Raw genomic sequence first — 57,234 nt, forward strand, 5'->3', positions numbered from 1 at the left:
CGCCGATCAGTTGCGAGTCCAGCGCGACGACCAGTTCCGTGACGATCCCCGACTCGCCGTCGGGAGACAGCGTCGCGGTGGAGTCCGATCGACCGACGAGTTCGACGCCCTCGGCGTCCTCGAGAGTCGCGATCGCGTCCCGGTTCGTTCGAACGACGAGGACGTCGCCCTCCGCGAGGTGGGTGCTTCGGCGGGGAGCGACCGAGCGATCCGCGTCGCGGACGACCTGTACGACGTCGACCTCGGGGCCGAACCTGTCCGTCGCCTCGCCGACCGTCTCCCCCACAAGCGGCGACCCGGGGACCACCGCGACGTCGGCGATGTAGTCCCCGACGTCGTACTCCTCGAGGTAGTCCGCCCGCGGCGGGACGCGCTCGGGCAGGAGGTAGTGGCCGACGAAGATCAGGTAGAGCGAGCCGACGAGGGTCACGACGATCCCCAGTCGCGTGAACTCGAACATCGAGAACCGATGGAGTTCGGGGTACTCGGAACCGAGGCGGGCGCTGATGTCGCTCGCGAGGATGTTCGTCGAGGTACCGATGAGCGTGAGCATCCCGCCGATCTGCGAGGCGTAGGACAGCGGAATCAGCAGCTTCGAGGGCGAGGTGTTCCCGCGGTTGGCGACGTCGGTGACGACCGGCACTAGTAGGGCGACGACCGGCGTGTTGTTCAGGAAGCCGGAGACCGGGGCGGTCGCGGCGACGGTCGCGAATAGCTGCCTCCGGAGGCTGTCGCCCGCGAAGGCCGCCATCCGCCGTCCCAGTTCCTGGACGAGCCCCGTTCGGCTGATGCCGCCGCTCAAGATCAGCATCGCCAGCACCGTGATCGTCGCCTCGTTGGCGAACCCGGAGATGCCGGTCTCGGGATCGACCCCCGTCCACGGTTCTAAGACGACCAGAATCACGATCAGCAGGATCGCGGTCACGTCGATCGGCAGTCGTTCGGTGACGAACAACGCGAGGGCGACCGCGACGACACCGAAGACGACGAGAACGTCCGTCGTCAGTTCGGGCCGGGTCGCGAGGTCCTGTGCGAGCGCGACGGGAACCGACATCCAGATATCACAGCCCACGCCGTCCCGTGCCGTAATAGCTCGCCACGAGATCCGAACTGTAACGGCTCGAGACCCGTCATCCGCGCTGATACGCGTCGCTCGTCCGTCCGTCGCCGCCGCCCCCTCGCTCGAGTCTCCCCGCCGAGTCTCGACGGGGCCGTCGACGCCGCATCGTCGCCGGCACCGAAGTCGGTGGCTTTAGGCTCGCGCCCGGCCTGCGCCCTCGTATGAGCGCGTTTCCGGAGTTTCAGGTAATTCCCGCCGTCGACATGCAGGACGGCGAAGTCGTCCAGCTCGTCCAGGGCGAGCGCGGGACCGAAAAGACCTACGGCGACCCAGTCGACGCCGCCCGGCGATGGCTCGACGAGGGCGCCGAGGCGTTGCACCTCGTCGATCTGGACGGTGCCTTCGAGGGCCAACGGGCGAACGGCGACGCCATCGACGAGGTCCTCGAGACCGTCGACGTCCCGACGCAGTTAGGCGGGGGCATCCGCACCGCCGACGACGCCGTCGACCTGCTCGAGCGCGGCGTCGACCGGGTCATCCTCGGCACGGCGGCCGTCGAGAACCCCGACATCGTCGCCGAGATCAGCGAGCGCCACCCCGACAGCGTGGTCGTCAGCCTCGACGCGAAGGACGGCGAGGTCGTCGTCGAGGGCTGGACCGAGGGGGCCGGAATCTCGCCGGTCGACGCCGCCGAACGCTACGCGGAACTGGGGGCCGCGGCGATTCTGTTCACGAACGTCGACGTCGAGGGGAAACTCGAGGGTGTCGCCGCCGAACCCGTCCGCGAACTGGTCGAGGCGACAGACGTTCCGGTCATCGCGAGCGGCGGCGTCGCGACGCTCGAGGACGTGCGGGCGCTCGAGGACGCCGGCGCGGCCGCGGTCGTGGTCGGAAGCGCGCTGTACGAGGGGAAGTTCACGCTCGCGGAGGCGCAGTCTGCCATCGACAGTAGCTGAATCAGTGCTGGAGTCGATCCGTCGTGCAGAGATCGATGGCCTTGCTTTCAACGGCTTCCCGAAGATTCGAGCGTGCTGCTCGTTCTTCTCCTCGTTCGCTGTTCCGAGGTGCTCACTCCGTTCGCACCTCGCCTCGCTCGGCTAGCCGACAGCGTTGCAGGTAGTAACGGTCGGGAGCACGGCTCGAGCAACGCGAGAGCCGTGCGACCCGGGGGAGGGCAGGCGACCACCCGTTCTGACCGCGAGCGAGGCCGTCGGCCGAGCAAGCGGGCCGACGACCGATGTGGAGAGCGCGGCGCTACGCGCCGCGACCGAGCGAACGGCGGAGCGGAGCGTCGATGGTCCGATCGGCTGATCGGTGCGTGACCCCGGTGTTCACACTGGAACGAATGCTATTGCCCGTAGCCGTGGCCGACGTAGAGGGCGCAGACGTTGACGGCGAGGAGGAGGAGGAACGTAACGGTGATCTGGGGATCGCCCAGTCCCTGTGCGAGCAGCGGGAGATGGACGAACGGGAGGGCGATCGCGACCCAGAACGAGAGGAACTGTGTCGGGCCTTTGACTGAGCGGACGAGCCTGCGGAGGCGCTGCTCGTGTTGTCGGTCCGATTCAGGGCCGGACGGACCGATCGATTCGTTCGAGAGCGGGGAGGGGTTTGACATCGATTCGGGTCACCTCTTCGTACACACGACATTCTCCCCTCTCATCATATAACGGACTGAATATTGTCGTCATTTCGCTTCGTTTTACCCCCGATAACGAGTCAATACCATATTTCGAAACTCGATTAGAATCGATTAGATATTTCATAAAAGTACTAGAGGGGGTAACTCGATCCGAAGCGGTTTTCGGCTACCGAGCGGTCGAGAGTGAACTGTAGGTGACAGTATCGATATATAGACACTATCGGTACCGGCTCGCTCGACGGGGGCCGATCGAGCGCAATTCCCTTGTACCGGCGGTGCGATCGAAGCGACATGAGCGAGCGAACGGCGACCCGAACGCGGGAGACGGCCGAGACGTCGATCGAACTCGAGCTCGCGATCGATGGAGACGGCGAGGCCGACGTCGACACCGGAATCGGTTTCTTCGATCACATGCTGACGTCGTTCGCCAAACACGGCCTGTTCGACCTAACCGTCGACTGCGACGGTGACCTCGAGGTCGACGACCACCACACCGTCGAGGACGTCGCGATCGTCCTCGGAGAGGCGTTCGACGAGGCGCTGGGCGATCGCTCGGGGATCGTCCGCTACGCCGACCGGAAGGTGCCCTTGGACGAGGCCGTCGCCGGCGCCGTCGTCGACGTCAGCGGACGGCCCCGCTTCTACTTCGACGGAGCGTTCTCGCAGGCCCAAATCGGCGACTTCACGAGCGATATGGCCCGCCACTTCGGCGAGTCGCTGGCGATGAACGCCGGCCTGACCGTCCACCTCGAGGTTGTCTCCGGCGAGAACGCCCACCACGAGGTCGAGGCGCTGTTCAAGGCGCTCGCGCGGACGCTCGACGACGCGACGCGATTCGACGAGCACCGCGAGGGGACCCCGAGCACGAAGGGGACGCTCTAGGCCTCGGGTCGCCGCAGTTCGCCGCGCGTCTCGACGAACTCGTCCCGGTCGATCGCGTGATCGATGATCGCGTCGACCTCGTGGGACTCGAGGTCGTAGGCGCCGGCGGCGAGACTTTCGACGGCGCTGCGTTGCAGGGGAAACTCGCGGTTTCGCAGCAGCCGAAGCACCTTGCCGTACGCGGCCGGCGGCTGACTCGACTCGTCTCGATCGGCCGACGCGCTGGTCTCCGCGTCGCTCGAGCGCTCGTCGTCCGACTCGGTTGTGTCGTCGGTTTCCTCCTGGGTTGTAGACTCCGTTTCCGACGTGTCCGACTCCCCATTCGCGGGCTCGGATCGCTCGAAGGTGATCCCGTCCTCGAGAAGCGAGTTAGAATCGATTGCCGCATCACCGCCGGCGTCGGTGCCGCGGTCGTCGGGCTCGGCAGCTTCGGCGGCGTCGGTTTCGGCGGCGTCCTCACCGGTGGCGTCGCTCTCGCCGGTGGCGTCGCTCTCGCCGGTACTCGCGTCCGACACCGTCGCGTTGGGACTCGAGGCCCGCGATCGCTTCGGGGTCGACTCGTCGGCCGACGCGACGACGGTTCCGCTCTCGCTCGTGGATTCGCCAGCGCGGGCGTCGTCGTCGCTCTCGTCGTCGGAGCGCTGGTCGCTCCCGTCCTCGTCCTCAGCGGCTGCTGCCGACGACTCGCCGTCGGCGCCGGCGCGGGCGAGCAGCGGTTCGATGAGGGTCTGCAGATGGTTCTTGCAGTCGGCACAGAGGACGACGCGTCGCTGTTCGGCCTCGGTCGGCTCGAGTTCGGGCGGGACGATTTCGAAGGCCCCGGCGGCGTCGCCGCCACAGAAGTCACAGCGTCGGAGTTCGCGCATGGTGTGGCGTTTTCCCCGGACCGTCAAAAATCGCCCGTCAGACGCGGCGTCTCCTCGTTGGCGTCGATCACTGGGCCTTATACGCCGGCCGCCGTATACCCGGCAACGAATGTTCGACGAGATCATGGAGAAGTTCGAGGGCTCGCCCAGCCAACAGGCGGTGATTCGCTTGCTACTGGAGCGAGGGTTCTCGGTCAACGACGACGGCCGCGTCGTCTCCGGGGGGATCGAGATTCCGAACACGGGTATCGCTCGCGAGATCGGCGTCGATCGGCGCGTCGTCGACTCGACGACCGACGTCATCCTCAAGGATCCCGAACTGCGCCGTATCTTCCAGAACATCTCGCAGGTGCCGAGCCTGATGGACCTGGCGCCGGTGCTCGACCTGACGGTACTGACGGTCACGCCCGACGACGCCGATCAGAAGGGAATCGTCGCGGGGATCACCGGGCTCTTGGCCGAACACGATATCTCGATCCGCCAGACCATCAGCGAGGATCCGGAGTTCACCGACGAGCCACAGCTCTACCTGATCACCGATCAGGAGTTGCCGGGTAACGTCATCACCGAAATTCGGGACCTCGAGTTCGTCCGCAAGATCGAACTCCAGTGACGGCCGGTCAGTCGTCACCGTCGGTCGACACCGTATCGACGTGATCGTCTAACACCGACTTGGTCGCCGTCGTCAGTTCCTTGAACCGGTCCATCGACATACTGTCGGTCGTCACCCAGACGCCGTGGGGTCCCCGGATCACCCGCGAGAGGTAGCCGTTTTCGAACATTCGGACCGTCGCCTGGTACTCGCCGAGTTGGGTGTTGCGGTAGGCCGACTGGGAGCGAAAGCCGAGCCGCTCGTGATCGGCGAACCCGACGAGGTCGGCTGTCCGCTCGAGGTCCGAGCGGAGGTAGATCTGCTCGACCTCGTCCTCGGTGAAGTAGGTGATGCTCCGCAGTTCGTCGCCGACGGCGGTTCGACTGACGCTGAGCAGTTCCTCCGCGAGCGTCCGGTCGATGGTTTCGGTCTCGAGCTCGGTTTCGTCGTTCATACCCGCATTCACCACAGCGGGGAACAAGAGCGTACTGAACGTAGGAAATTTGATAATTCGGCCGGACGAACGGACCGACGCGCTCTTTTCGCTACCGGGCGTACCGTCGAGCATCGTGCGAGGGGAGTCGCCGTGAGTCGATCGTACCGGACCGTCGCCAAGGCGGCGACCGCCGACTTCGTCGTGCAGGGCTCGGAGTTCATCGGCCGCGTTCGACCGGTCGACTCCGTCGACGCCGCCGAGTCGTTCGTCGACGCCGTCAGCGAGGAGTACGCCGACGCCACCCACAACGTCCCCGCTTACCGGGTGCGAGTCGGCGACGAGAGCGGCGAAAACGGCGGGAGGACCGAGGACGCCGCGGGAACGGGCCACTTTCTTCGGGAGTACTCGAGTGACGACGGCGAACCCTCCGGCTCGGCGGGGAAGCCGGCGCTGAACGTCCTCACCCAACAGGAAATCGAGAACTGCGCGGTCGTCGTCACGCGCTACTACGGCGGGACGAACCTCGGCGTCGGTGGCCTCGTCCGGGCTTACTCGCGGGCGGTCAAGGAGGCCGTCGAGGCGGCCGGCGTCATCGAGGAGCGACCGCACGAAACCGTCTCGATCACCGTCGAATACGACGATTCCGGGACGGTCCGCGGGATTCTCGAGAGCGAGGGCTACGAGTTCGAGGCCGACTACCAGGCGGATGTCTCGTTCGACGTTCGAGTCCCCCTCGAGGAGGCCGACGCGTTCCGGGATCGACTGCGGAGTGCGACGAGCGGGCGGGCGGACCTCGAGTGAGCCCTCGCCGTCGTGCCTGCGGCCGACTCGTTCGCCCTGAACTCTCGACGGCGAAGGCCCGGAGCGCAGCGAATCCGACTGACGGGCCCCGAGCCGCCGGCGGACGCGGCCGCGTTCGAGTGTGCCATCAGTTCTCCCTCGAGACACCAACCGAAAACAGCTCCACCGATGATCCGTCGCTCGCCGTCTCTGATCGGAGTTAGGCGTTGCCCGCTGTGGGCGCGGCGGGGTCCGACTGTTCGTCAGGCAGCCGAGAATAGTTGCGATACGACAGCGAGGCGAGGATCGCGAGGCCGAGGAGCCGCAGAGAGACGGTCACCCACAAGCCGGTCAGTCCGATCGACAGCCCGGCCAGTGCGAGCGCTCCTTCGACGACGAGAAGCGGGATCTCGGGAACCATCAGCAGGATCGACGCCACGGCGTACAGGGCGCGCCGGGTCGAGTCGACCGCCGAGTACTGGTAGCCGATGATGGTGACGCCGAGCGCGTACACCCCGACGAACATCCCGATAACGGGGACGATGACTTCGGGGAGGAAGAAGCCGACATCGGCGACGTCGCTCCAGCCGATGAGCCCCCACTCGCCGTCGACTTTCCGCGCGAGGACGATCCCCGGCGAGAACACGAAGGCGAAGGGGACGAGGATCTTGTTCAGCGAGAGGAGGAACGCGATGCTCGCGGTCTTGAGCTCGTCGGCCTTGGCGACCCCCGCGCCTGCGAAGGCGGCGACGGCGACCGGCGGCGTGACGTCAGCCATCAGGCCGAAGTAGAGGACGAAGAGGTGCGCCGCAACCAGCCAAACGCCCATGTCCTCGATCGGGCCGCCGAGCATCGCGATCAGGATGATGTACATGGCCGTCGTGGGCATCCCCATCCCGAAGATGATCGACGCGAGTCCCGTCAGAACGAGCAGCATCAGCATCGAGCCCCCGCTGACGGTGTTGATGAGCGCCGCGAGGTTCGGGCCGAGCCCGGAGACGCTGATGACTCCCGGGACGACGCCCGCGGCCGCGACGGCGACGACGACCGTCGTCGCGGTACGCGCGCCCGAGTCCATCGATTTCAGGATGAACGCCCCGAACCGGTAGCCGGTGTTCCGAGCGAGCGCGGGGCGATCGATCGACGCCGCGGTCGCGGTCGCGGCGTCGTCGACCGCTTCGTCGAGTTCGAGCAACGGCGCGTCACCTCGCGGACGAGCGAGCATGACCGCGAGACTGACGAGGATCGCGATGAGGCCGAGATCCGCGGCCGCGGCGACCGCCGCGTCGCGAATCGAGTACGCCGCGCTCGCCGACTCGAGGCCGAGTGCAACCTGAATCGCGTCGCCGAGACCGACGCCGTAACTCGCCAAGGCGGCGGCCTGGGCGAGGTAGAGCGCGGCAATCGAACCCAGCAGCGGGAGGCGCGTCCGCTCGTTGTACGCGGCGACGACCGCGATCAGCGCGGTGATGGTGACGATCGTGTACCAGCCCGCGCGGTTGATCGAGAACCGAGCGATGACCAGGAAGTAGACCAGCAGAACGAGCGGGATGAGGTAGAACCAGCCGGTGCGGATCGCCGCCGAGACGTCGGGGAGTTCCGCACGCGGGATGCCGCCGATTCCGCCTTTGACGGCCTCGAAGTGGACCATCACCCACATGCCGAAGAAGAACGCGAACGCGGGGATCGTGGCCGCGATAATGATGTTCGAGTACGGCTCACCGATGAGTTGGACCATGAGGAACGCGACGGCGCCCATGACCGGCGGGAGGATCTGCCCGCCGGACGACGCCGACGACTCCACCGCGCCGGAGAACTCGGGCGAGTAGCCCGACCGCTTCATCAGCGGAATCGTAAAGGCGCCCGTCGTCACCGTGTTCGCGATCGACGAGCCGCTGAGCATACCCATGAACCCGCTCGAGACGACGCTCGCCTTCGCCGGGCCGCCCTTTCTGGTGCCGGTCATCGAGTAGGCGAGATCGATGAACCACTTGCCGGCACCGCTCATCTCGAGGAACGCGCCGAAGAGGATGAAGATGTAGATAAACCGGACGCTGACGCTGACGGGCGTGCTGAACACCCCCGCCTCGACCGTGTACCAGAGGTTGTAGACGATGTTGTCCCACTCGATGACCTGAATCGCCAGCGCGCCGATCGGCGAGTCGCTGGGGATCATGTAGCCCCAGCGGGCGTAGACGATAAACGACGCGACCAGCCCCATGAGGACGACGCCGAGCGTTCGTCTGGTCGCCTCGAGCACCAGCAGGATGCCGACGATTCCGAGGAGGTACGCGACGGGGAAGTCGACCGGAAGTCCCATGGACGCGAGCGGCACCACGAGCGGCTCGAGCCACGGATACAGCTCGTGGATCGCACTGGCGTTTTCGAGGCCGATGATCGGGAGCGACCGGATCTCGTCGAACTCGGTGGTGATGTAGTAGGCCGGCCAGAGTGCGAGGGCGATCATCGCGACGTCCAGCGGCGTAATTCGGTCCCGTGACGGATCGACGACGGCCCAGCGGACGCCGTCCCCGAGTCGAGTGATCGCCCTCGAGACGGCGTGGTCGGCGCCCAAGCGGTCGCGGACAGCTGGCGGGATCCGACCGAGCTGCTGCGCGACGAACCCGTCGCCTTCGCTTGCCGGAAACAGCAGAAAGGCGAGCACCAGCGCGAACGTGACGTGGATCGCGTTGACCTGTAACTGTTGTAGCGAGATAATCTGGAACTCACCGATCACGGGCAGCGTTCCACCGAACTGGCGCCCACGGGCGGCGATCCACATCTGGAACGCCGAGAAGCTGATTCCGATCAGGGCGACGAGAACGGCCGCGGGTCCTCGAAGCGTCCGCCGCCGCTCGATTTCCTCAAGTACCTCGTCTGTCTGTTCGTCCGAAACCGTGTCCGTACCGCTCGTATCTATACTCATACCAGTAGTTTCCCTGACCGCACGTCGCTCTCGCTTCGGTCGTCGACGGCCGAACCGATCCCGCGAAGGGCCGTCAGACGGTCACCGATGGTGCCGTCGACCTCGAGGACGACGGAACCGTTCGACTGCTCGACGAGGTCGTACCGTTCGCCGTCGACGATGAGTTCGTGGCCGGCGATCGAGCCGGGAGAGACCACGATCTCCTCGTGGGAGCCCTCGCCCGCGACGACGAACCCCTCGTCGGTCCGCTCGATCGGTTCGTCGGACGGCAGTCCCGCACCGTGGGAGTGAAACACCATTCGATCCGCGCGCAGTTCGGTTCCGTCGACGACGTAGACGTCCTGAACGGGGGTCTTCTCGACGCTGTGCGTATACGAAAGGATCACCTCGTCTCCCTCGTCGACGGGGACCTCGAGCAGCGGCTCGCCCGAGTCGGCGTCTGCGACGACGAGCGTGCGTTCGGTCGCTCCCGACGCGACGACCGCTCCGGTCGCGACGAAAACAACGAGGATGGAGACGACGACGGCGCTAACGTACCATCTAGTCGATCGTTCCATGAGTGGGAATCGAGGGCTGGAGATCCTCACCGAGCGTCAGTTGAAGTACGCCTCGGCGCCGGCGTGCAAGTCGATCGGCATCCCGTCCTGGGCCGAGTCGGCGTCGATGAAGTCCGACTTCGTGCCGATCTCGTCGGTGTTGTCGAAGATCGCCGTCGTCACCCCTTCGACGGTCTCCTCGTCGACGCCCTCGTGGGTGGCGATCATCGCCTGGACGGAGACGGTATCGACGTCGTCGTCGACGCCGTCGTAGGTTCCGCCGGGGATGGTGTCCTCGGCGAACCACTCGGCGTCGGCCATGATGTCTTCGCGCAGGTCGCCCGAGATCTCGACCAGTTCGATGTCTTGGTTGGTCGCGAGGTTCTCGACGGAGCCGACCGGCCAGCCACCGACGGTAAACGCCGCGTCGACGTCGCCGTCCTGTACCTGATCGGCCGCCGTTCCGAAGTCGGCGTTCTGTTCGTCGAAGTCGTCCTCGCTGATGCCGGCTGTCTCGAGGATCTGCAGGGCGTTGACCTGCGTCCCGCTCCCGGTGTCACCGGTGTTGACCGAGGCGCCTTCGAGGTCTTCGAGACTGTCGATTCCCGAGTCGGCCTGCGTGATAACGTGGATCGTCTCGGGGTACAGCGTCGCGACGCCACGGATGTTCTCCATCGCGTTGCCCTCGAGTTCCTCGATCCCGGTGCCGTTGACCGCGAAGTAGGCGATGTCGTTCTGAATCAGCGCGAACTCGGCGTCTTCGCTGTTGAGGCTGCTGACGTTCTCGACGCTCGCACCGGTCGACTGAACCTGCAGAGAGTAGTCCGTCTGGTCTTCGACGATCGTCTTGAACTCGCCCGAAAGCGGATAGTACGTTCCGTCGGTGCCGCCCGAGTGCCACGCGAGCTGGTTCTCATTCCCCTCGCCGGAACAGCCCGCGAGAGCGGCGATACCGGTCCCACCGATGCCTGCAATGAATGTCCGTCTATTAATATTCTGGTTCATACTGTTAGCGATTCCGTCGAAGCTATTTATACATTTTTGATTGTCAATCATCTCTCCGAAACAGTCAAATAATATGTTGTGGAAGTCATTGTTTGGTGTCTACATTTTCATTCATCTCTCATTTGGCGTGAATACCTCGGCTATGGAAACGGAGACTCGGCGAGTAAGTTCGGTTGGGACAGGTCGCGCCCGTCAACGACCTCGATCGTGTCCGTCTCAAGAAGAGCGATGTCATCCGGGACCGCCTCCGGTGCGCAACGAGCGGGTGAAGCCGTCTTCGAGTGGATCGTCGCTGTCGTCGTCACCGCTCGGCCGATGTCTCCAGCCAGCGGTCGACAGCCTCGAGGACGGCGTCGGGGTCCTCGAGTTCGTCGCGGTCGAACCGGACGTCGCGCAGGCCGCGGTCGAGGACGAGCTCGCCCTCGCGCAGGCGGGTGTGTCCGATCTCGCGCCACGGGACGAACGTCTTCGTGTACGGGCGCCGTTTAACGAGCCCGTTCTCGTAGAGGCGGATCTCGCAGCGGTCGCGACCCGGACCGAACGACCACCGACCCTCGACGAGACAGCTCGTGACCCAGAAGACGGCGATCGCCAGCCAGAGAAGGCCCTGCACCGGGGCCCCGGTGACGGCGGTACCGATTCCGATGACGAGCCACATCCCGGCGAGCAGGGCGTCGACGACCGGGGCGCCGGGCGGAGTCCACTGCCACGTTTCCGCGGGCTCGCCGGGGGCGACCGCGTCGACGTACCGGTTCCCGGCCAGTTGCGAGAGGACGTAGCCCGAGGCGAAGACCGTGATCACCGCCCAGAGCGCGACGACGTCGACGGCCGCCTCGAGCGGAGCGAACCAGACGACGACGAACGGTACGGTCGGGACGACGACCGCCGCTCGTCGGCCGAGCGTGCGGCCGAGGCGGACGGGAAGCCGCGGATCCGCGGTCGCCAGCGCCAGCCCGCCGACGAGGCCGCCGGCGAACCCGGTCGCGTAGACGCCGGGGAGGGGACCCGGGACGAACGCGGTCAGGGCGGCCGCGACCGAGGCGACGCCGGCGAGGAGGGCGCCGGCATAGACGGCGACGGCGAGCCGAAAGCGCCCGTCGGACGGCCCGTCGCCATCGTCGAGCGCGACTCGCTCGGTCGAGTTTCGCGTTGTCATACTCGAGAGACGACGGCGAACTGACAAAACGATACCGGACCCGATGGCGCCGACGGTCGGTCGACTCGCCAATCGACGACGGACGACGTCGATCGGCGCGCGAGGGGCATGAACGCGGCCACGACTGCCTGCCGCCTCGCCGAGCTATATGGGCCGGCGGGTACGACCTCGAGTATGAACAGGATCGAGGCGGTCGACTACCACGAGATCACCCACGTCGAGGAGCCGCGGCTCTCGCCGAGCGACGAGCGGGTGGCGTTCGTCCGTCGGACGCCCGCCGCCGACGAATCGTACGCGGCGTCGATCTACACCGTCCCCGTCGGCGGCGACGAGGCCGCGCAGTTCACCGCGAGTGACGGCGTCGATTCCCAGCCCCGCTGGAGCCCCGACGGCGATCGACTCGCCTTCGCCAGCACCCGTGGCGAGGGCGACCGCGAGCAGGTCTGGCTCGTCCCGACCGACGGCGGCGAAGCGCGCCGGCTCACGTCGGTCGTCGGCGGGATCGACGACCTCGAGTGGAGTCCGAACGGCTCCAGACTACTCTTCTCCCAGCGCGTCGCGCCCGAGGATCGCGAGGCCGGTCGGGATCGCACGGTCGACCCCGACTACGAGCGCGAGACCCCCGATCCGCGGGTGATCGACCGCACGATCTACCGGGCCGGAACCGAATACATCGACGGCCGGCGGCGCCACGTCTACGTCCTCGAGGTCGAGGCCGCGCTCTCGAGGGACCCGGAGGACAATCCGGACGGAACGGCGATCACCCGCCTCACCGACGAGGACGGGCCGGCCGACGTGCCCGTCGACTACGTCTCTCCGACGTGGGGCGACGACGAGACGATCTACTACGCGGCCAAGGCCGCCGCGGCCGGCGAGGATCCCGACGACACGCTGGCCTACGACCTGTACGAACACGGGACGGACTCCGGCGAGATTGAGGCGTTCACGCAAACCACGGGCTGGCTCGAGTCCGGATCGATCGACGCCACCGCGGACGGTCGCGTCGCCTTCGAGTTCACGCCCGAGGACCGAACTTCGATGCGCCAGACCGAGATCCGCGTACACGACCGCGAGACTGGCGAGGAGCGGACGCCGACGGAACCGCTCGATCGGACCGTGGGCCACCGCTGTGGCTTCGAGTGGGCGCCCGACGGCGAGACGCTGTACGTCACGACGCCCGACGAGGGCTCGCGCGTCTGCTGGTCGGTGCCCGGCGACGCGAGCGAAGACCCGACGCGAGTCTACGGCGACGGCGTCACGATCGCGGACTTTTCGGTCGGCGAGAACGCCGTCGCCTACGTCTACAGCGAGTGGGACCACCCCGGCGATGTCTTCGTGACGACCCGTGGCGGCAACGAGGTCCACCGGCTGACTCGAGTGAACGACGATTACCTCGCGGATCGCGCGGTTCGTCAACCCGAAGAAGTGTGGTTCAAGACCGACGACGGGACGGAGAGTCAGGGCTGGCTGCTGACGCCCCCCGAGTTCGACGCCGACGCGTCGCCGGGTGAGCGGTACCCCCTCGTCGTCGAGGTTCACGGCGGTCCCCACGCCCACTGGACGACCGCGGGGACGATGTGGCACGAGTTCCAGACGCTCGCGGCGCGAGGGTACGTCGTCTTCTGGTGCAACCCGCGAGGTTCGACGGGGTACGGCGAGGACCGCGCGATAGCCATCGAGGGCGACTGGGGCGAGATCACGCTGACGGACGTGCTCGCCGGCGTCGAGACGGTCTGCGAGCGTGACTTCGTGGACGACGGCGAGGTGTTCGTCACCGGCGGCAGCTTCGGCGGGTTCATGACCGCGTGGGCGGTCGCCCACAGCGACCGCTTCGAGGCGGCGGTCTCCCAGCGAGGCGTCTACGATCTCACCGGATTCTACGGCTCGAGCGACGCGTTCACACTCGTCGAAGACGATTTCGGGACGACGCCCTGGGACGACCCCGACTTCCTGTGGAACCAGTCGCCCGTCGCCCACGTCGCCGACGTCGACGCGCCCACGCTCGTGTTGCACTCCGATCAGGACTACCGGACGCCCGCCAACACGGCCGAACTGTTCGTCCGCGGACTGCAGAAACACGGCGTCGAGACGCGGCTGGTCAGGTATCCTCGCGAGGGCCACGAACTCTCCCGGTCGGGCGAACCCGCCCACGTCGTCGATCGACTCGAGCGCATCGCCCGCTGGTTCGACGGCTACTCAGCGTATCACGAGTCTTCACCGGCGCTCGAGCGCGACCGTGACGCCGGGCTCTCGAGCGGGGACGAAGACGGCGACCGGAACGAGGAGTGAGGCCCGCGGCGTTGCGACGCGACCTCCGGCGATCGGAGCAGCGTTTCGTCTGGACCCGCGACCGTCGAACTACCCGAAAACGACCGTTCGGGCCGATTCGACCGGAAACGAAGGGGTTCGGTTCGCGGTCGACGACGCCGTCGCGCAGATCACAGCATCCCGATCGCCCGCGGTGCAAGGAAATCCCTACGGGCGTCTCGCCCGTTCGTCCGCGTATGGATCGAAACGTCGGCGGCTTCGATCGCGTGCTGCGGATCGCCCTCGGCGCGGCGCTGCTGGTGATCGGCTACCGAAACCGGGATCGGATGGCCGGCACGCTCGCGTTCGTCGCCGGCAGCGATATCTTCGCGACCGCGATTATTCGGCGGTGTCCGGTCAACGCCGCCCTCGGGATCGATACCTGTTCGGCCGAGTAGGTGACAGGACTCGAGCGCTGCGAACCGCGGCGAACCGCTACGCGTCGGGTTCGTAGGGCACGGCGTCGTCGCTGACCGGCGGCGCGCCGACGGCGACGACCTCGACCGTTTCCGTGGCGTCGGCCGGGTTGTACGCCCGATGGGCCGACTCGGGCTGGGCCGTGAAGACGTCTCCCTCGGGGACCTCGAGTTCGCCCTCGGGCGTCTCGACGTGGAGCGTCCCGGAGAGGACGACGAACGCCTCCTCCTGCCGTTCGTGGTAGTGGTAGGCCAGCGGCAACTGTTCGCCCGGCTCCGCGCGGAAGCGGTTGATCGCGACGTTCTCGAGGCCGGCCGCGTCGCTCACGCGGCGCAGATCGCAGGGGCGGTCCTCGACGGACTCGAGGTCGTCCGGATCGATAACGGAGTACTCCATACGGAGCGATTACGGCTCGCTCACAAAAAGTCGACGGCGGCCGGCGGCGGGTCGGCGACGGACGGTTACGTGGTGCGGAACGCTCGGTCGCCCGCGTCGCCCAGCCCGGGCACGATGAAGCCGTCGTCGTCGAGGCGGTCGTCGATCGAGACCGTCAGCAGGTCGGTCTCGGGGAACGCGTCGCCGACGCGGAGCAGCCCCTCCGGCGCGGAGACCGCCGAGAGGACGATCAGGTTCTCCGGCTCCGGCGAGTTCTCGATGACGTGTTCCAAGACGGTACACATCGTGCTCCCGGTCGCGAGCATCGGGTCCGCGATGATCACGGTGTCCTCCTCGGTGATCTCGGGGAGTTTCACGTAGTCGACGCTGATGGGGAACGAGCCGTCCTCCTCTCGGCCGGCCTCCTCGTCGCGGCTCGCGCTGATGACGCCCTGTCGAGCGCGGGGGAAGGCCTTCAACAGCCCCTCGACGAACGGCGTCGCCGCGCGCAGGACGTTGATGATCACGACGTCGTCCAGCCCGCGGACGCGCTCGCCCATGGTCTGCTCGAGGGGCGTCTCGATCTCGACGTACTCGGTTTCCATCCGGCCGTCGATAATTTCGTAGCCGCAGATTCGGCCGAGTTTCACGAGGCCCTTCCGGAAGCTGACCTGCTCGGTTTCGACGTCGCGGAGCCGCGATAGCGTGTCCTTCGCCAGTGCGTGCGTGACGAGATAGGCGTTTTCCCGGTCTTCGATCGTCATACCCGTACAGCCTGTCGCCGGATAGTTCACGTTGTCGATCAGCCGCGGCCGAGGCGGAATCCACCATGGTTCCGGCTGTCGTCCCGCAAATCGCCGTCCGACGGCAAGTTCCAATCCGCGATTACTCGAGCGCGCCCGACCGGTTTCGGTCGTTATCGACCGCTGGGATCGCGAAAGCTCGCCGTTTGTCGCCGCAAACTGACGAAACGGTAGAACCGGTTTAATCGACGGATCGGCGTAGCCGCTGGCGCACTCGAGGTGCACTCGTCGTGACCCATCACTCGGATCAGCACCAGCACGACCGAACCGGAGAACAGTACGGCCAACAGCCCGAGGCGAGGGGACCGAGGACACAAACGGGACTCGGAATGAGCGACCAGCCGCAGTTCGGCGGCTCGTCCGAACGGTTCGAAACGGGCGGTCAGCAGGGCGGCCAGCGGATGAGCAACAACCAGTCCGAGATGCAGGGCACACCGCAGTCCTCGCCGACGCGGGGAACGCAGTCGTCGCAAGCGATGCGGCCGATGCAGGAACCGCAGTCCACACGGGGCATGCAAGGCGGTTCGCAGGCCACCTTCTTCGAGGATCACATGACCGACGAACTGTGGATCGCCCTCGAGGACTTCGGCGAACTCTCGCACGTCGCCGCCTGGTGTGCCACGCGGTGTGCGAGCGGCGAGCCGGAGCTCGGGCGCTGCGCCCGGATCTGCCAGGATATCGCCGAGATCGCGGCGCTCAACGAGCTGCTGATCGCCCGCGACTCGATGTTCGGGCCGGAACTGGCGGACGCGTTCCTGCGGGTCGCCGACGAGGGACTGCCGACGCTCCGGCAGTTCCAGGGGCGCCACTCGCACGTCCTCGAGACGGTGGCGACGATCGAGCGGACGATGAACTCCTGTGAGAGCCTCCTCCGGCAGGTCGGTGAGGACTCTCGGGGACGTCAGGGGTCCGGAACCGGCGCCGGATCGACCGAGTCTCGAGGAATGCAGGGGATGTCCGAACAGGGCCAGTACGGCCAGGGAATGAGCGGCCAGTCGACGGGCGGCTTCGAGATGACCGGACAGCAATACTGATCGCGATGGCGGCCAGTATTGCGCAGCAACGAAGTTTATACCGATCCGTCCCCTACGACCGGGGCAACCGAATGGAAGAGAGTATCTCGGGCTTCAAGGTTCGCGGTGACTGGGGCGACGTCGTCGAGCACGGCGAGCGCATCACCCGCGCGCTCCGGGACGCCGGCGTCCACGACCCCGACGGAGCCGACGACACCCGCTTCGTCGACGCCTTCGAGGAGTGGCAAGAGTGGCGGCCCAAGGCCCACGAGACCCTCGATACCGACGTCAGCGAGAAGACGGCCGATCAGGCCAGCGTCGAGGAAGGAAAGGGCGAAAAGGCCGGCAAGGATCCCGACGAGGACATCAAGACCGCCGGCGAGAAGCTCTCGGAGTCCTACGAGCGACTCGAGGACGACGACGCCGAGGGCGCGGTCGGCAACTGGCGGGAGTCGATCGACTACGTCGCGCGCGCGGCCGACTCGGCGAGTCGCAAGGCGCTCCGTCGCGTCGAGGACACGGTCTACCAGAACGTGATGACCCAACTGGCGCCGTACTACTTCGACAACGAACTGATCAGCGCCAACATCCAGCAGTCGACGCGCAACGGCGACAACGGCGAGCAGTTCGTCTTCGAGGTCAACGTCAACGACGACGTCCTCAAAGACGACGTTTCCGACCTGCTGGCCGAGTACGAGGACTCGGTCGACCGCTGGCACGTCGGCGTCGAGAAGGACACCGACGCGGCCGAGGCCATCGAAGGGGCCGAGCCACCACCGGAGCCGGACGACGACTCGCGGTCGACGACGAACTGACGGGGCGACTCGGGGGACCTATGCGGTCTTCGTCGCCGCGTCCTCGCCCGCGCCCTGTTGGCGCCCCTCGGCCCGTCCCAGACCGGGGACCGCGACGCGGCGCTCGACGCGGCTCATGACGTTCGTCGCCGAGAGGACGAGTCCGATATAGACCAGCCCGAGCAGGACGTAGATCGGCGTGTACTCGAACGTCGACGACGCGATGTCGCTGGCGCGGTAGTACAGCTCCGGCACCGTGATGAAACCCGCCAGCGAGGAGTACTTGATCAGGTAGACGAGTTCGTTCGTCCACGCCGGAATCCCGTAGCGCAGCGTCTGGGGCAGGACGACGTGGCGGATTCCCTCGAGTTTCGAGAGGCCGATGGCCCGCGCGGCCGTCAACTGGCCCTCGTCGACGCTCTCGAGGGCGCCGCGGATGTACTCGGCCTGGTAGGCCGAGCCGTTGATGGTGAAGCCGACGATGGCGATCCAGAAGGCGTACTCGGGAACGAATCCCCGGCCGATGAGGTCGACGTCGCTGAGCCGGACCGACAGGTAGGGCGTGTAGTAGAGCACGAACAACTGGGCCAGCAGTGGCGTCCCGCGGATCAGTTCTGTGTAGGCCAGCGCGAACCACCGGAACGGCCCGCCGTAGACGCGCACCACGGCGACCGGAACGGCGATGACGAGCCCGAGCGCGATGCTGGCGATCGTCAGAACGATGGTGTACCACGCGCCCGCGGCCAGCGCGGGCGCGATCTCGATCCCCAGCGCGATGCCGTTCAGCAGGCTCGCGAGCCAGTCCATCGGCACGGCGATCGGACCGACCACCGCCACCGTGTCGTCGAATATCGCCGCCGCCGACTCGATGGGGGCGACCGAGACGAACTGCTCGCCGGCGCCCGGACCGACGCCCAGTCGGCTGATCACCCAGTCGTAGAGCCAGCGCGTGAGCAGCCACCCCCAGAAGATGACGCCGACGACGACCGCGAGACTGCGGTCGACGTCGCCGATCGTGCCGCGGAGTCGCTCGAGGCCGAACGCCTTCGACGCGCTCATCGAGCGGTCGCCTCCGTTCGCGTCCGGATCGATGTCGCGTCCTCAGTCATGACGGATGCTCTCGAAGAATTCGGCCGTTCGGTCGTGCGTCGGATTCTCGAAGAGTCGCTCGGGCGGTCCGCGCTCGACGAGTTGCCCGTCGGCGAGGAACGAGATATTGGTCGCGCCGCCGCGGGCGAAGCGCATCTCGTGGGTGACGACGACCATCGTCATCCCCTCGGCGACGAGGCCGCGCATCACCTCGAGCACCTCGTTGCTCAGTTCGGGGTCGAGCGCGCTCGTCGGCTCGTCGAACAGCATGACCTCCGGATCCATCGCGAGCGCGCGGGCGATGCCGACGCGCTGTTTCTGGCCGCCCGACAGCTGTGCCGGGTAGGAGTCGGCCTGGTCGGCGAGGCCGACGCGCTCGAGTTCGGCGTCGGCCCGCTCGCGGGCCTCGGCCTTGGAGAGGCCCTTCACCTTGCGGAGCCCGAGCGTAATGTTCTTGCGCGCGGTGAGGTGCGCGAAGAGGTTGATGTCCTGGAACACCATTCCGATCTGCTGGCGGACCTCGTCGGGGTCGGTGTCCGGCGCGGTCACCTCCAGATCGCCGAGGTAGATATCGCCGCTGTCGACCTCCGTCAGTCGGTTGAGACACCGCAGCAGCGTCGACTTGCCGCTGCCGCTGGGGCCGACCAGCACCTCGACGTCGCCGCGGTCGATCTCGAGGTCGATCCCCTTCAGCACCTCCTCGTCGCCGTAGGACTTGTAGAGATCGTCGATGCGAAGCAGCGGCCCGTCCGCCGTCCGCGTCGTTGCGTGGTCGGTGCCGCCGGCGTCGTCCGTTCGGTGTTCGGTCACGAAGATTCACCCGGAATTGCGAAGCGGTTGTTCACGTAGTCGAGCGTCCGATTCGTCGTGAAGGTCAGCACGAAGTAGAGCAGGCTGATGAAGACGATGACCTCGAGGATCGCCGTGGTTTGCTGGGTGAACAGGTCCTCGCTGCGCTTGAGGAGTTCGGCGAGTCCGATCGCGAAGGCGATCGAGGTGTCTTTCAGCACGATCGTGAACTCGTTCTGAAAGCCCGGTACGCTGCGCCGCAGCGCCTGGGGAGCGATCACGTGTCGGATCGCTTCGAGTCGACTCATCCCGATCGAGCGGGCGGCCTCCATCTGGCCCTCGTCGATGCTCTGTAACGCGCCGCGGAAGATCTGCGACTGGTAGGCCGCGCTGCGAAAGCCGAGCGCGAGCGTCGCCGCGACGAACGCGCCGGGAACGTCGACGGCCGCGGTGAACGGCGTCGGTCCGAGGACGAAATCCAGCGCGCTGAAGAGCGCCTCGACCGCGTCGTGAACGATCTCGTAGGGCAACGCGTAGAACGTGATGAACATGATGACGAGAATCGGCGTCCCTCGGAGCAGGACGCCGAACTTCCGGACGAACGCCCGCGAGTAGCCGTTCCCGTAGGTCTCGATCGCGCCGGCCGGAAAGCCCGCGAGGAACCCGAGCAGAATGCTGGTGACCGTCAGGAGAACCGAGATGACCGCTCCCCACAGCAGATACTCGGCGTTACGGTAGACGAACTCCCAGTCGTCGCCGAGCCGTCGGCCGACCGCCTCCTCGCTGATCGGCAGGAGCTGTCCGACCGGAACCGTCACCGCGGCGTCCGCCGCCTGTACTGCGAGATCCATTGCCGATCAGCTTACTCGCCGAACCATTCCTGCGTGATCTCTTCGTACTCGCCCGACTCCTCGACGGCCGCGATGCCCTCGTTGAGCGCCTCCCGGAGTCCGTCGTCGTCCTGCCGGACGCCGAGCCCGTACTTCTCGCCGGTCTCGAACGTGAAGGCGATCTCGACGTCGCGATTCGCCGCGAACGTCTCGGCGACGGGCTGGTCGATGACGATGGCCTCGAGCGTCCCTCGTTCCAACTCTTGGACCGCGTAGACGTAGTTTTCGAACGATCGGTAGTTCGCGTCGTCGACCTCATCCTCGATGATGCTCTCGCCGGTCGTCCCCGACTGCGCGCCAAGATCCCGTCCCGCGAGGTCGTCGAGGCTCGAGGGCTCGAAGTCCCCACCGGTCTGGACGAGCACCGACTGATTGGCGCTGTAGTAGGGATCGGTGAACGCGAGCTTCTCTTTCCGCTCGTCGTTGATCGTCATCGCCGCCGCGATCACGTCGATCTCGCCGCTGTTGAGCGACTGGATCAGCGAGCCGAACTCGAACTCCTTCCACCCGGTCAGCTCGTAGTCGGTCTCGTCGACGACTGCCTCCAGGTGATCGATGTCGAACCCGACCAGGTCGCCGCCCTCTTTCATCTCGAACGGTGGGAAGCCGGGCGCCGTGCCGGCGATGATCTCGTTCTCGCCGGTGGCCCCGTCGCTTTGATTCCCCTCATCGTCGCCGTTCCCGGCGTCCTCGAGACAACCGGCGAACCCCGTCGCGGCAAGCCCCGTGATCCCCGAGAGCTTCAGGTAGCTTCGTCTGTCGACCGTTTCAGTTTCCTCACGCATGGTTTCATAGTACTCGGGTGGAGCGATTTAGTTGTTAAGATTCCATTTCCGAATCGAGAAAATATTCACTACTTATATGCGAGGAAAGTAACCATTCGTGCACGGGGCCGGCCCGCGGCGGCGGTGAACGGAGGTCGGCACACACTTGTACGGCTAGCTGGTATGACGGGATAGCAATAGATGGTCGAGCTCGTAACGATCGCGACGTTTCTGGTTGCCGCACTGGCCAGCCTCTTTATGGCCTGGGCGATCGGTGCCGGCTCGAGCGGATCGACGCCGTTCGCGCCGGCGGTCGGCGCGAACGCGATCTCGGTGATGCGAGCGGGCTTTCTCGTCGGCCTCCTCGGCTTCGCCGGCGCGGTGTTACAGGGGGCGAACGTCTCCGAAGCGGTCGGCGCCGAACTCATTCGCGGCGTGACGCTGTCGCCGATGGCGGCGACGATCGGGCTGTCGATCGCGGCCGGGCTGGTCGCGATCGGCGTCTTCGCGGGGTACCCCATCGCGACCGCCTTCACCGTGACGGGGGCAGTCATCGGCGTCGGCCTCGGGATGGGGGGCGCTCCGGCGTGGGCGAAGTACACCGAAATCGCCGCGCTCTGGATTCTGACGCCGTTCGTCGGCGGCGGTATGGCGTACGCGATCGCCCGCCTGCTCCGGGCCGAACTGATCGCCGAGCGGTATCTCATTATGCTCCTGGCCGCCTTCGTCGGCGTCCTCGTCGCCAACATCGAGTTCGCGATCCTCGGCCCGGCGGACGCCGGCGGGGCGTCGATCGCCCAGGCCTCGAGCGGGTGGATCCCCGGCCCCGAACTCGCGGGCGTCGCCGCGATGACGATCGCGATCGCGATCTTCTGGGCGGTCGTCGTCGGCCTCGATCTGCGAAGCGGGCTCGAGAGCGGCGAGCGACACTTCCTGCTCGTGTTGGGCGGACTGGTCGCGTTCTCGGCGGGCGGCAGCCAGGTCGGGCTGGCTGTCGGCCCGCTGATCCCGCTGTCGGGCGACCTCGAGATTCCCCTGATCGCCCTGCTGGTCGGTGGCGGGTTCGGCCTCCTGCTGGGCTCGTGGACCGGCGCGCCGCGGATGATCAAGGCGATCTCGCAGGACTACTCCTCGCTGGGGCCGCGGCGCTCGATCGCCGCGCTCATCCCCTCGTTCATGATCGCCCAGAGCGCGGTGCTCTTTGGCATTCCCGTCTCGTTCAACGAGATCATCGTCAGCGCGATCATCGGGAGCGGGTACGCCGCCGCGGGCGCCGGCGGCGGCGTCAGCGCCCGGAAGATGGGGTACACCGTGCTCGCGTGGATCGGCTCGCTGGCCGGGTCGATCATCATCTCCTACGTCGCCTTCATCGCGGTCGCCGCCGTCCTCGGCTGATACGGTTTATTGTCACTGGGTGCCGGTGCACCCACAGGCGGTCGCGGGTGCGCCGGCACTGACTGACGGGAGACCGTATGAGTCGGCCGACATCGAACAGGCTTTACACGACCGGTCGCCAGTGGGCGTATGGACGAGGACGTGTCCGCGGACGCGAACGACGCCGAGACGATCCAGTGGCGACGCGACGCCTCCACGTCTCGCGCCGTTCGGCTCCTGTGGTCGCTCGGCGTCGGAACGTTCTTCGCGACCGCCTCCATCGTCGTCTTCTGGCGCCTGTACGACCTCGCCCGGCAGGCTGGCGCCGGTGGTCTCATCGTCGCGCTGTTCGCCGCGCTCGTCGTGACGGTGCTGGCCGTCGCTACCGTCGGCGACACCGAGCGACACCTCGCGACCCTCACCGGACCGCTCCCCGTCGACGCGCCGTCCGGACGGGGCCTCGAGCGGGCGGTAGACGCCGCGCTCGGGACGATCGCGATGCTGGCGGTCATGGGATCGCTGATGGCCGTCGGCCGAGTCGTCTCCCAGCGGGAACTGCTGGCCGTCGGCGCCGGTCCGTTCACCGGCCTGGCCGCGCTGCTGGTCCCGCTGGCTCTCGTCGCGCTCGTGCTCGCCTCGTTCCTGCGGTCGGTCGGCGCACTCGACCCCGAGGAGGGGACGATCTACCTCTACAATCCCGACCAGGCGATCGATCTCGCGGTCATTCGGGACGCCTCGAGTCGGCGAGTCGGAGACGCGGCGATCGTGACCCTCGAGTACGCCCAGCCCGACGGCCAGTACGTTCCGGGTCCGCGGCGGATCGTCATGCCCCCCGAGGTCGCCCGTGAAGTCGAGTCGCTGCTCGAGCGACGGGCGTCGGCGCAGTGAACCGCGCTCGAGGACGCGGCGACCAGTCGCGTTCCCACCACTGACGAACACGGTACATTCTCTCGGACCTCGGTCCGCGAATAGCGTTCGAACGAACTGTCTTGTCGATACGAATACACTAGTACATCGACCGATGAATCGGGCGGTATGACACACGACGAATGTGACGGCGCTCGAATTCATCGGGGGACGACCATCCGGTCATACCCGCCTGTGGATTTATTTGCTTCCTCGTCATCAGATCATGTATTCGATGAGTAACCGAGTTAACGAAGCAGTGACGGACCGAAAATGTATCTCAGATTATGGCTTGTATACGGCCGCAACTAATCGATAATATCTAAATGGTTACATGATAGTGGACGACGGTCTCCGAATCCTGCTCGTCGAGGACAACCCGGGCGACGCTCGCCTGATCGAGGAGATGCTCCAAGAGACGGCCGTCCCGCTGGCGTCGGCCGAACGCGGTAGAGACCGTAGATCTGACGTCGACTGCGGAACCGAGGCGGTTGAAGTCCTTCGTGCCGATCGCCTCGAGACGGGACTCGAACGGTTAGCAGCGTCGTCGGTCGACATCGTATTGCTCGACCTGGGACTGCCGGACAGCTCGGGCCTGGACACGCTCACGACCGTCCTCGAGCGTTCCGCGGCCGTGCCGATCGTGGTGCTGACGGGGCTCTCCGACGAACGGGTCGGCGTCCGCGCCGTCCAGCAGGGCGCGCAGGCGTACCTCGTCAAAGACGAGATTACCAGCGAGCTGCTGACCCGATCGCTCCGACACGCGCTCGAACGTCACCAGCGCGAAACGCAGTTGACCGCGCTCTCGACGGTCTCGCGGGAATTGATGTCCATGACCTCTTTCGACGACATCGCGGAGCGAGCGGTCACGTCGGCGGCCGAGTCCCTCGATTTCCCCGTCGCCGCGATCTGTCTCTACGACACCGACCGGGGCGAGTTGCGGCCCCGCGCTGCCACCGACCGGGCCGAAGAACTGCTGTTCACCGAGGAACCGATCGACGACGCGGCCGAGGTCTCGACCCGCTTATCGGCGTCCTGTACGGAGATCGTGGAGCGCGTGTTCGCCACGAATCAGGTCGACGTCGCTACGGCCGACGACGCTCGGTCCTCCCTCTCGGACACCGACTCCCCGCTGCGAAGTCGGCTCACCTTCCCGCTCGGTACGCACGGCGTGTTCCTCGTCGGTTCGACGAACGCACTGACGATTCCGTCTATCGGCGTCGACTATGCGACGATCCTGGCGACGAACACGGAGGCGGCACTCGACCGGCTCAGCCGCGAACAGCGACTGCAGGAGCGGGAGGCCGAACTCGAGACGCAGACCGAGTCTCTCGAACGGCTCAACCGGATCAACGCCATGATCCGCGACGTCGTACAGAGCGTCGTCCACGCGACGACGCGAACCGAGATCGAGCAGGCCGTCTGCGATCAACTGGCGGCCGCCGATTCGTTTCGCTTCGCCTGGATCGGCGCCCACGACTCGCTCTCGGGGACGGTTACGCCGAACGCTCGGTCGGGTGTCGGGAACGGCTACCTCGACAGCGTCCCGTTCACGACCGACGGGGATTCGGCCGAGTGCGGCCCGGTCGAGGCCGCCGTGCGGACGCGGGAACTCCAGATCGTCGAGGACGTGGTCCAGACGCTGTCGTCCGCCTCACGGCGCGAGGAAGCGATGAAACGCGGGTATCGGTCTATCGCCAGCATTCCCCTCGTGTACGCGGAGACGCTGTACGGCATCCTCACGGTCTACGCGGACCGTCCGGGGATCTTCACCGAGCGAGTGCAGTCCGTGCTGACCGAACTCGGCGAGACGATCGCCCACGCGATCAACGCGGTCGAAAGCAAGCGAGCGCTGATCAGCGACCGGGTCGTCGAACTCAAGTTCGAGGTGCAGGACGCGGATATCGTCTTTCTCGAGCTGACCGCAGAGACCGGTTGCGAGTGTACCCTCGAGAGCGTCGTTCCGCGAATGGACGATCGGCTCCGGGTGTTCTTCTCGACCAGCGGCGCAGCGGTCGACGAAGTGGCCGAATTCGCCGAGCGAGCGCTCGGCATCGAGGAGTTCACGCTCGTCGCGGAGCGGGCGGCCGACTGCGTGTTCGAGTGTACACTGCGAGAGCCGAACGTCGTTTCGTTCTGTCTCACGCAGGGGGTGACGGTGCAGACGTTGACCGCGGCCGACGGCGCGGGCCAGCTGACGGTCGAACTCTCGAGCGACGCGGACGTCCGAGGGTTCGCAGAGCGCTTCCAGTCGGCGTATCCGGCGACGTCGCTGGTGGCGAGTCGGGAGGACGAGCGATCGGTACAGACGCGACAGGCGTTCCAGACGACGCTGGGGGACCGGCTGACGGATCGGCAGGCGGAGGTCCTGCGGACGGCCTTCTTCAGCGGCTACTTCGAATCGCCGCGCGCGAGCAGCGGACGGGACGTGGCAGCGACCCTCGATATCTCGCAGCCGACGTTCAACCATCACCTCCGCGCGGCCCTGCGAAAGCTATTGACGCTGCTCTACACCGACTGACCACCACGCCGGTCGACCGAGCGCACTGAGCGGTCTCCGTTTGCAGCGCTCGGCCGTCGTTCGAGTCGATCCACCGGGGGTATCTCAACTGATAGCGTCCGCACCAGTGGAATATCTCTCAGTTGAGCTAGTACGGCTTTCCCCGAACGGACCGTTTCTCCGGATAGATAACAGATGAGCGCAACTGAGCCGACGACCCGACATCTCTCTCAATCCGACGAAGTGTGTACCACGGTAGCGCTGGCGGTCGCGGACGCGACGGAGACACCGGTCGACGAACTACCGCCGCTATACACGGCGATCGATCCCGACGCCCTCAACGATATCTTTCAGCCACGCAACGGCGATCGTCCGCAGGCGGGGACGCACGTTTCCTTCTCGATCGCGGGCTGCACCGTCAGCATCCGCGACGGCACCGTCACCGTCTCCCGGGACGCGGAGACGTCCGACGATCAGACCGCCTCGATGCCCGCGCGCGCGAACTGAGATGCGTATCGTCAGCCACAGCGGGTTCGATGGATGACGACCCATCGGCCACCGACGCGTCCGACGCCCCCGATCGCTGTGCGAACTGCGCAACGAGCCTCGATCGAGGCAGTTGGCACCCGACCGTCGGGTGGACGGACGCGGACGACACGTACCATCTCGCCCGGTTCTGTAGCGACGCGTGCCGCGACGAGTGGCACCGGTCCCGCGACGGAGCCGACACCCCGTAACCGTCACCGACGGTCGCGGGGACTCCGGTGAGCGACGCCGACGCCGCGGACGATCGGATCCGAGAGGAGTTCCGCGAATTCACGTCCGACGACGGCGTCGGCGGCGTCATCGTCGATCCGCAGAACGACCGCGCGTGGATCGCGTCCACGCTCACCTGCGACGTCGAGCAGTAGCTCGCCGCCGTCGCCGGTCGGTGCCGCGGACCGAACCGATCGCGTCCGACCGAGTCTCGGCCCGTTCGTCCCTACGTCGAGGGCTCCCGTCGCTCGAGTACCAGCACGTATCGCGTCAGCGAGCGATGGACGCGGCGTTCGAACGCGGCCTCGAGCCCCCATCCCGCGTTCCGGGCCTCGCTCGCCCACGACCGATCGGCGATCATCACGGCCCGCGGCGCCACGCGACGGGCTTCTTCGAGCGCTCCGGCCACCAGGTCCTCGAGGCGGTGGGTCTCGATCTTTGACTGGCGGCCGTAGGGCGCGTCGAAGACCACGCCGTCGACGGCGTCCTCGGCCAGCGGGAGCCGCGTCCCGTCCCCGCGGGCGACGGCCCAGCCCCCGCGGGCGACGCCGGTCGGCGACGGCGTTTCGGGGTCGAGGAAGTGCTCGAGGTTCTCACGCGCGCCCCGGACCATCTTTTCCTGTGCGTCCGTTCCCACGACGTCCGCGCCGACGAGTCCGGCCTCGACGAGGCCGCCGCCGGTACCACACATCGGATCGAGGATCGTCGCGCCGGGACGGGCGCCGGCGATGTTCGCCGCCGCGCGAGCCAGCAGCGGATCCATGCTCCCCGGCTGGAAGAAGGGTTTGTCCGTCGGCGCGCGGTCCCCGAAGTCGCGGACGCTCTCGGCCGCGAGCCAGCCGAGCGCGCAGACCGAGACCGATTCCTCGAGCGAGTCTTTCTCCGCGCCCGCGGCGGCGAACAGGTCGCCGGTCTCCTCATCCGCTTCGAGTTCACCGCCGCCCTCGAGCGGTCCCTCCGAAAACGCCGCGCGCAGCACGTGGTCCGGGTCGTCGAGGTCGACGGTAAAGCCCCGATTCACCAGGATCGAGCCGAGTTCGCGCTCCGCGCGTTCGGTGCTGACGCCCGTCGAGCCGTGGACGTCGGTCGCGCGCACGGCGACGCTCCCCTCGCGGTCGATCGGCGCGGTCTCGAGCAGGACGCGCGCGCTCTCGAGGTCGGCGTCGGTGCGCCCGAGCAGGTCGCTCGCGCGGTGGGTGTAGGCCAGCCCGCGGACGCGCTCGGGGTTGACGGCGTTTGCAACGGCGAGACCGGGGGCGATCCGCCGGACGCCGGTCGCGGCGCTGATCGCTTCGCGGGCCGCGAACGCGTCGTCCTCGCCGCCGAGCTCGAGCAGGTACACGCTCGTAGCTCATCGCCGGGGCGGCCATGAGCCTACCGCTTCGCGGTCGTCGCCACGCCGTTTCGAACGACGATCGGCTGCAAAGCCGTCCCGACTTAAACCCGCTTGCGAGCCGGTAAAACCGGTTAAATTGGCATATAATTGGCTTCCGGGGCCGTCGAATATACCGGATATATCAGGTGGCGGTACTAACCTTTATAAACCTTAAATACGTCTTTTTAAGCGACTTATGACGGATCCCAAGGACACCATCAATATCGAAAACGTGGTGGCGTCGACCGGTATCGGGCAGGAACTCGACCTTCAGAGCGTCGCGATGGACCTCGAGGGCGCCGACTACGATCCGGAGCAGTTCCCCGGCCTCGTCTACCGCACCCAGAACCCCAAGTCCGCCGCGCTGATCTTCCGGTCGGGCAAGATCGTCTGTACCGGTGCCAAGAGCACTGACGACGTCCACGAGAGCCTGCGCATCGTCTTCGATAAACTCCGCGAACTTCAGATCCAGGTCAACGAGGACCCCGAGATCGTCGTCCAGAACATCGTCACCAGCGCCGATCTGGGCCGCAATCTCAACCTGAACGCCATCGCGATCGGTCTCGGCCTCGAGAACATCGAGTACGAGCCCGAGCAGTTCCCCGGTCTGGTCTACCGCCTCGACGAGCCCGAGGTCGTCGCCTTGCTGTTCGGCTCCGGCAAGCTCGTCATCACCGGCGGTAAGAAGCCCAAGGACGCCGAACACGCGGTCGACAAGATCGTTTCCCGCCTCGAGGACCTGGGCCTGCTCGAGTAACGCCACCCGTTTTCGCCCGCTTGCCGGCTCGCGGGTAACGGCGTGCCGTTGTGATTTTCGCGGCGTCCACAGCGGTGTGTCGCACCGCTGCTGGGCTCGAGAATCGACTCTGATTCTCGAACGCACTGCGCCGCGCTCGCGACACCGCCACCGACTGGGTTCGAATCGCCACGGACAGACGCCACCGCGGTCGATATCGTTCTTCTTATTGATAGTAGTGACAGCTTTCGGTCGGCAGTCGAGTCTGTTTTACGGCTCTCGTCGATCGCCGGTCCGGAAACCGTTTCGGCGTCGCTTCACCGCTCTTCCACCGGATTTCGACCGTTCAAATCCCGATGAACGATCCATAGTGGGCTGAATTCGGTCTCAGGCACCCCAACGACCGACCCGGTTTATCCACTCGCCAACGCTGAGTGTCCAGTATCGATGACGATCCACACAGACCAGCCGACGACCGCGTCACCTGCCAGCCGTCGGCGAGCGGACGACGGCGACGACCGCGCGGACGGGACTACGGTCGCGATCGACGACTCCATCCCGCAGGCTGCCGTCCGCCGCGTGCTGGACAGCGATCGCCGTCGCGAACTGCTGCGCTGTCTGCTCGACGCGGACGACTCCCTCGAGCTGCCGGCGCTGGTCGCCCGGATCGCCGACGCCGAACACGACTCGACGGCCGTCACCTCGCTGCTGGAACTGCGCCAGCGCGTCCACGTCTCGCTGTGCCGGACCCACCTGCCGCTGCTCGAGAACTACCGCGTGCTCGACTACGATGAGATCCGCGGGAGCGTCGCTCCCGGCGCGCGGCTCTCGGCGTTCGAATCGGCCCTCGATCTCGAGGCCCTCGCCGGCTCGGAGGGTGCGGGGTTATCGCAGCCATAAGGTCGACGCGTATCCGATTCCCCGCGTCGCTCCACGCGAAAAACAGCGCTGCGCGGCCGCGATTACTCGACCAGCCGCTCGATCTCGGTCACCAGAATGTCGCTCGCGCCGGCGTTTTTGACCTCGGTGATCGTCTCGAAGACCCGTCGTTCGTCGACGACCGCGTGGACGGCCACCGCCCCACCGTCGTCTCCGGCTCCCGCCGACGTCTCCCCGCCTTCGCCGGCGATATCCATCACCGTCGGCCCGCCCATCCCGGGGATGACGTCGCGGACGTCGTCCAGTCGCTCTCGGGGCACGTTCATCATCAGGTAGCGCTTTCCTTCGGCCTGTTTGACCGACGAGAGCGCCGTCTGGACCTCCTCGACCTTCGGATCGTCGAGGACGTCCTCGCGACCGAACAGCCGAACGGAACTCGAGAGCACCTCCTCGACCACCGCGAGCCGGTTCATCTTCAGCGTCGTCCCCGTGCTCGTGATGTCGACGATGGCGTCGGCCATCTCGACGTGGGGGGTCAGCTCCGTCGCTCCGGAGACCTCGACGATGTCGGGCTCGACGCCGGTGTCGGCGAAGAAGTCTTCCGTGATGTTCGGGAACTCCGTAGCCACGATGCCGCCCTCGAGGTCGTCGACGCCGTCGATGTCGCCGTCTTCGGGCGCCGCGAGGACGAGCCGACAGCGCCCGAACTCCAGATCCAGCAGTTCCGAGACGTTGTCGACGCGCGCTTCGCAGACCTGGTCGTACCCCGTAATGCCGAGGTCGGCCGCGCCGTCGGCGACGTACTCCGGGATGTCAGCCGCCCGGACGAAGAGGACGGAGACGTCCGGGTCGACGGTGTCGGCGTACAGTTTTCGGTCGGCACCGTTCTCGAGGTGGAGCCCCGCCCGCTCTAGGAGGTCGATCGTCGGCTCGTGCAGGCGGCCCTTGTTGGGAACGGCGATTCGCATATGCCACCCGTTGGTCGCCGGCGGGGAATTGTCTTTTCATCCGGGCGAACGGTCGGTCTCTCGGCGCCGCGCCCGGGAGTCGCCAGCCCCACTTCCTTGGTGACCGACCGCATACCGTCCGACCGAATCGACCGATGGACGATCACGACCACCGAGCCGAGGACGGTCCGGAATCATCCGATACCGCTCGAGACGACGGCGAGCGGGCCGACCGGACCGAACGGTCGCTGCTCGAGGACGAGGCCGACGACGCCGAGCGGGGGCGAGCCGAGATCCGCGATCGGCAGGAACGCGGGGATCACGTCGGCCACGAGCGCGGTGGCCACGGCGAGGATCACGGTGGTGGGATGCATTCCGGTGGCGACCACAGCGACCACGGTGGCGGGATGCACGCCGGCCACGAGACGATGTTCCGGCGCCGATTCTTCGTTTCGACGCTGCTCTCGATCCCCGTCCTGCTCTACAGCGAGATGCTTCAGGGGTGGCTCGGCTTCTCGGTGCCGGCGTTCCCCGGCAGCGAGTGGATCAGCCCCGTCTTCGCGGTGATCGTCTTCGCCTACGGCGGCGTCCCCTTCCTTCGGATGGCCGTCCCGGAACTGCGCGAGCGCGCGCCGGGGATGATGACGCTCATCTCGATGGCGATCACCGTCGCGTTCGTCTACAGCCTCGCGAGCGTCGTCGTCCCCACCGAGTCGGCCTTCTTCTGGGAGTTGGTGACGCTGATCGACATCATGTTGCTGGGCCACTGGATCGAGATGCGCAGCGTCCGGCGGGCCTCGAGCGCGCTGGACGAACTGGCGCGACTCATGCCCGACACGGCCGAGCGGATTACGGACGACGGCGAGAGCGCGGGACAACGTCCCGCGGATGACCGGGCGCAGCCCGGTGAAATAGAGGAGGTCCCGGCGAACGAACTCGAGGAAGGCGACCTGGTGCTCGTCCGGCCGGGCGCGAGCGTGCCAGCCGACGGCGTGGTCGAGACGGGCGAGTCGGACGTCAACGAGTCGATGATCACCGGCGAATCGGCGCCGGTCTCGAAGGAGCCCGGCGACGAGGTCATCGGCGGGACGGTCAACGGCGACGGCAGCCTCCGCGTGCGCATCAGCGCGACGGGCGAGGAGACGACGCTGGCCGGCATCATGCGGCTGGTCGAGGAGGCCCAGGGGAGCAAATCGCGAACACAGGCGCTGGCCGACCGCGCCGCGGGCTGGCTGTTCTACGTCGCCCTCGGCGCGGCCGTCGTCACGGCGCTCGCGTGGACGATCGCGACCGGCTTCGATTCGGCGGTGATTGAGCGGGTCGTCACCGTCCTCGTCATCGCCTGCCCGCACGCGCTCGGGCTGGCGATTCCGCTAGTGGTCGCGATCAACACCTCGCTGGCCGCGCGCAACGGGATGCTCGTCCGGGATCGCATCGCGATGGAACAGGCCCGGACCCTCGATACCGTCGTCTTCGACAAGACCGGGACGCTCACCGAGGGCGAACAGGGCGTGGTCGATATCGCGACAGTTGACGGCGTTTCCGAGGAAGAGGCACTCGCGATGGCGGCTACCGTAGAGGCTGACTCGGAACACATGATCGCGCAGGCGATTCGCGAAGCGGCCGACGACCGCGACGTCTCGAGGCGGACCGCCGCCGACTTCGAAGCGCTGAAAGGCAAGGGCGTCCGCGCGACGGTCGACGGGGAGCGGATCTACGTCGGCGGGCCGAATCTCCTCTCGGAACTCGAGGGCGACGTTCCGTCGGCGCTCGAGCGATTTGCCGACAGAGCCGGCGGGAACGCACAGACGGTCGTCTATTTAGTTCGTGAAGGGAAACCGGTCGCTGCGTTCGCGCTCGCCGACGTCATCCGCGAGGAGAGTTATCGGGTCGTCGACGCGCTCCACGAACTGGGGCTCGAGGTGGCGATGATGACCGGGGACTCCGAAGACGTCGCCCGCGCCGTCGCGGACGACCTCGGCATCGACACGGTCTTCGCCGAGGTGTTGCCGGAGGATAAAGACAAGAAGATCACGGAGCTCCAGGAGCAGGGGAAATCCGTCGCGATGGTCGGCGACGGGGTCAACGACGCGCCGGCGCTCACCAGAGCCGACATCGGCATCGCGATCGGGAGCGGGACGGACGTCGCCGTCCAGTCGGCGGACATCATCCTCGTCCAGAACAACCCGATGGACGTGGTCCGGCTCGTCAAGCTGAGCCGCGCGAGCTACCGGAAGATGCAACAGAACCTCGTCTGGGCCGCGGGCTACAACGTCTTCGCGCTCCCGCTGGCGGCGGGGATCCTCGCGCCGATCGGAATTCTGCTCTCGCCGGCCGTCGGTGCCTTACTCATGTCGCTGAGCACGGTGATCGTCGCGATCAACGCGCAGTTCCTCCGGCGGACCGATCTCTCGGTGCCGAGCCTGCCGGGCGTTTCCACGCCGCGGGAGCCCCGGCCAGCAGACTGAGCGAGCGATCGGTCCGTTTCGATTCATCGGCGGCTCTCGCGGACGGTGTAAACGGACCCAGCACGTTGGGAGTCACGCTGATAGCCGCGGACGGCCGTAGACGGTAGTATGACGGACGATCCGTGCGCCTGCGATAGTTCGCACGAGGGACGGTCGAACGACCTCGAGCCGGCGCCCGATCGGTGGCTCGGCGACTCGCAGCGTCTCGAGGCCCCGCTGCCGAGCGACGTTCAGGCGGGACTGGGACGGGTCCTCGGCGAGGGGTCGATCGAGACCCTGGACAAGTGGGTCGCCGAGGTCCGCCGTCGAACCAATGGGTCGATCACGGTCGATGACCTGTGTCACGCCGACGAGGAGACGGCCCACTGGGGCGAGATCGACGGTGAACGGTACTACTTCCGGTGTTTCTACGACGCGGTGTTGCTGTCGGCGCTCGCGGAGCGACCGGTCGCGATTCGGACCGAGAGTCCGGGCGGGACGGCAATCGAAGCGCGCGCCGCGGGTGCCACCGACCTGACGGTCGACCCCGAAACGGCCGCGTTCTCGTTCGGCGTCGACGAAACCGTCTCGCCGCCCTCGGACGGCGAACCGTCGCACGCGGACGTCTACGCCGCGGTCTGTCCGTTCGTCAGGGCGTTCCCGGACCGCGAGTCGTACGACCAGTGGGCCGACGCCGTCCCGGCGGCGACCGTCGCGATGCCCCTCGAGGGCGCCACCGAACTGGCGGCCGCGCTCCTGGCCTGATCGAGCGGCGCTCGACCGACGCCGGTTTCGCCGCCTGCCATCACAGGTGCCGTCCCAACAGGTTCCGCTCGGCTCGCTGGAGCAGTTCGGCGACCGTCGACGAATCGACCTCGAGTTCGGCGGCGACGTCTTCGCTCGTGACCGTTCGCGGCACTTCGTAGTACCCCATCTCGTAGGCGGTCCGGACCGCTTCGCGCTGGCGGTCGGTCAGCTCGGCCAGCGGGTGGTCGCGACCGTCGTAGGTCCCGAACTTCCGCAGCTCCGGCGAAATCCCCGCGGTCTCGTACTCGTCGATGGTCGCGGCGATCGTCTCCTGCGAGCCCACCAGCGACAGGGTGGCCCCCCGATCGGTCACGTTCGGTTCGCAGGTCCCGATCAACTCGTCCGCCCGCTCGGCGAGCCCCTCGGGAAGTTCCGGCGCGGTAAACGCGATCACGTAGCGGTGATCGTCGCCCGAGTCGGCGATCCGTTCCCACCAGTCGACGCACTCGAGGTCGGACAGCCGGTCCTCGTCGATCGGCGTCTCGACCGCGACCTGGACGACGGCGCCGGTCCCGTGGCACGCGAGTTCCTCGAATCCCAGAACTCCCGCGTCGCGACTCAGTGAGACGAGCTCCGCGATGCCCATCCGATCGAACGCCGGATCGGTCAGCGACACGTGAGCTTCCCTCATGTGTGTCGCTATCACAGGAATTGGATAAAACGTTGTCCACCGATCACGTTCCCGACCGGTTTCGCCGGTCGCCTCCCGATTCGCAGCGCTCGCTCGAGCCGATATAAACCGTCCCAGTATACTCGGAGTACAGCCCGTGCGGTCCGAGCCGGTACAACGGAGTGATGACTGCGATCCGAACTAACGACCTGACCAAACGCTTCGGCGACGTCGTCGCCGTCGACGGACTCGACCTGCGCGTCCGCGAGGGCGAGGTGTTCGGCTTCCTCGGTCCGAACGGCGCCGGGAAGTCCACGACCATCGACATGCTGTTGGACTACGTCCGCCCGACCGACGGAACCGCGACGGTACTCGGGATGGACGTCCGCGAAGAGTCGGAGGCGCTCCGCGAGCGCGTCGGCGTGCTGCCCGACGGGATCGGCCTCTACGATCGCCTGACCGGTCGCCGTCACCTCGAGTTCGCGATCGAATGGACGGACGCGGCCGACGATCCCGACGCGATACTGGACCGGGTCGGACTGGACGACCGCGACGCGGCGCGGTCGGTCGGCGACTACTCCAAAGGCATGCGACAGCGGCTTGCGCTGGGGATGGCACTGGTCGAGGATCCCGATCTGCTCGTGCTGGACGAGCCCTCCTCGGGGCTCGATCCCCACGGGATTCGCCGGATGCGAGACCTGGTTCGCGAGGAGGCCGAGCGCGGGACGACGGTGTTCTTCTCGAGTCACATCCTCGGCCAGGTCGAGGCGGTCTGCGACCGCGTCGGCATCCTGGCGGACGGCGAGCTCGTCGCCGTCGACACCGTTGAGGGGCTGCGGAAGACCGTCGGCGCCGGCTCGGAGCTCCGCCTGCGCGTGACCGACGATCCCGGCGTCGATATCGCCGCGATCGACGGCGTCGAGTCGGTTCGGTCGACGGACGGCCGCTTCCGGATCGCCTGCTCGGATCCGCGCGCGAAAGCGCGGGTCGTGACCCGGTTGACGACCGCCGGCGTCGAGATCCTCGACGTCGATTCCGACGACGCGTCGCTCGAGGACGTGTTCACGGCGTACACGACGGACGGCGACGTCGGTGACGCGGAGCCGGAGGCTCCCGCTCTTGTCGAGGAGGTGGTTCCATGACGGTCTCCTGGCAGGACGTCGCCCGCAAGGACTTCGAGGATGCCGTCCGCTCGCGGCTGCTCTGGGGGCTCACCGCCGTCTTCGTCGCCTTCCTGGCGATGTCGCTGCTCTCGGCCGAACAGCTCTTCCCGGAGCCCGTGACCGTCGACGCCGCGATGGCGCTGTCGGGCGTCGCGATGCTCGCGCAGCTGTTCGTCCCGGGCATCGCGCTGGCCGTCGGCTACACGGCCGTGGTCGGTGAACGCCGCTCCGGGAGCCTGCGGGTGCTGCTGAGCTATCCGTTCTCGCGGGGCGAGGTGGTCGCCGGCAAACTCGCCGGCCGGCTGCTCGTCACCGGCACGGCGCTGGCGATCGGATTCGCCGCGGCCAGCGTCCTCGTCGTGGCCCTGTACGGCGTCCCCGACGCGGCGACGTTCGTCGGGTTCGTGGCGGCCGGCGTCCTGCTCGGATTGACCTTCACTGCCCTCGCGGTCGGCGGCTCGGCCACCGCGTCGACCCGGGGACGGGCGCGGACGCTCACCATCGGCTCGTTCGTGGGCATGGTGTTCTTCTGGAAACCGGTCGTCGTCGGGATCTACTACGTGGTCACCGGCTCGCTACCGGGGGTTCAGGCCGAGTCCTGGTACTTCCTCCTGAAGCGACTCAATCCGCTCGAGGCCTATCGCGTCGTCGCCGGCGCGGTTCTTGACGAGCGGGTGGACGCGGTCCCCGAGTTCCCGCTGGAGGACGTTCCCGCGAACGCGCCGGCCGAGACGCTCGAGCTCTCGAACCGGCTCGCGGGCGAGGTGCCATTCTACCTCGCGGACTGGTTCTCCGCGGTCGTGTTGCTCGCCTGGGGGCTCGTTCCCGTCCTCGCGGGCTACCGGCTGTTCGAAGACGCGGATCTCGGGTGAGCCGAACGGACTGCACGGAAAATCGGGGCGCGTGCGCTGATCGGGATTACGTGCTGGCCTCGTAGCCGGCCTCGTCGACCGCCTCGACGAGCGCCTGCGGGTCCGTATCGCCCTCGACGGTCGCTCGCGCCGCCTCTCGGTCGACGTTGACCGACTGCACGCCCTCGACGCCCTCGAGCGCGTCTTCGACGGTCTGTTCGCAGTGTTCGCAGGACATTCCTTCGACGGTGATCGTCTGGCTCATACGAGGAGATAGGGACGCTCGGTCTTTGTGCGTTACTCCTTTCGATACTAGGTTGATCAGCGATCCGAACTTTAGATTCTGAAGCGACGGTCGCCACGCTCTTTGCGGCTCCGCCCCAACAGACGGTATGCGCGACCTCGACGAGACGGACATGGAGATTCTCCGGTTGCTGGGCGAGAACGCTCGGCGGCCGTTCAGCGAGATCGCCGACGAAGTCGACCTCTCCGGGCCCGCGGTTTCGGACCGCGTCCAGCGCCTCGAGGAGGCGGGCGTCATCGAGCGGTTCACCCTCGACGTGGACCAGTCGCAGCTCCGCGCGGGCGTCCCGGTGTTCGTGCGGGTGACCGCTCCCCCGGGCGCGGTCGAGGACTGCCGAACGGCGTCCGCCGAGGCCGACGCCGTCGAGCACGTGTTCGTCACCGCTGACGGCGAGATCTGGTTCTACGCCCGCGCGGAGGTCCGGCGTGTCCGCGAGTGGCTCGAGGGGCTGTTCCCCGACGGAGCGGACTGCGAGTACGACGTGACGTTACTGGACGACGCCGAGTGGACGCCCTCGCTCGAGGGGACGCAGTTCGCGCTCACCTGCGCGGAGTGTGGCAACACCGTCGACAGCGAGGGGGAATCGACGCGAATCGACGGCGAGGTGTACCACTTCTGCTGCCCGTCCTGCTCGAGCCGGTTCGAAGGTCGATACGATCGACTCGAGGAGGGCGTCTGAGTTTCGACTCGAAAGAAACTGCGCCCCGAAACTTTGGGTTCTGACCAGTAAAGCGGGTAAGTCACCACCGCCTAGTAGGTAGTAATGAGTACCCGGACCGTACACCTGGATATCCGGGGCATGAGCTGTGCGAACTGTTCGCAGACGATCAGCGATGCCCTGGAATCCCTCGACGGCGTAAGCGAGGCGAGTATCAATTTCGCCACCGACGAGGGGACCGTCGAGTACGACCCCGCCGCCGTATCGCTCGCCGAGCTCTACGCAGCGATCGACGAGGCCGGCTACGAGGCCGACCGCGCGAGTCGGTCGATCGGGATCACGGACATGTCCTGTGCGAACTGCGCCGAGACCAACGAGTCGGCGCTCGAGTCCGTCCCCGGCGTCATCGAGGCGGAGGTCAACTACGCGACCGACGAGGCGTCCGTCGCGTACAACCCGGCCGACGCCTCACTCGGCGATCTCTACGCAGCGATCGAGGACGCCGGCTACACGCCCGTTCGCGACGATGCGGACGGGAGCGACGAGTCGGATCGAGACCGTCGCGACGCGGCCCGCCAGGCCGAGATCCGCAAACAGCGCCGGCTGACGATCTTCGGCGCCGTGCTGTCGGCCCCGTTCCTGTTTTTCCTCGCCGATAAGTTCCTGCTCGGGGGTGCGTACGTCCCCGAGACGGTCTTCGGCGTTTCCTTCGGCTGGGTCGAATTCCTGCTCGCGACGCCCGTTTACGTCCTGCTGGGCCGCGAGTTCCTCGAGAACTCCTACACCGCGCTCGCGAGGAATCGGACCGCCAACATGGACGTGCTGATCGCGCTGGGCTCCTCGACGGCGTATCTCTACAGCCTCGTGGTCCTGCTGGGGCTACTGGCTGGCAATCTCTACTTCGACACCGCCGCGATGATCCTCGTGTTCATCACGCTGGGGAACTACCTCGAGGCCCGCTCGAAGGGTCAGGCCGGCGAGGCCTTACGGAAACTGCTCGAGATGGAAGCCGAGACGGCCACGCTGGTCGACGCGGACGGGAACGAGACCGAAGTGCCCCTCGAGGACGTCTCGGTCGGCGACCGGATGAAGGTCCGCCCGGGCGAGAAGGTTCCGACGGACGGCGTCGTCGTTGACGGCCAATCTGCGGTCGACGAGTCGATGGTGACCGGCGAGTCCGTCCCCGTCGAGAAGGGGTCGGGCGACGAGGTGATCGGCTCGACGATCAACGAGAACGGCGTGTTAGTCGTCGAGGCGACCAAGGTCGGCGAGGACACGGCCCTGCAGGGGATCGTCCAGACGGTCAAGGAGGCCCAATCGCGTCAGCCCGAGATCCAGAACCTCGCGGACCGCATCTCGGCGTACTTCGTCCCCGCGGTCATCCTCAATGCCCTGTTCTGGGGGCTGGTCTGGTTCCTCTTCCCCGAGGCGCTGGCCGGTCTCGTCGGCTGGGTGCCGGTGCTGGGGCTGGTCGGCGGCGGCCCGGCCGCCCTCTCGACGTTCGAGTTCGCCGTCGTCGTCTTCGCCTCCGCGGTGCTGATCGCCTGTCCCTGCGCGCTCGGGCTGGCGACCCCTGCGGCGACGATGGTCGGCTCCACGCTGGGCGCCCAGAACGGCGTCCTATTCAAGGGCGGTGACGTGCTCGAGCGCGCGAAGGACGTCGACACCGTCGTCTTCGACAAGACCGGGACGCTGACGACCGGCGAGATGACCCTGACCGACGTTGTCGCCCTCGAGGACGAGGGCGAGGGAAAAGGCGCTCGAGCGGCCGCCGACGGCGGTGACGCGGCCGCAGATGGAGGTGCAGTGGCGACTCAATCGAGGCTCGACGAGAGCGAGGTGCTCCGGCTGGCCGCCAGCGCCGAGCGCGACAGCGAACACCCGCTCGCCCAGGCCATCGTCGAGGGCGCCGAGGAGCGGGGCCTCGAACTGGTCGACGCCGAGGCGTTCGAGAACGTCCCCGGACAGGGCGTCCGGGCGACCGTCGACGGTCGCGAGGTGCTGGTCGGCAACCGGCGACTGCTCGAGAGCGAGGGCGTCGATCCTTCGCCCGCCGAAGGGGAGATGGAACGCCTCGAGGGCGAGGGCAAGACCGCCATGCTGGTCGCGGTCGACGGCGCGGTCGCGGGCGTGGTCGCCGACGCCGACACGGTGAAAGAGAGCTCGGCTGACGCCGTCGCCGACCTGCGCGAGCGCGGGCTGGACGTCATGCTGATCACCGGCGACAACGAGCGGACGGCCCGCGCGGTCGCCGAGCGGGTCGGGATCGATCCCGACAACGTCCGCGCCGGCGTACTGCCCGAGGACAAGGCCGACGCCCTCGAGGACATCCAGTCGACGGGTCGCAAGGCGATGATGGTCGGCGACGGGGTCAACGACGCGCCCGCGCTGGCGGTCGCCCACGTCGGCACCGCGATCGGCTCGGGGACCGACGTGGCCATCGAGGCCGCGGACGTGACGCTGATGCGCGACGATCCGCTCGACGTGGTGAAGGCGATCCGCATCTCCGAGGCCACGCTGGCGAAGATCAAGCAGAACCTCGTCTGGGCGCTGGGGTACAACACCGCGATGATCCCGCTGGCCTCGCTCGGGCTGCTACAGCCGGTGCTGGCGGCCGGCGCGATGGCGCTATCGTCGGTGTCCGTGCTCTCGAACAGCCTGCTGTTCCGGCGGTACACGCCGGATCGCGACTACGAACTGCTCGGCCGGCTGCGACGCTAGTCGCGTGCGGTATCTGCGGATTCTACCTTCTGGTGGACTTCACCTGGTTCGGTGACGAACCGTCGAGTAACGGCGAGCGCCCTGCATAACGTGGCAACGGGGAATTCCACACCCACCCCAGCCGATTTCTCCTCACGGGTGCGAAGCACCCGTTCGGATGGTTCGCGGGACCTCTGGTCCCGCGCTAACGCTCACTTCGTCTGCTCACGGCGCGAAGCGACGTTCGCATGGTATGCGGGACCGAAGGTCCCGCACTATTCGCTCATCCAAAGGAAGACGCTTTCCGTCTTCCAAGCCGTCACTCGCTACGTCTGCTCACGGGCCATGCGTGGCGCGCAGCGCCGCGAATTCGAGGCGGTGAAACCGCCTCGTACGGCCCGTTTGCATGGTATGCGAGACCCCGGTCTCGCACTACTCGCGACGACCTCGCACGTTAGTTTCGGCTGGTCTCGGTATCACTCGACCAGCCGACAGCGCGCGCCACTGCACAGCAAAGTTAGTTCGAAGCGTCGAACGCCGGATGTCGAGTTCTGCTCTCACAGCGGAACGAGCACGTCCGCGAGGAGCAGCGTCACGTAGGCCTCGACGAACGCGGCGAGGACGAGCAGCAGCCAGCCGAAGACGACCAGGACGGCCGTCCGCGCGAGGTAGGCTTTGGTAAAGAGCGCGTCGCGGGAGCCGACGATGCGCTGGCCGACCCGGTGGACGAACCGGAAGCCGACGCCGGCGGCGATAAACAGCGCCGGGAGCTCGAAGATCCCGTGGGGGCCGATCAGAGCGAGGATCAAAACCGGTCCGGTTTCGGCGCCGAGGACGGCCGCGACGTTGCCGATGAGGAGTCCGTTGAAGACCATGATCAGCAGCGTCACGAGCCCCAGCGTAAGCGCGCCGCCGATCGCAGCTAGGAACGGCGGCGTGTTGTTCGCGATGAAAAACGACGCCGTGGGCTCGAACGTGATCTCGCCGACGGGATCGACGCCGCCGCCGGGCAGCTCGCCCTCGCCGAAGTCTTCCGTGATCATCTCGAGCAACAGCTCGGTCAGGTCGACGCCGGCGGCGTACAGCGCGACGCCGATCCCGATCCCGACGGCGAACAGCGCCGCCGAGAACCAGGCGTACGGTCGGTGTTCGGTCCACGCGGCCTCGAGGGTGGAGAGAAGCGACGGCGTGACCGTTCGGCCGGCGAGGCCGGCCGCACCCAGTCCGGCGCCGAGAACGGCGGCGCCGGCGGCCGCCGTCGGCGCGTCGTGGGCGACGAGGATCGTTCCCCCGGTGCCGACGGCGACGACTGCAAGCGAGAGCAGGAGCGCGGCCCAGATCCGGTTCCGCCGGGAGCCGGGATCGGCCGGCGGCTCCGTGCCGCCGCGGTCCGGCTCCGGACTCGAGACGGTTCCTTCCCGATCGTCCTGCAGACCGACCGTCGGCCGGTCGGTCCGCGAGTCGTTGCGGCGATCGGCCGGCGGCCGCTCCTCGCGGCCGGCCGTCGCTTCGGACCTCCCCGTTCGGTCGTCGTCGCTCCCGCTCATGATGGCAGTTCATCGAAATAACGGATAAATCTCCGGGCCGTCGGCGGGGTCCGGCGGCGGACGCGGACCGGTTCCGGGTCGACAGTATAAGGCACCTCCGCGCGAAACGCCGAGCCATGACGACGCTGGCCATCACCGGCGGGCAGGTCTTGCTGCCCGACATCACGGTGACCCGCGCGGACGTACTGATCGATCAGGACGACGGCGAGATCCTCGAGATCGGCGACGACCTCGCCGACGACGCTGACGAGACGCTCGACGCCGCGGACTCCCTGATCACGCCGGGATTCGTCAACGGCCACTGTCACGTCGCGATGACGCTGCTGCGCGGGTACGCCGACGACAAGCCGCTGGACGCCTGGCTGCGGGAGGACATCTGGCCCGTCGAGGCCGAACTGACCGCCGACACCGTCCGCGCGGGGACCGAACTCGGTGTCCTCGAGATGATCAAGTCGGGGACGACCTCCTTTGCGGACATGTACTTCTTCGTCCCGACGATCGCCGAGGCGGTCGCCGACGCCGGACTTCGCGCCCGCCTCGGCCACGGCGTGATCTCCGTCGCCAAGGACGACGAGGCGGCCCGTGAGGACGCCCGCGAGGGCCTCGCGGTCGCCGAAGAGATCGACGGGATGGCCGACGGACGCATCTCGTCGGCGTTCATGCCCCACTCGCTGACGACGGTCGATGGCGAGTACTTAGCAGAGTTCGTCCCGCAGGCCCGCGAGCTCGGGGTTCCGGTCCATTATCACGCCAACGAGACCACCGACGAGGTGACGCCGATCGTCGAGGAGGAGGGCGTGCGACCGCTGGCCTACGCCGCGGAAAAGGGGATGCTCGAGTCCGAGGACTTCGTCGCCCACGGGGTCCACGTCGACGAGAGCGAGATCGGCCTGCTCGCGGAGGCCGGAACGAGCGTGATCCACTGTCCGGCCTCGAACATGAAACTGGCCAGCGGGATGGCGCCCGTTCAGCGCATGCGCGAGGCCGGCGTCACCGTCGGCCTCGGCACTGACGGCGCGGCCTCGAACAACGACCTCTCGATGTTAGACGAGGCCCGCGACGCGGCCATGATCGGCAAACTCGCCGCCGACGACGCCAGCGCCGTCCCCGCCGGGGCGGTCGTCGAGATGATGACCCGCGGCAGCGCCGAGGCGATCGGTCTCGACACCGGCCGCCTCGAGGAAGGCGCCCCCGCCGATCTCGCGGTGATCGACCTCGAGGAGCCGCACCTGACGCCGCGCCACGACCTCGTGAGCCACCTCGCCTACGCCGCGGCGGCGGCGGACGTCCGCCACACCGTTTGCGACGGGCGGGTCCTCATGCGCGACCGCGAGGTGCTGACGCTCGAGGAGGACGCGGTTCGAGCGCGAGCGAGCGAGGCCGCCGAGACGCTGATCGCCGCGGCCGAGGAGTGAGCCGATTCGCGGTCGGATACCGCCGCGTCTGTATCGGAAACTGAACTCTCAGAGATAGTTATAAACGTTCAAAACGTCTCTAAGTCCGTTTTGACGTGAAAGAAACGCCCCGAACCGCCGGGGGGGTTTATTCACGGATCCCTGAATGTCTCGAGCGGAATGAACGGATATCGACTGCTTGCGGCGGCACTGGCTGCCGTCATGGTCTGTACGGCGCTCGCACCGATGGGTGCGGCGGCCGCGACGACTGACCACGACGACCTCTCAGTGTCCGTCTCGCAGGCGGATGACGTGATCGTAACGGTAGACGCGAACGAATCGGTCGACAACGCGACCGTCGACGTAGCGACGGTCGACGAGAACGCATCCTACGAGGGCACGGGCGAGTACGACGTGACCAACGGCACGGTCGCACTCCCGACGCCCGCGGAGAACGTAACGGTGAGCGTCACCGCGACGCTCGGCAACGAGACGGCCGAAACGACGGCGACCCTCGAGGCGGCTGACGACGAGGAAGACGGAGAAGACGAGGACGACACATACGACGCCGACGACCAGAACGGCACCGCGATCGGTGTCGAGCAGGACGGCGCGGACGTCCACGTCGTCGTCACCGAGGACGGCGAGGGCGTCGCGACGGACGTCACCGTCTCGACGGTCGACGAGAACGCGAGCTACGCGGACAGCGGCACGCACGCGACCGACGAGAACGGCACGCTGACGCTCTCGGCGCCGGACGGCAACGAGAGCGTCGAAGTCGCGTTTTCGGCGACGGTCGGGAACGAGAGCCTCGAGACGACGGCGACGCTCGAGCCGGCCGAGGAGACCAACGACGGTATCCCGGGCAACTTCGGTGCGCTCGTCGGACAGTTCATGGAGGAGAACGCCTCTGACAACGAGAGCGACGAACCGTTCGGCGTCAGGCTGGCCGGCTTCGTCGTCGAGCACAACCCGGGTAACGCGCCCGACCACGCGGGCCCGCCGGAACACGCCGGCCCGCCGAGCGATGACGTCGATGACGACGACGACGAGAAGCGTCAGGGCCCGCCGGAACACGCCGGTCCGCCGGACGAAGACGCTGACGACGAAGATGAGGAGGACGTTGAAGACGAGGAAGACGTTGAAGACGAGGAGGACGACGACGAGAACGGCGGCGGTCCGCCGGGCCACGCCGGTCCGGACAACTAACGACTGCTCGGCGGACGGCGGTCGACGGTGCGGCGTTCGGGTTGTCAGAGGCACGAACCCCGTCGTCGCCGTCTGTCCCGGTCGAGCGCGCTCGAGGCGGTTCGGGCGCGCTCGATCGTCGAACCACATCCTGTCGTTGCCGTTCGAACGATTTTTTCGACCGCGATCGATACTGACCGAGCGACGGTTCCCGGTGGGGGAGTCGCCCCTCCACCGATCGTTTCGCTTCGGACGGCCGTTCCGCGCCCGTCATCGCTTCGGTAGCGTTTTGGCGCCCCTTCCACTCAGTCGACGTATGACCGACACTGCGTATCCGCCGATCAGCGAGCAACTCGACGACCTCGAGTCCGCGCGCGAGGAGGGCCGTCGCAAGATGGACTGGGCCGCCCAGCACATGCCCATCCTCGAGTCCGTCCGCGAGGAGTTCGTCGCCGACCAGCCCTTCGAGGGCGAGCGCATCGGGATGGCGATGCACGTCGAAGCGAAGACCGCGATGCTCGTCGAGACGCTCGCGGAGGGCGGCGCCGAGGTCGCAGTCACGGGCTGCAACCCGCTCTCGACTCACGACGACGTCTCCGCCGCGCTCGACACCCACGAGAACATCACCAGCTACGCGAAACGCGGCGTCGACGACGAGGAGTACTACGCCGCTATCGAGGCCGTCATCGCCCACGAGCCGACGATCACGGTCGACGACGGGATGGACCTCGTCGCCGCGATTCACGAGGACTACCCCGAACTGATCGACGGCATCGTTGGCGGCGCCGAGGAGACGACCACCGGGGTCCACCGCCTGCGCGCGATGGACGCCGACGGCGCGCTCGAGTATCCCGTCTTCGCGGTCAACGACACGCCGATGAAGCGGCTGTTCGACAACGTCCACGGCACCGGCGAGTCCTCGCTTGCCTCGATCGCCATGACCACGAACCTCTCGTGGGCCGGCAAGAACGTCGTCGTCGCCGGCTACGGCTACTGTGGGAAGGGCGTCGCGAAGAAGGCCGCCGGCCAGAACGCGAACGTCATCGTCACCGAGGTCGAGCCCCGACGCGCCCTCGAGGCCCACATGGAGGGCTACGAGGTCATGCCGATGGCCGAGGCCGCCGAGGTCGGCGACGTCTTCCTGACGACCACCGGGAATCGGGACGTCATCGTCGAGGAGCACTTCGAGAAGATGCAGGACGGCGTCCTGCTGGCCAACGCGGGCCACTTCGACATCGAGATCGATCTCGAGGCGCTCGACGACCTCGCGGTCGACCGCTTCGAGGCCCGCGACGGCGTCGAGGCCTACGAACTCGAGGACGGACGCAAACTGAACGTCATCGCCGAGGGTCGACTCGTCAACCTCGCCGCGCCCGTCTCGCTGGGCCACCCCGTCGAAGTGATGGACCAGAGCTTCGGAATTCAGGCCGTCTGCGTCCGCGAGATGCTCGAGAACGGCGACGCCTACGACGCGGGCGTCCACGACGTGCCCGACGAACTCGACAAGGAGATCGCCGAGATCAAACTCGAGGCCGAGGGCGTCGACCACGACTCGCTGACCGACACCCAGCGCGAGTACATGGACTCCTGGGACCACGGAACGTAAGCAGACGCCGAGCGAGAAGTCGTCCGCCGAATCAGGCCGAATCGTTCGTCGCCGCTCCGCGCTCGGCGTCGAGCGGTTCGACCACGAACACCAGTCCCCCGTTCTCGGGACCGCCCAGCCGGACCCGAACCGGAACCGTCTTCCCCGATTTTCGACGGCCGGTACAGCTCCCGGTCCAGCGCCAGCCGTCCGCGACCGTCGGTATCGCGGCCGTCTCGAGGCGATCGACGCTGTCGTCGGTAAACAGCGTCCGCCACGGCCGTCCGGCGAGGTCGTCCCGACCGTAGCCGAACTGCATCGCGAACCCCCGGTTCGCGAACTGGACGGTGCCGTCGGGTGCGACGATGGCGATCGCGTCCCCGGCGAGTTCGATGCCGGCCAGCGAGCGCTGAGTGAGTCCGGTGAGTCGCCGCCGCTTGACGAGCGACCGAATCCGTCGGCGCAGCCGTTCGCCGTCCTCGATTGCCGCCGCGCGGTCCACCCAGTCGAGCCAGCCGTGGGACCGTACCCCGTCGCCGACCGTCGCTCCCTCGTCGACGAGCAGGACGACCGGGAGGTCGATCGTCCCCTCGGTGACCCGCTCGAGGAGGCCGGTTCCGTTTTCCGGCGGGTAGGCGCCGACGAAACAGTCGACGTCGTCGAGCTCCGGGAGGGCGTCCGCGACCGACGGCGCGGTCCGAACCGCGATCTGATCGTCGTCGTCGACGGCGGCTTCGACCTGCTCGGTGTGCCGTCGATCGCCGACGGCGAGGGCCGTAAGCTCACCGGCGATCGGCGACGGGTCCTCGAGGACGGGCGCGACTGTCGCTGGCGTCATCGGCGTTCCCCCGGCCGACCCGCGCTCGGCGGCGCGGTGCTGGAGGGGCCGGTCGCTCCCGTCGTCGTCCGACCGCCCCGCTTACGGGCGCTCATGGACCGTTCCGTCGACCAGAATGGTTCCGTCGCTTCGAACCTCGACGGTGTGGTCGCCGTAGCTGAACTGCACGCGCGCGGTCGCTGGTGTGTTCCCCTGAAAGAGCTGATCGAGCGCCTCGGGGTCGACGACGTGGTACAGCGGCTCGAGTTCGACGGGATCGGTGTCGGTAGCGTCGGCGAGGGCCTCGATCACTGAGAGACTGAGCGAATCGTTGTGGTAGTCGAGCGTCGTTTCGGGCATGTTATTCGTTCGAAGGCCAGCGGTGGCTATCCGGCTATCCATTATACACGTAAACCCGTCGCGATCGACACACTACACATATAGAAGGCCGATCGGATCGGCCGAGTCGACCCGCTCGAGGGGCCGTCCCATCGGCCGGCCGGTCGATCCGATCGCGAGCCGTCGTCGTTCCTGAGTTGCCGGACAGCCGCTATGGATAGTAGTCGAACGATAAATTTCGCCCACGAATGGGCGATAATATCCACGCAGATCATGTACGGTCCTCACATACGTCGGTCATGGTCAGTCGTTCGTCACGCAGCGCCACCCTCGACGGGTCTCTCGGCCGGCGGCGGTCGCCAGGCTTCCTCGGGGTAATTCTCGTCGGTACGCTACTCCTCTGTCTCGGACCGCAACTCCACGGCTCGTCGATCGTCCCGCTCCCGTTCATCCTCGGGTTGGCCGCTCGCGGCGGCGCCGACCGGGAACCCACACTCGAGCGCCTCGCGGGCGAGCTCGAGACGTTCGTCTCGCGGGTTCGCGACGGCGAGGTCAACGAGGCGATCGCCGATCCCGACGCGGACGCCGAAGGCGTCGACTTCGAACTCGACCGCGACGACGCCCTCGGTCGGCTCTCGACGGCGATCGACGAGCTGACAACGGCGGTCCGGGAGCGAGAACGCCGGTTCGGGGAGCGCGAACGAGAACTCCGGGAGACGAACGAGCGCCTCGAGGCGGTGATCGAGGCCTCGCCGGCGGCGCTGGTCGCGCTCGATACCGACGAGACGGTGACGCTGTGGAACCCCGCCGCCAAGCGCATCTTCGGCTGGAGCGAGGCGGAGGTGCTCGGCGAATCGCTGCCGTTCGTTCCGGACGACCGGGCCGAAGGCCACCGCGAGATCTTCGACCGACTGTTCGAGGGCGAGTCGATCGCCGGGCTCGAGACCCAGCGGGTGACGAAGGCCGGCGAGCGGATCGACGTGAGTATCTCCGCCGCCCCGATCTACGGCGCCGACGGCGAGATCGTCGGCACGATGGGCGCGATCGAGGACATCACCGACCGCAAGGAACGGGAACGCCGACTGGAGGCGACGAGCGCGCGCCTCGAGGCGCTGTTCGAGCGCTCGCCGGACATGATCGACGTGCTCGATACCGAGGGCGCGATAGTCGGGGCGAATCAGCGGCTCTGCGACAAACTGGGATACACCGAGTCGGAACTGGTCGGCACGAAGATCTGGGAGCACGCGAAACTGTTCGACGCCGGCGAGGTCACGGCGCTGCTCGACGACGTCGAGACGGGCGAGCGACGTAAGTTCGAGGATCGATACCGGCGCCACGACGGAACGACGTTCCCAGTCGAGGTCCACCTGATTCGACTTGATCTCGCCGAGGAGAACCGCTTTCTGGCGATCAGTCGTGACATCTCGGACCGAAAAGCACGCGAGCGGGACCTCCGGGAGACGAAACGACGGCTGGAACTCGCGCTGGAGGGGACGAACACGGGCGTCTGGGAGTGGCGCCTCGACAGCGACAACGTGAGCTGGGACGAGACGTCGGAGGCGTTTATCGGCCTTGAAGCGGGCGAGCTCGAGGAGAGCTACGAGGCCTTCAGGCAGCGCGTCCACCCGGACGATTGGCCCCGCGTCGCGGCGGCGCTCGAGCGGGCGGTCGACGGCGACGAGCTGTATCAGGCGGAGTTCCGGATGCGACACGAGGGAGGGGACTGGCGCTGGTTCGAGTCCCGCGGTCGGGTCGTCGACGACGACGGGGTGACGCGCCTCGTCGGGACTCGCAACGATATCACCGACCGCAAGGAGCGCGAACGGGAGCTCGAGCGGTACAGGGAGTACACCGACGACCTCCTCGACGCCGTCGACGACGTGTTCTACGTCCTCGACGCGGACGGCGACCTCCAGCGGTGGAACGAGAGCCTCTCCGCGGTGACCGGCTACGCGGACGCCGAGATCGAGTCGATGGACGCGCTCGATTTCTTCGCCGAGGCGGACCGCGCGACGATCGCCGACGCCATCGCGGAGGTGCTGGAGACCGGTTCGACGCGGGTCGAGGCACCGATCCAGACCGTCGACGGGGAGACGATCCCCTACGAGTTCGTCGCGACGAGACTCGAGGATCTGGACGGCAACACCGTCGTGACCGGGATCGCCCGCGACATCTCCGAGCGGAAACGGTACGAGCGCGACCTCGAGCGGACGACCGAACTGCTCGAGCAGGCCCAGCGACTGGCGTCGGTGGGCGGCTGGGAACTCGATGTCCGCGAGGAGCCCTTCGAGGCGATGGCCTCCGACGAGTTCTACCGGCAACTCGGCCTCGAGCCGGGGACGACGCTGACGCCGGCCGACGCGATCGAACGGTTCCATCCCGACGACCGGCCGGCGCTACGGGCCGTGATCGAGGCCGCGATCGAGGACGGCGAGAGCTACGATCTCGAGGCGCGAGTGCGACTGGACGACGGCGAGGAGCGGTGGGTTCGTGCGATCGGCGAACCCGTTCGCGACGGCGCCGACGAGATCGTCGCCGTCAGGGGATCGATGCAGGACGTCACGGAGGGGAAGGCCCGAGAACGAGACCTCGAACGAACGACGCGACTGCTCGAGCAGTCCCAGCGACTGTCCAACGTCGGCGCCTGGGAGCTCGACGTCCGCGAGGAATCGCCCACCGTCCAGTGGACCGACGAAGTGGCCCGGATCCACGGGCTCTCGCCGGAAGCCGACGTCGACCTCGAACACGCGGTGGAGTTCTACCATCCGGAGGATAGAGACGAGGTTCGGGCGGCTATCGAGCGGGCGATCGAGCGCGGCGAGAGCTACGACCTCGAGGCCCGGATCGAACCGGCCGACGACTCCGATCGGCGCTGGGTTCGGACGATCGGCGAACCCGTCTCCGAGGACGGACGGGTCGTCAAACTCTACGGATCGCTGCAGGACGTTACCGACCGTAAGGAGCGCGAACGGGACCTACAACGATACGAGACGATCATTCAGGCGATCGGCGACCCGGTCTACACGCTCGACGAATCGGGGAGGGTTCAGTTCGTTAACGACGCCATCGAGACGCTCGCGGGATACGATCCCGACGCGTTGATCGGTGACGACGTCTCGGAGCTCCTGCCGCCCCCGGACCTCGAGCGGGCCCGCGAGCAGGTGCGCGAGCTGCTCCGGGAGGACGAACCGTACGGGACCGTCGAGACGAACTTCGCCACGGCCGACGGCGACGTGATCGAGACGGAAACGCACGTCGCCCTGTTGCCGATGGACGACGGCGAGTTCGCGGGCACGGCGGGGGTCGTCCGCGACATCACCGAGCGCAAGGAACGCGAGCGCGAACTCGAGCGCTACGAGACGATCATTCAGGCGATCGGCGATCCGGTCTACACGCTCGACGCGTCGGGGACGTTCCGGTTCGTCAACGACGCGATCGAGTCGCTCTCGGGGCACGATCCCGAGACGTTGATCGGGGCGGACGTCGCGACCGTGATGTCCCCCGAGAACCTCGAGACCGCCCGGGAACTAGTCCGGGAACTGCTCCGGGAGGGAAAGCCCTACGAGACCTTCGAGATGGATCTCGAGACCGCCGACGGCGACGTGATCGAGGCGGAAAACCACATGGCGCTGTTGCCGTCCGAGGACGGCGAGTTCGCGGGCACGGCGGGGGTCGTCCGCGACATCACCGAGCGCAAGGAACGCGAGCGCGAACTCGAACGGACGACCGAACTGCTCGAGCAGGCCCAGCGGATCGCCGGCGTCGGCGGCTGGGAACTCGACGTGACGACCGAGCCCTACGAGCTGACGCTGACGCCGCAACTCGAGCGACTGTTCGGTCGGGTGGGTCGAGCGGAAACGCTAGACGTGGAAGACGCGGTCGAACTCTACCACCCCGACGATCGGTCGCGGGTCCTGTCGGCCGTCGATGACGCGGTCGAACACGGCGAGAGCTACGATCTCGAGGTGCGGATGCACACGCCCGACGACGAGATACAGTGGGTGCGGACGATCGGCGAACCCATCGCTGACGACGGCGAGGTCGTCGCCGTCCGCGGCTCGATTCAGGACATTACCGACCGCAAGCGACGCGAACGCGAACTCGAGCGAACGACGGACCTACTCGAGCGGGTCCAGCGGATGGCGTCGATCGGCGGCTGGGAAGTGAACGTCCGAGCCGACCCGTCGACGTCGACCTGGACCGACGAGATGTATCGGCTCCACGACCTCCCGTCCGACGTCACGCCCGACCTCGAGCAGACGATCGAGTGTTACCATCCCGACGATCGAGCGTTCGTCCGCGAGCAAATCGAGGCGGCCATCGAGACGGAGACGGGGTACGATCTCGAGGCCCGGATTCGGACCAGCGAAGGCGAGATCAGGTGGGTTCGTGCGATCAGCGAACCGATCCGAGACGAGGCCGGCGAGCTCCACAAGTACCGGGGCACGGTCCAGGACATCTCCGACCGCAAGCGCCGGGAGCTGGCCCTCGAGTCGCTCCACGAGACCGCTCGGGGACTACTCAACGCCGAGACGGAGTCGACGGTCGCCGATCTGGTCGTCGATACGGCCGCCGACCTGCTCGAGACCGGCGACGTCGGCGCCGGCGTCTACCTGCTCGACTCCGAGACCAACCGGTTCGAACCGGTCTCGTCGACGGCCAACTTCGCCGATCGGTCCGGCGGCGCACCGTCCGTCGCGGTCGGTGACGGCGACTCCGTGCTCTGGACGACCTACGTGACGGGCACCCAGACCGTCGTCGACGACGCCGAGATCGGCGATCGATCGCCGCTGTTCGGCGGCGACGCCCCCGGCGGACTGCTCGTTCCGATCGGCGACTACGGCGTCTTCGTCCTGCTGGCCTCGCCCGCGACGATCGACGACGAAACCCGCCGGCTGTTCGAGACGCTCGTCGCGACCACCGAAGCGGCCTTCGACCGCCTCGAGAGCGAGGCGAACCTCCGGGAGCGCGACGCGGAGCTGGCGGCCCAGAACCGGCGGTTGCGCCGGCAGATCCAGATCACGGAGATCATTCGCGGGATCGACCGGTCGCTCATCGGCGCCGACGGCCGCGACGAGATCGAGCGGACCGTCCCCGAGCGACTCGTCGCGGCCGACAACGTCTCTTTCGCCTGGATCGGCGACCTCGACGCGAGCGGCTCGACCCTCGAGGCGCGCACCTGGGCCGGCGACGAACCGGAGTATCTGGACGCGGTCGATTTCGGTCTCGAGGGCGAGTCTCAGGAGCCCGCGGTCCGAGCCGCCCGGACGGGATCGCCGACGGTCGTCGAGAACGTCGTCGAGGACTTCCAGGGGGAGGCGTGGCGAACGAACGCCCTCGACGCAGGCTTCCAGTCGGCCATCGCCGTCCCGCTCACGTTCGAGGAGTACAGCTACGGCGTCCTGACGGTCTACGCCGACGAACCCGACGCGTTCACCGACTTAGAGCGCTCGGTGTTCGCCGAACTCGGCGAGGGGATCGCGAGCGCGATCAACGCGGCCCAGACCCGGGAAGCCCTCCACGCCGAGACGCTCGTCGAACTGACCCTCGACCTCGAGACCGACGACGTCCTGTCGCGGATCGCGACGGCGACCGGCGCCGCGGTCACCTACGAGGGTCTGGGCACTCACGGCGAGTCGGAGGCCGTCATCTTCTTCGAGACTCGAGGGGCGTCGGCCGAGGCCGTCCGCGACGTGCTCGACGACCTCGTTTCCGTGACGTCCGCGCGCCTCGTCACCGAATCCGACTCGCGCTGTCTGTTCGAGGCGACCGTCACGGGCGACGTCCTCGCCACGCGGCTGGTCCGCCACGGCGGGAGTCCGCGGTCGATCGCGGTCGACGAGGGCCGGACCGAGGTCACCGTCGACGTCCCCGTGACGACCGACGTTCGCGAGTTCGTCGAGATGCTACGGGATCAGTATGAGCGCGTCGACCTCCGATCTCGCCGGCACGTCCAGCGGACGATGCACACCCGCCAGGAGCTGGTGACGTCGCTATTCGAGGACCTGACCGACCGTCAGCTCGAGGTGCTTCGGACGGCGTATCTGGCCGGCTTCTTCGAGTGGCCCCGCGAGAGCACCGGCGAGGAGATCGCCGAGATGCTCGAGGTGACCCAGCCGACGGTCAACCGTCACCTCCGGATCGGCCAGCAGCGGCTGCTGGAGCGCCTGTTCGACGACGAGACGCTCTCGGTCGCCGACGGCTCCTGAACCGCCGAGGTCTCGTCGGCGCCTCGACTCTCCTCGAGAGAGGAACGCCCAAGGATCCGGCCGCCGTACGCTCCGGTATGGAGACATCACAACGGCACCGCGAGCGGACGGACGGGCCACTTCGCTCGACGCTCGTGGCCATCGGACTGACGGTCTTCGGCGTCCTCGTGGCCCCCAACTTCACGACGCTGCCGGCGTTTCTGCTCGACCCCGCGTTGATCAGTTCGCCGACGGAAGCGTCGGTCACCGCCAGAGCGGCGCTGCTCTCGCTCAACTTCGTCGGGATCGCGCTGGCCGGTGCCATCTACCTCGCCGTCACCGATCGCGGCTGGTCGTACGTCGACCTCCGGATGCCGACGAAACAGGGCTGGATCTACGCCATCGCGGGCGTCGTCGGCATCCTCGTGTTTTACGTCCTCGTGGCCGTCGTCGTCTCGATGCTCTCCTTGCCCTCCTCGGAAAACAACGTGATGACCTACATCGGCGACGATCCGACGATGGTCCTGATCATGATCGGCGTCGTCTTCTTCTTCAACGCGCCGGCCGAAGAGTTCCTCTTCCGGAACGTGGTTCAAAAGCGACTCTACGAGGCGTTCAGCCGCACCCACGCGATCGTCATCGCCAGCGTCATCTTTGCGCTCGTTCACTTCGTCTCCTACGCCGTCCTCTCGGACTCGCTGCTCGCGACCATGGTCCCGATCGCGACCGTCTTCGGCGGCGGGCTCATCTTCGGTTACCTCTACGCGAAAAGCGAGAACCTCCTCGTGCCGATCCTCTCTCACGCCGTCTACAACGGGTTCCAGTTCGGGCTGGTCTACCTCGCTCTCGTCTACGATCTCGAGGGCGCGGAGCCGACCACCGAGGCCCTTCTCGATCTGGTGGCGACGATCGCGACCCTGCCGCTGTAACCGGGTGAACACTTTCACCGCGCCCTCCGTCCTTTTATTATCGCCCGCGGTCGAGAGGCCGGTATGTCTCAGGCGAAGGGCGACCGCCGCGAGCGGGAACTCGTCAACGAACTCGACGCGGCCGGCTTCGCGGTGATGCGCGCGCCCGCCAGCGGCTCCGCCACCGAACGCGAACTCCCGGATGTCCTCGCGGGCGACGGCGAAGTGTTCTACGCGATCGAAGCGAAATCCAGCGCCGGCGACCCCATCTATCTCACCGGCGAGGAGGTCGAGGCGCTGATCTTCTTCGCGCAGAATTTCGGCGCGAAACCCCGCATCGGCGTCCGCTTCGACCGCGAGGACTGGTACTTCTTCCACCCCGGCGATCTCCACGTCACCGACGGCGGCAACTACCGCGTCAAGAAAGAGACCGCCATCGCCGAGGGCACCGACTTCGACGAGTTCGTCGGCCGCTCCGAGAAGGTCACTCTCGAGGAGGTCGGCGACGGCGGCGACGGCCCCGACGAGGAGATCCTTCGCGTGCTCAACGCCGTCAAACAGGACGTCATGGACGTCGAGGAAGCCGCAGAACTGCTCGAGTAGGGTCTTCATCTCGAGCGCTATCGCCGCCCTCCGATCCCAACTAGTTGGGGTCAACCGACTTGCCGTTGATCGATCTACACTCCTCGACGGATGACCGATTCAACGACGGTCACGCGCGGAACGGCGGTCTGTGAGAACTGCGGCTCCGTGTTCGCGGTCCGCATCTGGCCGGACGGCCGGATTCGACCGATCGGGTCGCCGGCGAACTGTCCCTGCGGCGGAACCGAGTTCCGTCGGCTCTCGTGAGCGGGGCCGATTCCCGCGCTCGAGGTCGATCGTTGCCCTCGAGACGTCGCTATGGTCGTTCCTTCCGATCGGTTATTTTATAGATTGTATCGCGAATCTGTCCGTATGGTGACGAACTCCGGCTTGCTCTCGCCGATCGTTCGAGCGGGGGCGGCCGTCGTCTTCGCGCTCGTCGCGATAGCGGTCGCCGCGACCGTCTGGACGGTGACCTACCTCTCCTGGTGGCAGGCGATCGGCCTCGAGTCGGCGTCGTTCCCGGCGACCGTCGTCGCACTCGTTCCGCTGGCAGGCCTCGGCTACGTCGCCATCTCCACCGAAGGTGGGCCGACGCTGTCGACGGCCGCCTACGTCGGCTGTTTCGCGGCCGCGTCGGTCGCCTTCTTCGCCGCGGTCTGGACGATCGTCTTCCTGGTCGCGCTCTTGCCGCTCGGGGCCGCGACCGCGTCGACCGCGGCCGGCGGGACGACGCTGCTCCTGACGGTCGGCACAACGGCGACTGCGGCGGCGGCGATCGCCGCGGCGGGCCGTTCAGCCGACTGGGCGCTGCTCCTCCGGATGGCCGTCGCGGTGTTGCTGCTCGCCCTCGTGACGATCGGCTTTCTGGGCGTCATCTGGCTGCTCGTCGCCCTCGTCGCGGCGATCGCCGTCGGCCCCGTGCTGGGGCTGTACGTCGCCGGCGCGGCGACGCTCCTCGCGGCGGGACTGCTCGCCCGCCGGGAGTTCCGACAGGTCCGCTCGATCGAGGAGCGCCTCGACGCGACGCCGACGACGGCCGACGATCTGCCGGGGATCCACGCCGCGACGACGAAAGTCGCCGCGCAGTTGGGCGTCCCGAAACCGACGATCGCCGTCTCGGAGACGTACGCCCCCGAGGCGATGGTGGTGGGCTTTCGCCCCGACGAGAGTCACCTCGTGCTCTCCTACGGGGCCGTCACCGCGCTCTCGGAGGCCGAACTCGAGGCGGTGATCGCTCACGAACTCGCCCACGTGGCCAACCGGGACGCGATGGTGATGACGGCCGTCTCGACGCCGCTCGTACTGGCCGAAGGGCTGCGAGCGCGGGTGCGGACGGACACCTTCGAGGAGGACGAGGAGTGGCAACCGCCCGAGGAGCGGCCCGACGCCGACGCGGAGTGGGGTTCGGAAGAGATCTTCGGCCCGAACGACGAGTGGCGGATGGAGCCGCCGACCGAGACCGAGGAGGCGACCGACGAGCGCGACGACGACGACGGCTGGTTCGTCAGGATGACGCTATTCGTCATCGCGACCGTGACCTGGGTCGTCAGCCGCGCGATCGTCGCCGTCCTCTCGCGGAGCCGGGAGACGACCGCCGACCGGACCGCGGTCGCGGTGACCGGCTCGCCGGCCGCTCTCGCCGGCGCTCTGCGAACGCTCGACGATCGCATCGACCGGACGCCGACTCGCGACCTGCGCGAGGCCGCCGGCGCCTCCTCGCTGTCGATCCTGCCCCTCGAGCCGGTGACCGTCGATTCCGACGATCCGTCGCTGCTCGAGCGGCTTCGCGCGCGGCTGTTCTGGACCCATCCGCCGACCGAGCAGCGGCTGGCGGCACTCGAGAAACTGGAACGAGAACGGCGGTGAGCACCGAGGCCGCTGGTGGCTATTCGTACTCGCGTTCGCTCGGTCGTTTCCGTTCAGTTGGCTGCTCAGCGGTCTCTGCTTAGTCGTCCGCCGGAGCCGCCGCTGAGAGGACCTCAGGATCGACCGGCCCGCCGCGGACGATCGGCTCGAAGGCCTCGAGGACGTCCCGATCGCCGCCCGTGATTCCGCGAGCGGGCCGATCCTCGAGTTCGGTCGCGACGAACCGTTGCGCGATCAGCGCGAGCCGACCGCTCTCGGTGTTCTCGTCGCTCCCGTCACTCCTGTCTCCGTCGTCGGCCTCGAGGCTCGTCTGCGCCTGCTCGAGTAGCAACGCGGCGGTGAAGATGTCGAAAACGTAGTGGGCGAGGCACTTGGCCGATAACTGTGCGTACTCGCCGTCCTCGGTCGCCAGCGTCGCGAGGGCGGCCGCGAGCTCCTCGTACTCGGATTCGACGGTCTCGGCGGCGTCCGCGAGCGCCGGGTGGGAGACCGTTTCGAGCCGGTCTTCGATCGTCTCGAGCAGCGGTTCGTGGGCGTCTTCGCGCTCGAGCGCCCGGAGGACGTCCAGCGAGAGGACGTTCTCGGTCCCCTCCCAGATCGGCAGTACCTGCGCGTCCCGGAGCAGGCGATTCGTGACGAAGTCGTTCACGTAGCCGTTGCCGCCGTGGATTTCCATCGCGTA

The 57,234-nt window shown here is 67.3% G+C and carries 52 protein-coding genes (2 of these 52 cut by a window edge); 30 read left to right on the forward strand and 22 right to left on the reverse strand.

Annotation, left to right across the window (positions count from 1 at the left end):
* Positions 1-1,054 carry the 5' portion of an SLC13 family permease gene (locus tag HTUR_RS00520; protein WP_012941337.1) on the reverse strand. It extends 803 nt beyond the left edge of the window, so only the first 1,054 of its 1,857 coding nucleotides appear in the window; it begins with the start codon at positions 1,052-1,054; the stop codon falls past the left edge of the window.
* Positions 1,055-1,281: 227 nt separating this feature from the next.
* On the opposite strand from HTUR_RS00520, the gene hisA reads away from it, so the two are divergent.
* Positions 1,282-2,016, forward strand: coding sequence for a 1-(5-phosphoribosyl)-5-[(5-phosphoribosylamino)methylideneamino]imidazole-4-carboxamide isomerase (gene hisA / locus HTUR_RS00525; protein WP_012941338.1), 735 nt, complete (start codon positions 1,282-1,284; stop codon positions 2,014-2,016).
* A 392-nt stretch (positions 2,017-2,408) separates the two neighbouring features.
* Here the strand turns inward: hisA and HTUR_RS00530 are convergent, their stop codons facing one another.
* Positions 2,409-2,678 (reverse strand): hypothetical protein, encoded by a 270-nt coding sequence (locus HTUR_RS00530; protein WP_012941339.1) that lies wholly within the window; start codon positions 2,676-2,678, stop codon positions 2,409-2,411.
* A 315-nt stretch (positions 2,679-2,993) separates the two neighbouring features.
* Between HTUR_RS00530 and hisB the strand changes: the two genes are divergently transcribed.
* Positions 2,994-3,584 carry an imidazoleglycerol-phosphate dehydratase HisB gene (gene hisB, locus HTUR_RS00535; RefSeq protein WP_012941340.1) on the forward strand — a complete coding sequence of 197 codons (591 nt, stop codon included), beginning with the start codon at positions 2,994-2,996 and terminating at the stop codon, positions 3,582-3,584.
* Here hisB and HTUR_RS00540 read toward each other — a convergent pair.
* Complete coding sequence (locus HTUR_RS00540; protein WP_012941341.1) at positions 3,581-4,450, reverse strand: hypothetical protein; 870 nt, start codon at positions 4,448-4,450, stop codon at positions 3,581-3,583. The genes hisB and HTUR_RS00540 overlap by 4 nt on opposite strands.
* 109 nt (positions 4,451-4,559) lie before the next feature.
* Here HTUR_RS00540 and HTUR_RS00545 point away from each other — a divergent pair, with 109 nt between their 5' ends.
* Positions 4,560-5,063: an amino acid-binding protein gene (locus HTUR_RS00545; protein ID WP_012941342.1), complete on the forward strand. Its 504-nt coding sequence runs from the start codon at positions 4,560-4,562 to the stop codon at positions 5,061-5,063.
* A 7-nt stretch (positions 5,064-5,070) separates the two neighbouring features.
* On the opposite strand, the gene HTUR_RS00550 is transcribed toward HTUR_RS00545, so the two are convergent.
* Positions 5,071-5,496, reverse strand: a complete 426-nt coding sequence (locus HTUR_RS00550) for a DUF7522 family protein (RefSeq protein ID WP_012941343.1) — start codon at positions 5,494-5,496, stop codon at positions 5,071-5,073.
* 132 nt (positions 5,497-5,628) lie between these two features.
* Between HTUR_RS00550 and HTUR_RS00555 the strand changes: the two genes are divergently transcribed.
* Positions 5,629-6,279, forward strand: coding sequence for an IMPACT family protein (locus tag HTUR_RS00555; RefSeq protein ID WP_012941344.1), 651 nt, complete (start codon positions 5,629-5,631; stop codon positions 6,277-6,279).
* A 199-nt stretch (positions 6,280-6,478) separates the two neighbouring features.
* On the opposite strand, the gene HTUR_RS00560 is transcribed toward HTUR_RS00555, so the two are convergent.
* The 4 genes from HTUR_RS00560 to HTUR_RS00575 form a co-directional block, all read right to left on the reverse strand.
* Positions 6,479-9,184, reverse strand: coding sequence for a TRAP transporter permease (locus HTUR_RS00560; RefSeq protein ID WP_012941345.1), 2,706 nt, complete (start codon positions 9,182-9,184; stop codon positions 6,479-6,481).
* Positions 9,181-9,741 (reverse strand): DUF1850 domain-containing protein, encoded by a 561-nt coding sequence (locus HTUR_RS00565; RefSeq protein ID WP_012941346.1) that lies wholly within the window; start codon positions 9,739-9,741, stop codon positions 9,181-9,183. Before HTUR_RS00565 ends, HTUR_RS00560 begins: the two co-directional genes overlap by 4 nt.
* A gap of 36 nt (positions 9,742-9,777) precedes the next feature.
* Complete coding sequence (locus tag HTUR_RS00570; RefSeq protein ID WP_049941555.1) at positions 9,778-10,725, reverse strand: TAXI family TRAP transporter solute-binding subunit; 948 nt, start codon at positions 10,723-10,725, stop codon at positions 9,778-9,780.
* A gap of 301 nt (positions 10,726-11,026) precedes the next feature.
* Positions 11,027-11,881 (reverse strand): hypothetical protein, encoded by an 855-nt coding sequence (locus tag HTUR_RS00575; protein WP_012941348.1) that lies wholly within the window; start codon positions 11,879-11,881, stop codon positions 11,027-11,029.
* A gap of 174 nt (positions 11,882-12,055) precedes the next feature.
* Between HTUR_RS00575 and HTUR_RS00580 the strand changes: the two genes are divergently transcribed.
* Together HTUR_RS00580 and HTUR_RS00585 are read left to right on the forward strand one after the other, a co-directional pair.
* Positions 12,056-14,170: a S9 family peptidase gene (locus HTUR_RS00580; protein ID WP_049941556.1), complete on the forward strand. Its 2,115-nt coding sequence runs from the start codon at positions 12,056-12,058 to the stop codon at positions 14,168-14,170.
* 215 nt (positions 14,171-14,385) lie between these two features.
* On the forward strand, positions 14,386-14,586 hold the full coding sequence (locus HTUR_RS00585; protein WP_012941350.1) for a YgaP family membrane protein: 201 nt from the start codon (positions 14,386-14,388) through the stop codon (positions 14,584-14,586).
* 37 nt (positions 14,587-14,623) lie between these two features.
* Here the strand turns inward: HTUR_RS00585 and HTUR_RS00590 are convergent, their stop codons facing one another.
* Positions 14,624-15,001, reverse strand: a complete 378-nt coding sequence (locus HTUR_RS00590) for a cupin domain-containing protein (protein ID WP_012941351.1) — start codon at positions 14,999-15,001, stop codon at positions 14,624-14,626.
* 65 nt (positions 15,002-15,066) lie between these two features.
* Positions 15,067-15,744, reverse strand: coding sequence for a uracil phosphoribosyltransferase (gene upp / locus HTUR_RS00595; protein ID WP_012941352.1), 678 nt, complete (start codon positions 15,742-15,744; stop codon positions 15,067-15,069).
* A 269-nt stretch (positions 15,745-16,013) separates the two neighbouring features.
* Here upp and HTUR_RS28530 point away from each other — a divergent pair, with 269 nt between their 5' ends.
* Positions 16,014-16,817, forward strand: coding sequence for a hypothetical protein (locus HTUR_RS28530; protein WP_318842634.1), 804 nt, complete (start codon positions 16,014-16,016; stop codon positions 16,815-16,817).
* A gap of 71 nt (positions 16,818-16,888) precedes the next feature.
* Complete coding sequence (locus tag HTUR_RS00605) at positions 16,889-17,611, forward strand: DUF5828 family protein (RefSeq protein WP_049941557.1); 723 nt, start codon at positions 16,889-16,891, stop codon at positions 17,609-17,611.
* Positions 17,612-17,629: 18 nt separating this feature from the next.
* Here the strand turns inward: HTUR_RS00605 and HTUR_RS00610 are convergent, their stop codons facing one another.
* The 4 genes from HTUR_RS00610 to HTUR_RS00625 all read right to left on the reverse strand — a co-directional run bounded on the left by HTUR_RS00610 (position 17,630) and on the right by HTUR_RS00625 (position 21,143).
* Positions 17,630-18,649, reverse strand: a complete 1,020-nt coding sequence (locus tag HTUR_RS00610) for an amino acid ABC transporter permease (RefSeq protein ID WP_012941355.1) — start codon at positions 18,647-18,649, stop codon at positions 17,630-17,632.
* Positions 18,650-18,691: 42 nt separating this feature from the next.
* On the reverse strand, positions 18,692-19,420 hold the full coding sequence (locus tag HTUR_RS00615) for an ATP-binding cassette domain-containing protein (protein WP_049941810.1): 729 nt from the start codon (positions 19,418-19,420) through the stop codon (positions 18,692-18,694).
* Positions 19,421-19,485: 65 nt separating this feature from the next.
* Positions 19,486-20,319 (reverse strand): amino acid ABC transporter permease, encoded by an 834-nt coding sequence (locus HTUR_RS00620; protein WP_012941357.1) that lies wholly within the window; start codon positions 20,317-20,319, stop codon positions 19,486-19,488.
* A gap of 11 nt (positions 20,320-20,330) precedes the next feature.
* On the reverse strand, positions 20,331-21,143 hold the full coding sequence (locus tag HTUR_RS00625) for a basic amino acid ABC transporter substrate-binding protein (protein ID WP_012941358.1): 813 nt from the start codon (positions 21,141-21,143) through the stop codon (positions 20,331-20,333).
* Between the two features lie 180 nt (positions 21,144-21,323).
* Here HTUR_RS00625 and HTUR_RS00630 point away from each other — a divergent pair, with 180 nt between their 5' ends.
* From HTUR_RS00630 to HTUR_RS27130, 6 genes are all read left to right on the forward strand, one after another.
* Positions 21,324-22,517: an inorganic phosphate transporter gene (locus HTUR_RS00630; RefSeq protein ID WP_012941359.1), complete on the forward strand. Its 1,194-nt coding sequence runs from the start codon at positions 21,324-21,326 to the stop codon at positions 22,515-22,517.
* Positions 22,518-22,646: 129 nt separating this feature from the next.
* Positions 22,647-23,384, forward strand: a complete 738-nt coding sequence (locus tag HTUR_RS00635) for a hypothetical protein (protein WP_012941360.1) — start codon at positions 22,647-22,649, stop codon at positions 23,382-23,384.
* A gap of 352 nt (positions 23,385-23,736) precedes the next feature.
* The gene (locus HTUR_RS00640) at positions 23,737-25,923 is read left to right on the forward strand and encodes a bacterio-opsin activator domain-containing protein (protein ID WP_012941361.1); all 2,187 of its coding nucleotides are present in this window, start codon (positions 23,737-23,739) and stop codon (positions 25,921-25,923) included.
* Between the two features lie 174 nt (positions 25,924-26,097).
* Entirely contained in the window at positions 26,098-26,409 is a 312-nt protein-coding gene (locus HTUR_RS00645) for a HalOD1 output domain-containing protein (RefSeq protein ID WP_012941362.1), read from the forward strand.
* Between the two features lie 29 nt (positions 26,410-26,438).
* The gene (locus HTUR_RS00650; RefSeq protein WP_012941363.1) at positions 26,439-26,639 is read left to right on the forward strand and encodes a DUF7576 family protein; all 201 of its coding nucleotides are present in this window, start codon (positions 26,439-26,441) and stop codon (positions 26,637-26,639) included.
* A 27-nt stretch (positions 26,640-26,666) separates the two neighbouring features.
* Positions 26,667-26,813 (forward strand): hypothetical protein, encoded by a 147-nt coding sequence (locus tag HTUR_RS27130; RefSeq protein WP_012941364.1) that lies wholly within the window; start codon positions 26,667-26,669, stop codon positions 26,811-26,813.
* 71 nt (positions 26,814-26,884) lie between these two features.
* Here HTUR_RS27130 and HTUR_RS00655 read toward each other — a convergent pair whose 3' ends face one another.
* Complete coding sequence (locus HTUR_RS00655) at positions 26,885-28,000, reverse strand: THUMP domain-containing protein (RefSeq protein ID WP_012941365.1); 1,116 nt, start codon at positions 27,998-28,000, stop codon at positions 26,885-26,887.
* Positions 28,001-28,229: 229 nt separating this feature from the next.
* Here HTUR_RS00655 and HTUR_RS00660 point away from each other — a divergent pair, with 229 nt between their 5' ends.
* Positions 28,230-28,790, forward strand: coding sequence for a TATA-box-binding protein (locus tag HTUR_RS00660; RefSeq protein WP_005554970.1), 561 nt, complete (start codon positions 28,230-28,232; stop codon positions 28,788-28,790).
* A gap of 426 nt (positions 28,791-29,216) precedes the next feature.
* Positions 29,217-29,669: a DUF7344 domain-containing protein gene (locus tag HTUR_RS00665; RefSeq protein ID WP_012941366.1), complete on the forward strand. Its 453-nt coding sequence runs from the start codon at positions 29,217-29,219 to the stop codon at positions 29,667-29,669.
* A 62-nt stretch (positions 29,670-29,731) separates the two neighbouring features.
* Here the strand turns inward: HTUR_RS00665 and hisG are convergent, their stop codons facing one another.
* Complete coding sequence (hisG, locus tag HTUR_RS00670) at positions 29,732-30,616, reverse strand: ATP phosphoribosyltransferase (RefSeq protein WP_012941367.1); 885 nt, start codon at positions 30,614-30,616, stop codon at positions 29,732-29,734.
* Positions 30,617-30,750: 134 nt separating this feature from the next.
* On the opposite strand from hisG, the gene HTUR_RS00675 reads away from it, so the two are divergent.
* On the forward strand, positions 30,751-33,063 hold the full coding sequence (locus tag HTUR_RS00675; protein ID WP_012941368.1) for a copper-translocating P-type ATPase: 2,313 nt from the start codon (positions 30,751-30,753) through the stop codon (positions 33,061-33,063).
* Positions 33,064-33,171: 108 nt separating this feature from the next.
* Positions 33,172-33,807, forward strand: a complete 636-nt coding sequence (merB, locus tag HTUR_RS00680) for an alkylmercury lyase family protein (protein ID WP_012941369.1) — start codon at positions 33,172-33,174, stop codon at positions 33,805-33,807.
* Positions 33,808-33,847: 40 nt separating this feature from the next.
* Here merB and HTUR_RS00685 read toward each other — a convergent pair whose 3' ends face one another.
* Positions 33,848-34,480, reverse strand: coding sequence for a helix-turn-helix domain-containing protein (locus HTUR_RS00685; protein WP_012941370.1), 633 nt, complete (start codon positions 34,478-34,480; stop codon positions 33,848-33,850).
* 164 nt (positions 34,481-34,644) lie between these two features.
* On the opposite strand from HTUR_RS00685, the gene HTUR_RS00690 reads away from it, so the two are divergent.
* Both HTUR_RS00690 and HTUR_RS00695 read left to right on the forward strand, forming a co-directional pair.
* A complete protein-coding gene (locus HTUR_RS00690) occupies positions 34,645-35,601 on the forward strand; it encodes an ABC transporter ATP-binding protein (RefSeq protein ID WP_012941371.1) in 957 nt (318 codons plus the stop codon).
* A complete protein-coding gene (locus tag HTUR_RS00695; protein ID WP_012941372.1) occupies positions 35,598-36,494 on the forward strand; it encodes an ABC transporter permease subunit in 897 nt (298 codons plus the stop codon). Before HTUR_RS00690 ends, HTUR_RS00695 begins: the two co-directional genes overlap by 4 nt.
* 46 nt (positions 36,495-36,540) lie before the next feature.
* On the opposite strand, the gene HTUR_RS00700 is transcribed toward HTUR_RS00695, so the two are convergent.
* Entirely contained in the window at positions 36,541-36,738 is a 198-nt protein-coding gene (locus HTUR_RS00700; RefSeq protein ID WP_012941373.1) for a CopZ family metallochaperone, read from the reverse strand.
* A 127-nt stretch (positions 36,739-36,865) separates the two neighbouring features.
* Between HTUR_RS00700 and HTUR_RS00705 the strand changes: the two genes are divergently transcribed.
* The gene (locus HTUR_RS00705) at positions 36,866-37,456 is read left to right on the forward strand and encodes an AsnC family transcriptional regulator (protein WP_012941374.1); all 591 of its coding nucleotides are present in this window, start codon (positions 36,866-36,868) and stop codon (positions 37,454-37,456) included.
* 84 nt (positions 37,457-37,540) lie between these two features.
* Positions 37,541-40,156 carry a heavy metal translocating P-type ATPase gene (locus tag HTUR_RS00710; RefSeq protein WP_012941375.1) on the forward strand — a complete coding sequence of 872 codons (2,616 nt, stop codon included), beginning with the start codon at positions 37,541-37,543 and terminating at the stop codon, positions 40,154-40,156.
* Positions 40,157-40,692: 536 nt separating this feature from the next.
* On the opposite strand, the gene HTUR_RS00715 is transcribed toward HTUR_RS00710, so the two are convergent.
* Positions 40,693-41,682 (reverse strand): stage II sporulation protein M, encoded by a 990-nt coding sequence (locus HTUR_RS00715; protein WP_012941376.1) that lies wholly within the window; start codon positions 41,680-41,682, stop codon positions 40,693-40,695.
* 116 nt (positions 41,683-41,798) lie between these two features.
* Between HTUR_RS00715 and HTUR_RS00720 the strand changes: the two genes are divergently transcribed.
* The 3 genes from HTUR_RS00720 (at position 41,799) to HTUR_RS00730 (ending at position 45,870) form a co-directional block, all read left to right on the forward strand.
* Positions 41,799-43,097, forward strand: coding sequence for an amidohydrolase (locus HTUR_RS00720; protein WP_012941377.1), 1,299 nt, complete (start codon positions 41,799-41,801; stop codon positions 43,095-43,097).
* A 159-nt stretch (positions 43,098-43,256) separates the two neighbouring features.
* Positions 43,257-44,285 (forward strand): hypothetical protein, encoded by a 1,029-nt coding sequence (locus tag HTUR_RS00725; RefSeq protein ID WP_012941378.1) that lies wholly within the window; start codon positions 43,257-43,259, stop codon positions 44,283-44,285.
* Between the two features lie 295 nt (positions 44,286-44,580).
* Positions 44,581-45,870 (forward strand): adenosylhomocysteinase, encoded by a 1,290-nt coding sequence (locus HTUR_RS00730; protein ID WP_012941379.1) that lies wholly within the window; start codon positions 44,581-44,583, stop codon positions 45,868-45,870.
* Between the two features lie 31 nt (positions 45,871-45,901).
* Here HTUR_RS00730 and HTUR_RS00735 read toward each other — a convergent pair whose 3' ends face one another.
* Together HTUR_RS00735 and HTUR_RS00740 are read right to left on the reverse strand one after the other, a co-directional pair.
* A complete protein-coding gene (locus tag HTUR_RS00735; RefSeq protein WP_012941380.1) occupies positions 45,902-46,687 on the reverse strand; it encodes a PAS domain-containing protein in 786 nt (261 codons plus the stop codon).
* Positions 46,688-46,768: 81 nt separating this feature from the next.
* Positions 46,769-47,026 carry a HalOD1 output domain-containing protein gene (locus tag HTUR_RS00740; protein ID WP_012941381.1) on the reverse strand — a complete coding sequence of 86 codons (258 nt, stop codon included), beginning with the start codon at positions 47,024-47,026 and terminating at the stop codon, positions 46,769-46,771.
* A 278-nt stretch (positions 47,027-47,304) separates the two neighbouring features.
* Here HTUR_RS00740 and HTUR_RS00745 point away from each other — a divergent pair, with 278 nt between their 5' ends.
* From HTUR_RS00745 to HTUR_RS00760, 5 genes are all read left to right on the forward strand, one after another.
* Positions 47,305-53,214: a PAS domain S-box protein gene (locus HTUR_RS00745; protein ID WP_012941382.1), complete on the forward strand. Its 5,910-nt coding sequence runs from the start codon at positions 47,305-47,307 to the stop codon at positions 53,212-53,214.
* A 77-nt stretch (positions 53,215-53,291) separates the two neighbouring features.
* On the forward strand, positions 53,292-54,122 hold the full coding sequence (locus tag HTUR_RS00750) for a CPBP family intramembrane glutamic endopeptidase (protein ID WP_012941383.1): 831 nt from the start codon (positions 53,292-53,294) through the stop codon (positions 54,120-54,122).
* Between the two features lie 63 nt (positions 54,123-54,185).
* Complete coding sequence (hjc, locus tag HTUR_RS00755) at positions 54,186-54,704, forward strand: Holliday junction resolvase Hjc (RefSeq protein WP_012941384.1); 519 nt, start codon at positions 54,186-54,188, stop codon at positions 54,702-54,704.
* A gap of 90 nt (positions 54,705-54,794) precedes the next feature.
* On the forward strand, positions 54,795-54,950 hold the full coding sequence (locus tag HTUR_RS27135) for a hypothetical protein (protein ID WP_012941385.1): 156 nt from the start codon (positions 54,795-54,797) through the stop codon (positions 54,948-54,950).
* Positions 54,951-55,055: 105 nt separating this feature from the next.
* Positions 55,056-56,552 carry a M48 family metalloprotease gene (locus HTUR_RS00760; protein ID WP_012941386.1) on the forward strand — a complete coding sequence of 499 codons (1,497 nt, stop codon included), beginning with the start codon at positions 55,056-55,058 and terminating at the stop codon, positions 56,550-56,552.
* A 79-nt stretch (positions 56,553-56,631) separates the two neighbouring features.
* Here HTUR_RS00760 and HTUR_RS00765 read toward each other — a convergent pair whose 3' ends face one another.
* Positions 56,632-57,234, reverse strand: partial view of an acyl-CoA dehydrogenase family protein gene (locus HTUR_RS00765; protein WP_012941387.1) — the 3' end only. 1,335 nt of this gene lie beyond the right edge of the window; the window shows 603 of its 1,938 coding nt (coding positions 1,336-1,938); its start codon lies off the right edge, out of view; the stop codon is at positions 56,632-56,634.

The sequence above is a fragment of the Haloterrigena turkmenica DSM 5511 genome, from assembly GCF_000025325.1.
In the GTDB taxonomy this organism is placed as follows: Archaea; Halobacteriota; Halobacteria; order Halobacteriales; family Natrialbaceae; genus Haloterrigena; species Haloterrigena turkmenica.

Coding starts and splice junctions, on each gene's coding strand:
- hisA (WP_012941338.1), top strand. CDS start 1,282: ATGAGCGCGTTTCCGGAGTTTCAGGTAATTCCCGCCGTCGACATGCAG.
- HTUR_RS00530 (WP_012941339.1), bottom strand. CDS start 2,678: ATGTCAAACCCCTCCCCGCTCTCGAACGAATCGATCGGTCCGTCCGGC.
- hisB (WP_012941340.1), top strand. CDS start 2,994: ATGAGCGAGCGAACGGCGACCCGAACGCGGGAGACGGCCGAGACGTCG.
- HTUR_RS00540 (WP_012941341.1), bottom strand. CDS start 4,450: ATGCGCGAACTCCGACGCTGTGACTTCTGTGGCGGCGACGCCGCCGGG.
- HTUR_RS00545 (WP_012941342.1), top strand. CDS start 4,560: ATGTTCGACGAGATCATGGAGAAGTTCGAGGGCTCGCCCAGCCAACAG.
- HTUR_RS00550 (WP_012941343.1), bottom strand. CDS start 5,496: ATGAACGACGAAACCGAGCTCGAGACCGAAACCATCGACCGGACGCTC.
- HTUR_RS00560 (WP_012941345.1), bottom strand. CDS start 9,184: ATGAGTATAGATACGAGCGGTACGGACACGGTTTCGGACGAACAGACA.
- HTUR_RS00565 (WP_012941346.1), bottom strand. CDS start 9,741: ATGGAACGATCGACTAGATGGTACGTTAGCGCCGTCGTCGTCTCCATC.
- HTUR_RS00570 (WP_049941555.1), bottom strand. CDS start 10,725: ATGAACCAGAATATTAATAGACGGACATTCATTGCAGGCATCGGTGGG.
- HTUR_RS00575 (WP_012941348.1), bottom strand. CDS start 11,881: ATGACAACGCGAAACTCGACCGAGCGAGTCGCGCTCGACGATGGCGAC.
- HTUR_RS00580 (WP_049941556.1), top strand. CDS start 12,056: ATGAACAGGATCGAGGCGGTCGACTACCACGAGATCACCCACGTCGAG.
- HTUR_RS00585 (WP_012941350.1), top strand. CDS start 14,386: ATGGATCGAAACGTCGGCGGCTTCGATCGCGTGCTGCGGATCGCCCTC.
- HTUR_RS00590 (WP_012941351.1), bottom strand. CDS start 15,001: ATGGAGTACTCCGTTATCGATCCGGACGACCTCGAGTCCGTCGAGGAC.
- upp (WP_012941352.1), bottom strand. CDS start 15,744: ATGACGATCGAAGACCGGGAAAACGCCTATCTCGTCACGCACGCACTG.
- HTUR_RS00605 (WP_049941557.1), top strand. CDS start 16,889: ATGGAAGAGAGTATCTCGGGCTTCAAGGTTCGCGGTGACTGGGGCGAC.
- HTUR_RS00610 (WP_012941355.1), bottom strand. CDS start 18,649: ATGAGCGCGTCGAAGGCGTTCGGCCTCGAGCGACTCCGCGGCACGATC.
- HTUR_RS00620 (WP_012941357.1), bottom strand. CDS start 20,319: ATGGATCTCGCAGTACAGGCGGCGGACGCCGCGGTGACGGTTCCGGTC.
- HTUR_RS00625 (WP_012941358.1), bottom strand. CDS start 21,143: ATGCGTGAGGAAACTGAAACGGTCGACAGACGAAGCTACCTGAAGCTC.
- HTUR_RS00630 (WP_012941359.1), top strand. CDS start 21,324: ATGGTCGAGCTCGTAACGATCGCGACGTTTCTGGTTGCCGCACTGGCC.
- HTUR_RS00635 (WP_012941360.1), top strand. CDS start 22,647: ATGGACGAGGACGTGTCCGCGGACGCGAACGACGCCGAGACGATCCAG.
- HTUR_RS00640 (WP_012941361.1), top strand. CDS start 23,737: ATGATAGTGGACGACGGTCTCCGAATCCTGCTCGTCGAGGACAACCCG.
- HTUR_RS00645 (WP_012941362.1), top strand. CDS start 26,098: ATGAGCGCAACTGAGCCGACGACCCGACATCTCTCTCAATCCGACGAA.
- HTUR_RS00650 (WP_012941363.1), top strand. CDS start 26,439: ATGGATGACGACCCATCGGCCACCGACGCGTCCGACGCCCCCGATCGC.
- HTUR_RS00660 (WP_005554970.1), top strand. CDS start 28,230: ATGACGGATCCCAAGGACACCATCAATATCGAAAACGTGGTGGCGTCG.
- HTUR_RS00665 (WP_012941366.1), top strand. CDS start 29,217: ATGACGATCCACACAGACCAGCCGACGACCGCGTCACCTGCCAGCCGT.
- hisG (WP_012941367.1), bottom strand. CDS start 30,616: ATGCGAATCGCCGTTCCCAACAAGGGCCGCCTGCACGAGCCGACGATC.
- HTUR_RS00675 (WP_012941368.1), top strand. CDS start 30,751: ATGGACGATCACGACCACCGAGCCGAGGACGGTCCGGAATCATCCGAT.
- merB (WP_012941369.1), top strand. CDS start 33,172: ATGACGGACGATCCGTGCGCCTGCGATAGTTCGCACGAGGGACGGTCG.
- HTUR_RS00685 (WP_012941370.1), bottom strand. CDS start 34,480: ATGAGGGAAGCTCACGTGTCGCTGACCGATCCGGCGTTCGATCGGATG.
- HTUR_RS00690 (WP_012941371.1), top strand. CDS start 34,645: ATGACTGCGATCCGAACTAACGACCTGACCAAACGCTTCGGCGACGTC.
- HTUR_RS00695 (WP_012941372.1), top strand. CDS start 35,598: ATGACGGTCTCCTGGCAGGACGTCGCCCGCAAGGACTTCGAGGATGCC.
- HTUR_RS00700 (WP_012941373.1), bottom strand. CDS start 36,738: ATGAGCCAGACGATCACCGTCGAAGGAATGTCCTGCGAACACTGCGAA.
- HTUR_RS00705 (WP_012941374.1), top strand. CDS start 36,866: ATGCGCGACCTCGACGAGACGGACATGGAGATTCTCCGGTTGCTGGGC.
- HTUR_RS00710 (WP_012941375.1), top strand. CDS start 37,541: ATGAGTACCCGGACCGTACACCTGGATATCCGGGGCATGAGCTGTGCG.
- HTUR_RS00715 (WP_012941376.1), bottom strand. CDS start 41,682: ATGAGCGGGAGCGACGACGACCGAACGGGGAGGTCCGAAGCGACGGCC.
- HTUR_RS00720 (WP_012941377.1), top strand. CDS start 41,799: ATGACGACGCTGGCCATCACCGGCGGGCAGGTCTTGCTGCCCGACATC.
- HTUR_RS00725 (WP_012941378.1), top strand. CDS start 43,257: ATGAACGGATATCGACTGCTTGCGGCGGCACTGGCTGCCGTCATGGTC.
- HTUR_RS00730 (WP_012941379.1), top strand. CDS start 44,581: ATGACCGACACTGCGTATCCGCCGATCAGCGAGCAACTCGACGACCTC.
- HTUR_RS00735 (WP_012941380.1), bottom strand. CDS start 46,687: ATGACGCCAGCGACAGTCGCGCCCGTCCTCGAGGACCCGTCGCCGATC.
- HTUR_RS00740 (WP_012941381.1), bottom strand. CDS start 47,026: ATGCCCGAAACGACGCTCGACTACCACAACGATTCGCTCAGTCTCTCA.
- HTUR_RS00745 (WP_012941382.1), top strand. CDS start 47,305: ATGGTCAGTCGTTCGTCACGCAGCGCCACCCTCGACGGGTCTCTCGGC.
- HTUR_RS00750 (WP_012941383.1), top strand. CDS start 53,292: ATGGAGACATCACAACGGCACCGCGAGCGGACGGACGGGCCACTTCGC.
- hjc (WP_012941384.1), top strand. CDS start 54,186: ATGTCTCAGGCGAAGGGCGACCGCCGCGAGCGGGAACTCGTCAACGAA.
- HTUR_RS27135 (WP_012941385.1), top strand. CDS start 54,795: ATGACCGATTCAACGACGGTCACGCGCGGAACGGCGGTCTGTGAGAAC.
- HTUR_RS00760 (WP_012941386.1), top strand. CDS start 55,056: ATGGTGACGAACTCCGGCTTGCTCTCGCCGATCGTTCGAGCGGGGGCG.